36 protein-coding genes and 1 tRNA gene (2 of these 37 cut by a window edge) are annotated in these 57,671 nt (G+C 52.5%); 32 read left to right on the forward strand and 5 right to left on the reverse strand.

Features of this window, described 5'->3' with window-relative positions; all coding sequences use genetic code 11:
* The 15 genes from PAECUDRAFT_RS15375 to PAECUDRAFT_RS15445 form a co-directional block, all read left to right on the forward strand.
* On the forward strand, positions 1-1,100 hold the 3' portion of the coding sequence (locus PAECUDRAFT_RS15375) for an extracellular solute-binding protein (protein WP_006039029.1). It extends 604 nt beyond the left edge of the window; only the last 1,100 of its 1,704 coding nucleotides appear in the window; the start codon falls outside the window, past its left edge; the stop codon is at positions 1,098-1,100.
* 79 nt (positions 1,101-1,179) lie between these two features.
* Positions 1,180-2,748 carry a response regulator transcription factor gene (locus PAECUDRAFT_RS15380; RefSeq protein WP_006039030.1) on the forward strand — a complete coding sequence of 523 codons (1,569 nt, stop codon included), beginning with the start codon at positions 1,180-1,182 and terminating at the stop codon, positions 2,746-2,748.
* 6 nt (positions 2,749-2,754) lie between these two features.
* Positions 2,755-4,512, forward strand: coding sequence for a cache domain-containing sensor histidine kinase (locus tag PAECUDRAFT_RS15385; protein WP_006039031.1), 1,758 nt, complete (start codon positions 2,755-2,757; stop codon positions 4,510-4,512).
* Between the two features lie 213 nt (positions 4,513-4,725).
* Entirely contained in the window at positions 4,726-13,314 is an 8,589-nt protein-coding gene (locus PAECUDRAFT_RS15390) for a carbohydrate binding domain-containing protein (RefSeq protein ID WP_006039032.1), read from the forward strand.
* A 152-nt stretch (positions 13,315-13,466) separates the two neighbouring features.
* Positions 13,467-17,585: a discoidin domain-containing protein gene (locus PAECUDRAFT_RS15395; protein WP_006039033.1), complete on the forward strand. Its 4,119-nt coding sequence runs from the start codon at positions 13,467-13,469 to the stop codon at positions 17,583-17,585.
* A 479-nt stretch (positions 17,586-18,064) separates the two neighbouring features.
* Complete coding sequence (locus PAECUDRAFT_RS15400) at positions 18,065-19,102, forward strand: ROK family protein (RefSeq protein ID WP_006039034.1); 1,038 nt, start codon at positions 18,065-18,067, stop codon at positions 19,100-19,102.
* A 51-nt stretch (positions 19,103-19,153) separates the two neighbouring features.
* Entirely contained in the window at positions 19,154-19,579 is a 426-nt protein-coding gene (locus PAECUDRAFT_RS15405) for a hypothetical protein (RefSeq protein WP_006039035.1), read from the forward strand.
* Between the two features lie 628 nt (positions 19,580-20,207).
* Entirely contained in the window at positions 20,208-21,227 is a 1,020-nt protein-coding gene (locus PAECUDRAFT_RS15410; protein WP_006039037.1) for a LacI family DNA-binding transcriptional regulator, read from the forward strand.
* Positions 21,224-22,138, forward strand: a complete 915-nt coding sequence (locus tag PAECUDRAFT_RS15415) for an ABC transporter permease (protein WP_006039038.1) — start codon at positions 21,224-21,226, stop codon at positions 22,136-22,138. The genes PAECUDRAFT_RS15410 and PAECUDRAFT_RS15415 overlap by 4 nt, the downstream gene beginning before the upstream one ends.
* Positions 22,139-22,147: 9 nt before the next feature.
* Entirely contained in the window at positions 22,148-23,035 is an 888-nt protein-coding gene (locus PAECUDRAFT_RS15420; protein WP_006039039.1) for a carbohydrate ABC transporter permease, read from the forward strand.
* A 62-nt stretch (positions 23,036-23,097) separates the two neighbouring features.
* Complete coding sequence (locus PAECUDRAFT_RS15425; RefSeq protein WP_006039040.1) at positions 23,098-24,693, forward strand: extracellular solute-binding protein; 1,596 nt, start codon at positions 23,098-23,100, stop codon at positions 24,691-24,693.
* Between the two features lie 124 nt (positions 24,694-24,817).
* Complete coding sequence (locus PAECUDRAFT_RS15430; RefSeq protein ID WP_006039041.1) at positions 24,818-26,797, forward strand: glycoside hydrolase family 2; 1,980 nt, start codon at positions 24,818-24,820, stop codon at positions 26,795-26,797.
* Between the two features lie 125 nt (positions 26,798-26,922).
* Positions 26,923-31,920, forward strand: a complete 4,998-nt coding sequence (locus PAECUDRAFT_RS15435) for an S-layer homology domain-containing protein (protein ID WP_006039042.1) — start codon at positions 26,923-26,925, stop codon at positions 31,918-31,920.
* A gap of 96 nt (positions 31,921-32,016) precedes the next feature.
* Positions 32,017-34,347, forward strand: coding sequence for a carbohydrate-binding protein (locus PAECUDRAFT_RS15440; protein WP_006039043.1), 2,331 nt, complete (start codon positions 32,017-32,019; stop codon positions 34,345-34,347).
* A gap of 195 nt (positions 34,348-34,542) precedes the next feature.
* The gene (locus tag PAECUDRAFT_RS15445; RefSeq protein ID WP_006039044.1) at positions 34,543-35,556 is read left to right on the forward strand and encodes a LacI family DNA-binding transcriptional regulator; all 1,014 of its coding nucleotides are present in this window, start codon (positions 34,543-34,545) and stop codon (positions 35,554-35,556) included.
* Between the two features lie 98 nt (positions 35,557-35,654).
* Here PAECUDRAFT_RS15445 and PAECUDRAFT_RS15450 read toward each other — a convergent pair whose 3' ends face one another.
* Positions 35,655-36,269: a PadR family transcriptional regulator gene (locus PAECUDRAFT_RS15450; protein ID WP_006039045.1), complete on the reverse strand. Its 615-nt coding sequence runs from the start codon at positions 36,267-36,269 to the stop codon at positions 35,655-35,657.
* A 5-nt stretch (positions 36,270-36,274) separates the two neighbouring features.
* Positions 36,275-37,846 (reverse strand): MDR family MFS transporter, encoded by a 1,572-nt coding sequence (locus PAECUDRAFT_RS15455; protein ID WP_006039046.1) that lies wholly within the window; start codon positions 37,844-37,846, stop codon positions 36,275-36,277.
* A gap of 221 nt (positions 37,847-38,067) precedes the next feature.
* Here PAECUDRAFT_RS15455 and PAECUDRAFT_RS15460 point away from each other — a divergent pair, with 221 nt between their 5' ends.
* Genes PAECUDRAFT_RS15460 through PAECUDRAFT_RS15475 form a run of 4 tightly spaced genes read left to right on the forward strand, consistent with a single transcriptional unit; the run spans position 38,068 to position 43,165 of the window.
* A complete protein-coding gene (locus PAECUDRAFT_RS15460; protein WP_006039047.1) occupies positions 38,068-39,852 on the forward strand; it encodes an ABC transporter ATP-binding protein in 1,785 nt (594 codons plus the stop codon).
* Positions 39,849-41,561 (forward strand): ABC transporter ATP-binding protein, encoded by a 1,713-nt coding sequence (locus PAECUDRAFT_RS15465; protein ID WP_006039048.1) that lies wholly within the window; start codon positions 39,849-39,851, stop codon positions 41,559-41,561. The genes PAECUDRAFT_RS15460 and PAECUDRAFT_RS15465 overlap by 4 nt, the downstream gene beginning before the upstream one ends.
* 31 nt (positions 41,562-41,592) lie before the next feature.
* Positions 41,593-42,027 (forward strand): SMI1/KNR4 family protein, encoded by a 435-nt coding sequence (locus PAECUDRAFT_RS15470; RefSeq protein WP_006039049.1) that lies wholly within the window; start codon positions 41,593-41,595, stop codon positions 42,025-42,027.
* Between the two features lie 49 nt (positions 42,028-42,076).
* Positions 42,077-43,165, forward strand: a complete 1,089-nt coding sequence (locus PAECUDRAFT_RS15475) for a peptidylprolyl isomerase (RefSeq protein ID WP_006039050.1) — start codon at positions 42,077-42,079, stop codon at positions 43,163-43,165.
* Between the two features lie 116 nt (positions 43,166-43,281).
* Here the strand turns inward: PAECUDRAFT_RS15475 and PAECUDRAFT_RS15480 are convergent, their stop codons facing one another.
* Complete coding sequence (locus PAECUDRAFT_RS15480; protein ID WP_006039051.1) at positions 43,282-44,721, reverse strand: SpoVR family protein; 1,440 nt, start codon at positions 44,719-44,721, stop codon at positions 43,282-43,284.
* A 189-nt stretch (positions 44,722-44,910) separates the two neighbouring features.
* Between PAECUDRAFT_RS15480 and PAECUDRAFT_RS15485 the strand changes: the two genes are divergently transcribed.
* The 4 genes from PAECUDRAFT_RS15485 to pdaA all read left to right on the forward strand — a co-directional run bounded on the left by PAECUDRAFT_RS15485 (position 44,911) and on the right by pdaA (position 47,005).
* Complete coding sequence (locus PAECUDRAFT_RS15485; RefSeq protein WP_006039052.1) at positions 44,911-45,144, forward strand: hypothetical protein; 234 nt, start codon at positions 44,911-44,913, stop codon at positions 45,142-45,144.
* Positions 45,145-45,426: a type II toxin-antitoxin system RelE/ParE family toxin gene (locus PAECUDRAFT_RS15490; protein ID WP_040712845.1), complete on the forward strand. Its 282-nt coding sequence runs from the start codon at positions 45,145-45,147 to the stop codon at positions 45,424-45,426.
* Positions 45,427-45,658: 232 nt separating this feature from the next.
* Positions 45,659-46,105: a hypothetical protein gene (locus PAECUDRAFT_RS15495; protein WP_006039054.1), complete on the forward strand. Its 447-nt coding sequence runs from the start codon at positions 45,659-45,661 to the stop codon at positions 46,103-46,105.
* Between the two features lie 120 nt (positions 46,106-46,225).
* Complete coding sequence (gene pdaA / locus PAECUDRAFT_RS15500) at positions 46,226-47,005, forward strand: delta-lactam-biosynthetic de-N-acetylase (RefSeq protein WP_040712847.1); 780 nt, start codon at positions 46,226-46,228, stop codon at positions 47,003-47,005.
* Between the two features lie 121 nt (positions 47,006-47,126).
* Here the strand turns inward: pdaA and PAECUDRAFT_RS15505 are convergent, their stop codons facing one another.
* Together PAECUDRAFT_RS15505 and PAECUDRAFT_RS15510 are read right to left on the reverse strand one after the other, a co-directional pair.
* The gene (locus PAECUDRAFT_RS15505; RefSeq protein ID WP_040712909.1) at positions 47,127-47,456 is read right to left on the reverse strand and encodes a spore coat protein; all 330 of its coding nucleotides are present in this window, start codon (positions 47,454-47,456) and stop codon (positions 47,127-47,129) included.
* Positions 47,457-47,487: 31 nt separating this feature from the next.
* The gene (locus PAECUDRAFT_RS15510) at positions 47,488-47,769 is read right to left on the reverse strand and encodes a hypothetical protein (protein WP_006039057.1); all 282 of its coding nucleotides are present in this window, start codon (positions 47,767-47,769) and stop codon (positions 47,488-47,490) included.
* 115 nt (positions 47,770-47,884) lie between these two features.
* Here PAECUDRAFT_RS15510 and PAECUDRAFT_RS15515 point away from each other — a divergent pair, with 115 nt between their 5' ends.
* From PAECUDRAFT_RS15515 to PAECUDRAFT_RS15555, 9 genes are all read left to right on the forward strand, one after another.
* Complete coding sequence (locus PAECUDRAFT_RS15515) at positions 47,885-48,214, forward strand: hypothetical protein (RefSeq protein ID WP_006039058.1); 330 nt, start codon at positions 47,885-47,887, stop codon at positions 48,212-48,214.
* 477 nt (positions 48,215-48,691) lie between these two features.
* Positions 48,692-49,864, forward strand: a complete 1,173-nt coding sequence (locus tag PAECUDRAFT_RS15520; RefSeq protein ID WP_006039059.1) for an exonuclease SbcCD subunit D — start codon at positions 48,692-48,694, stop codon at positions 49,862-49,864.
* Positions 49,861-52,956 carry an AAA family ATPase gene (locus PAECUDRAFT_RS26585; RefSeq protein WP_006039060.1) on the forward strand — a complete coding sequence of 1,032 codons (3,096 nt, stop codon included), beginning with the start codon at positions 49,861-49,863 and terminating at the stop codon, positions 52,954-52,956. The genes PAECUDRAFT_RS15520 and PAECUDRAFT_RS26585 overlap by 4 nt, the downstream gene beginning before the upstream one ends.
* Before the next feature lie 145 nt (positions 52,957-53,101).
* Positions 53,102-53,611 carry a YcxB family protein gene (locus PAECUDRAFT_RS15530; RefSeq protein WP_006039061.1) on the forward strand — a complete coding sequence of 170 codons (510 nt, stop codon included), beginning with the start codon at positions 53,102-53,104 and terminating at the stop codon, positions 53,609-53,611.
* Between the two features lie 133 nt (positions 53,612-53,744).
* Positions 53,745-54,683: a cysteine synthase A gene (cysK, locus tag PAECUDRAFT_RS15535; protein ID WP_006039062.1), complete on the forward strand. Its 939-nt coding sequence runs from the start codon at positions 53,745-53,747 to the stop codon at positions 54,681-54,683.
* Positions 54,684-54,828: 145 nt separating this feature from the next.
* Positions 54,829-54,904, forward strand: a tRNA-Thr gene (locus PAECUDRAFT_RS15540).
* A 112-nt stretch (positions 54,905-55,016) separates the two neighbouring features.
* A complete protein-coding gene (locus tag PAECUDRAFT_RS15545) occupies positions 55,017-55,973 on the forward strand; it encodes a 3'-5' exoribonuclease YhaM family protein (RefSeq protein ID WP_006039063.1) in 957 nt (318 codons plus the stop codon).
* Between the two features lie 203 nt (positions 55,974-56,176).
* Positions 56,177-57,217 (forward strand): FecCD family ABC transporter permease, encoded by a 1,041-nt coding sequence (locus PAECUDRAFT_RS15550; RefSeq protein WP_006039064.1) that lies wholly within the window; start codon positions 56,177-56,179, stop codon positions 57,215-57,217.
* Positions 57,217-57,671: the beginning of a FecCD family ABC transporter permease gene (locus PAECUDRAFT_RS15555; protein WP_006039065.1), read on the forward strand. Its footprint extends 583 nt past the window's final position; the window shows 455 of its 1,038 coding nt (coding positions 1-455); it begins with the start codon at positions 57,217-57,219; the stop codon falls past the right edge of the window. The genes PAECUDRAFT_RS15550 and PAECUDRAFT_RS15555 overlap by 1 nt, the downstream gene beginning before the upstream one ends.

Raw genomic sequence — 57,671 nt, forward strand, 5'->3', positions numbered from 1 at the left:
TGGGCTCCCCTGCACTCGAAACTTGGGATGATCTCGAAGCTTACCTGCAACAAGTAAAATCGAAATATCCAGACGTAGTGCCAATCGACTTCGGCGAAATGCGCGATAGCGAGTCCCAAATGCTCGGCATGCTGTACAGCGGTGCGGCGAATGATGTAACGCCATCGTTCATCTCCCCAGGCTCCGGCGCAATCTTCGGTATTCCGAACGGCGACAAGCTGACTTCGATCTACGAAGATCAAGCGTTCATCGATGCAGCAATGTACACGAGCCGCCTCTTCCGTGAAGGCTTGACGTCCAAAGACGCATTCACGCAAACGCGCGACCAAATCAAAGAAAAGCTGAAAAACGGTAAAGTTGCAGTATTCGGCGCTTATGATGCGTATGTTGAAGGTATCGGCCGTGAAGTAAACAACGACCTGAAAGCAAAAGACCCTAGCAGCGGCTACGATGTGATCTGGCCTGTGCACAAAGCTGGCGTTGATAAGAACAAAGTATTCCCATCCGGCTACAACACGCTGGGCTGGAACGTAAACGTAATTACGAAAAGCGCGAAAGATCCAGAAGCAATCTTCGCATACATGAACTGGGCACTGAGCCCAGAAGGTCAACAGATCTTCTTCTTCGGTCCGCAAGGCCTGTTCTATGATGAAGTAAAAGACGGCGTTCCAATTCCGAATGATGCGTACATCAACCGCGACATGAAGAAATATGATGACCTGAAAATCGGCGAGTTCAACTGGTATGGCAACACGAGCTATGTTGACGGAACGAAAGCAAAACGCGAGCAATTGCTTAAAGCAGAGGCGCAAGACTGGACGACGATTGCCCAATCGACGATCTCGTTCAAAACGTCCAAAGACATTACGGAGTTCTCGAACCTTGATCCGGTTCCAAACTCTGAAGAAGGCATCATTATCCAACGTCTGAGAGACTACTACAAAACGTTCATTCCTAAAGTTGTATTCGCGAAGAGCGATGATGAAGTAAAACAATTGATCGCTGACGCGCAAGCGGAATCGGTTAAACTCGGCTACAATAAAGTGCTCGACTGGAAAACGGCAGTATGGCAAAAAAATCTTCAAACTATGAAAAAATAGTAAGCGTTGCATGGAACTTGAGGGTATACTTATGTATACCCTCTATTCTCTATTTTATAAGGCAAGGAGTCCGAACGAGATGTATAAAGCGATATTGGTAGATGACGAAAATTTCGATCTCATCGGTATGCAACAGTTAATTCCTTGGTCATCTTTACAAATTGAAATCGTTTACAGTTCCACGAAGCCGCTGGCGGCTTTGAGCTATATCCAAGAAAACGAAATTGACATTCTTATAACCGATATTAAGATGCCCGTCATGTCTGGACTTGAGCTTGCCAAGGCTGCTCTTCAGAAAAATGCAGGCCTTAAAGTGATGTTTATTAGCGGTTATCAGGATTTTGAATATGCGAAACAAGCGCTGCATTTGAAGGCAGACGGATACATATTAAAGCCGGTGGATGATGACGAGGTCATCGAAACCTTGAAGCGAGTCGTCGCTGCCCTGGATGAGCGAGCGAGATTCGAGAAAGCGACGGATGCGAATCTGGAATCGTTCGAGTTTGTGAAGCATAACTTCCTGCTGCATCTAATGGAAGGGACGATTGAAGAGGAGACGCTCCAAGCTTTTATGCGCAAGTATCCCGTAGAAGTATCCGTGGATCGCGCCCACGCGGTTATTATTGAGATTGACGATGCCGCACGGATGATGCAGGGGCAGCAGGCTGAGTCTGATCCGATTACGACCACGGCACGGCTGATCGTTTCTTACATCGAATCGCATGGGCTCGGGTTATGGTATCGGCTGTCTCCAACCCGAATCGGCCTCATCTACTCGGGCTATTCCGAGCATATCGAGCGGGACTTTAATGGCCTGCTGTCTGAAATACGGGCGAACGGGAATACGACCGCAACGATTAGCTATGGACAAGCCGTCTCGGGCATTCCGATGCTGCCGGCATCGTTCAAGGAGGCTCGCGAGCTTATCGATTGCAAGATGTTCATCGGTAAGAACAGGATTATATCACCGGGCGCTTCGCAGACAGCTGGAGTGCGCAATGCGAAGGATATGAACGCGATTCTCGACCAATTGTTCAAGTCGATCTCGAATTATTCGCTCGTGGTTGTATGCGACTGCATCGAAGAGCTGTTTGAGAGCGTTCAGGCTTTTGCGGAGCCGGTGAAGGTGTACCATTTTTCAACGCATATTATCTCGCGCCTGGAAGGTTATCTGAGCGATGCGGGAACCTCCTCCGAGGTGCTCGCGAACTGGAAAAACAATGGCTTCGCCGCGGTTCAGCAGTTCGAGACGATCGATGATATCAAGTCGTGGCTGCGCCGCACCGCGTTCGAGTTGTCCGAGATGCTGTATATGCGCAGTCAAAAGCCGGTGTGGCGATTGTATGCGGATATTGAAGAGTTCGTAACGGCGAATCTGGCAAGCGACATCACGCTGAAGGACATGGCAAGTCGATTCTCTTATTCGCCGAACCATTTTGGCGTTCTATTCAAGGAGCAAGTGGGGATCAGCTTCAATGATTATGTCGTCAGTCGGCGGATGGCGAAGGCGAAGGAAATGCTTCAGCAGCCGCAATACAAAATTTATGAGATCGCGGATCGGGTAGGCTACAAAAGTTTGACGTATTTCAGCAGAATGTTCAAGGAAGCATTCGGCATGACGCCAGGAGACTACAGAAAGCAGAGCTGATGACTAATGTGGAACGGGAAGCACGGCTACATTTCATTTCACTACAAGCTATTTATCTCGTACTTCTTGCTCGTTATTATTCCAATTGCGGTCCTCGGCAGTTATTCCTATGTCTCATCGATTAATGCGCTGAAGCAGCATACGAGAAACAATCTGGAGGTTGCGATCAGCCAAATCAACAACAACGTGCAGTACCGGGCGGATGACGTCATTCGCGTTTCCAACGAAATCTATGCCGATCAGCTGCTATCGCAATATCTGGCTGGCTACTATCTGGACTGGGAGCGTTATCAGGTAACGACGCAATACGTGCTGCCGCGGATGGATACGGTCACGCATTTGCCGAAGCTCAATGTCAGCATGACGCTCTATTTGAATACCCACACGATCAGCGAATATTATTACGACGAAATTGAGAAGTCGCTGGTCGCGGGCGAACGCTACTATGAAATTCGTTATACGGATCGGATTAAGGATGAGCCTTGGTATCAAGACTCGCTCAAGCTTCCCTTCAACGGGATCGCATGGGAGCAGGTTGGCACCGATGCGCAATACGGGCTGATCTCGCTGCTGAGGCCGCTTATTAACTACGATACGCTCCAGCCTAATGGCCTGATTCGCATTCGCGTGAAGCTCAGCGACCTGTTCGAGGAGGTCAAGGTTAACCAGCTGGGAAGCGGCACCAAACTGTTTATTTTAAATGATCAGCAGAAGATGCTGTATGCGAATGTGTCGGATTCCGATGTCGAGAAGAACGGCTTCGCCGATATTTTGAAGGATAAGAAAGGCTATCTTCGGATTACGAAAACGATGAACAACCTGCCTAGCAGCCTGGTTGCGCTTATTCCCGTTGCATCCTTTACGGAAAACTCGCAGAAGGTTCGAAACATTACGATTCTCATTTGCTTGGTGAGCTTCGTTATTTTGACTTTGATCAGCCTCATCGTCGCGAACATGCTTTCCAAGCGGATTTTGAAGCTGAAGCTCTCGCTGAAGGCGTTCAAGGAGGGCGAGTTCCACCGCCGCATCTATTATCGAGGGAAGGATGAGTTCGCCGAAATTGCGGATTCGTTCAACGATATGGCGTCGACCACGCAGAAGCTGATTGACGAGGTGTATATTAGCAAGCTGGAGAAGAAGGAGGCTGAGCTGCAAATTTTGCATGCGCAGATCAATCCGCACTTCTTATATAACACCTTCTCGTCGATTAGCCGGATGGCAAAGCTGGGCGAGATCGAGCTGCTGCATGAAATTATTCGCGCGCTAGCGAAGTTTTACCGTCTGACGCTGAACAAGGGCGAGATGCTCATACCGGTCGAGAAAGAGCTGCAAATTATTGATGCGTATCTCGCGATTCAGAACATGAAATGCGATAATCGCATTCATGTGACGCTGGACGTTGAAGAAGGACTGGAGCGCTACGAGACGGTGAAGTTTATTTTGCAGCCTTTTGTAGAGAACGTATTGGAGCATGCTTGGTATGATGATGAGATTCATATCGGCATCCGCGTTTATCGAAGCGAAGGCGCCATCTGCATGGAAGTAAGCGATAATGGGCTGGGCATGAAGCAAGAAACGATCGACGCGATCTTCTCGCAAGGGCCGGATGCTGTCGGTTATGGCATTCGAAACGTGGATCAGCGGATCAAGCTGCATTATGGTCGAGAGTATGGCGTCACCTTAACGAGCGAAGTTGGGGTAGGCACGACTGCTTCACTGAAGCTTCCCTATATTGTTTTTGGGAAAAAGCAGGAAGAGCAGTAAATGTTGTGTGTATGGGATAAATTAGTCCAATTGGGTACTCCAAGGAGGTCCGGTTGGACTATTTTTATTATAGATGAGGAAGATTTCTTGTAATTTGTCGAAAGGGGGGAATTGCCTTTAATTTATGACAGTTTTCGTTAATTTGAGCACTGTTCTTGAAAGCGTCATCAATCTAGAATATGGAATGACAGAAACGGAAGGGGACAAGCGCGCATGAGGTTAACTAAACGGACGAAACAAGTAATTGCCGTTGTATTAAGTTTTTTAATCATAAGCGGTTATTTGCCCGTAGAAGGAACAGCAGCTGCAGCTCAACCATCGGCGAATGATGACATGCAGGGGCACTGGGCAGCAAACGAAGTCCACAAGTGGACAGAGAAAGGATTAATCTCGGGCTTTGCAGACGGGACATTCCGACCGAATCAGGGAGTAACGCGTGCTGAGCTGACGAAGCTGATCAACTCGCTGTTCGGTTTCACGGATCAAGCAGCGGCTTCGTTTACGGATGTAACGGGCAATGTTTGGTACAAGGAGCAAGTTGCGATAGCGAAGGAAGCGGGTTACATCGGCGGATATCCGGACGGCTCCTTCAAGCCTAACGCAACGGTAACCAGACAGGAAGTGGCCAAGGTGGCAGCTGCATTGTTCCCGCTGCCTAAAGCCGCGGACAATTCGTTAAGCGGTTACAAGGATTATGCCTCCATCAGCGGCTTCGCAAAGAGCGCGATGGCTAACATGGTGGGCGGCGGATACCTGAAGGGCTTTGCGGATGGCACGGTTCGTCCGGCTCAGCCAATTACGCGAGCAGAAGCGGTCGTATTATTCGATCGACTGGCGGGAGATGTTCAAAATAAAGCGGGTACGTTTGACGGACTAGCTGCAAAAGGCAACGTGCTCGTTACGACGCCGGATGTGAAGCTGGTGAAACCGCAAATCGGCGGCAACCTGATGCTGACAGCTGGCATTGGCGAAGGCGATTCCCATATCGAAGGCGGCAGCATCGATGGCACCGTATTTGTGAATGGCGGCGGCGTAAACAGTATTCATATCAAAGGAACCAAGCTGACGCAGCTAACGGTGAATAAGAAAAAACCTGTACGCGTCGTGATCTCTGAAGACGCTAACATTGCGCAGTTGAATGTTGAGACGAAGGCGATTATCGAGCTAGAGAAAAAAGCCGTAGTCGGCAAGCTCGTTATCAGCTCGAATGCGCAAGGGACGACGATTAAGGTGCAGGGCTCGATTACTGAGCTTGTCATTGAAGCAGATGGCGTGATCGTGAACGATCAGCCAGTGAAGAAGGGCTCGAAAGTATCCGTCGTTGACGGACGTATTGTGGACAATACGCCAACAACGCCGGGAGGCGGAAGTCCGGGCACGAACCCGGGAACGGATCCGGGTACGAACCCAGGCACAGATCCGGGCACGAACCCGGGAACAGATCCGGGCACGAACCCGGCGCAATGGCAGCTCGTATGGGATGACGAGTTTGACCGCAGCGGAACGAATTTGGATACGAACGGCGTCGATCTCGACAAGTGGGGCTATCAGGAAGGCACCGGCTCGCAGTATGGCTTGGACGGCTGGGGCAACGAAGAGCAGCAATCCTACAGCAAGAACAATATCAAGGTTGAAAATGGCAAGCTCGTAATTGAAGCACGCAAGGAAACGGCGAACGGAAAGCCATACACGTCAGGACGTTTGTACACAGAGCCGACGTTGAACAAAACGTATGGCAAATTCGAAGCCAAAATTAAAATGCCGGAAGGCGAAGGCATCTGGCCAGCATTCTGGATGGTGCCATCGAATAGCGAATACGGCGTATGGGCTTCTTCGGGTGAGCTCGACATCATGGAAGCGAGAGGTCGTCTCCCGCATGAAGTCGCAGGTACGATCCATTACGGCAAGAAGTGGCCGAACAATAAAGCGACAGGCGCAGATTATCAATTTGAGAATGGCGAAAGCATTACAGGCGAGCATGTGTACGGCGTCGAGTGGGAGCCAGGCGAAATTCGCTGGTACGTCGACGGCAAATTATACTCACGTCTGAACAACTGGGACAGCACAGGCGAGAATCAACCAGCCAAGTATGCCTACCCAGCACCATTCGACAAGGATTTCTACATGATCTTGAACCTTGCAGTCGGCGGCAGCTTCGATGGCAACCGGATACCGCCAGATAGCAAGATTCCAGCGAAAATGGAAGTCGATTATGTTCGGGTATACGACAAGGTTGGCGGATATAACAACACGGTGACAGAGCCGACGGTAGCGAAAGAACCGCTGCCAGCGGTCCATAAGCAAGCGATTAATGGCAATTACGTATACGATCCAGCCTTTGCGCAGCCATTTACGCTGCTCAAAACGCCGGATGATGTATTAAATCCAACGTATTGGAACTTTGCAACGATCAGCACGTTCAGCGGTGCAGGTACGGTTAGCAAAGAAACGCTGGACACGACGCCATTCGCCAAGGTCGACATTACGTCGGGCGGCAATGCGGCGCATGCGATCCAAATGATTCAGAATGTGACGCTTGGCAAAGGCAGATGGTACAAGCTGTCGTTCGACGCGAAAGCGGCAAGCAGCCGGACGATGCTGGTGAAATTCGGCGGCGGAGCTGACCGCGGTTGGGCAACGTATTCGGATAGTTTGGAAGCAGGGCTGACGGATCAGCTTCAATCGTACGAAATGACGTTCCAAATGAATGCGGACACCGACGCGCAAGCGCGCTTGGAGTTCAATATGGGTCTGAATACGAAGTCGATCTGGCTGGGCAACGTGAAGCTGGTCGAAGTCGATGCAATTGACCTCTACAAAGAAGATGCAGCCAAAGAGCCTCTAGTAGGCGGCAACCATGTCTACAACGGCACGTTTGACCAAGGTCGCGTCGACCGGATGACGTACTGGCATTGGGTAACGAATGGCGCAACTGCTACAGCTGCAGTCGATGCCATTGATCGTCAGCTATTGGCAACGATTTCAAACGGCGGCGCAGCTGCTGATTCGGTAAGTTTGGTTCAAAAAGGCATTAACTTGGTAGAAGGCAACGACTACCGGATTACGTTTAAAGCGAAAGCAGCAGCAAATCGCACCATTGCGGTCGGCGTGCAGAAAGCAGACGGAACGGCCGTTGAGCAGCCGGAAACGGTAGCGTTGACGACAACGTGGGAGACGCATACCGTAAACTTCTCCACGAAAGATGGGGACTCCGATTTGAACGGCAAGCTGCTCTTCCTGTTAGGCGGGCAGGCTGGCAATGTTACCTTGGATGATATCGTTATGGTGCGCTTGACGAACCGTAACATGGGCGAGCTGCCGCTGGCGGACCAGTTCCCTGTTAAGAACAGCGATTTCTCTAATGGCAAGACAAGCTGGAGCGAGCACGTACAAGGCCGTTATGACGGCTATGGCTCTAGTGCAGTATTCTCACCATCCCAAGGCGCAATGAAGATCGCAATTGCCAACGAGGGCAATAATCCGTGGGATGTCATGCTGATGCAAACGGACTTTAACCTGTTCAAAACGAACACATATGTGGTTTCGCTCGATGCTCGTTCAACGGTAGCGCGCGAAGCGGAGCTTGTAGTCGATTCAAACAATACTCGTTATGTCTCGCAAAAGCTCAGTTTGACACCACAGATGCAGACGTTCACCTACGAATTGCAGGTGGATGCAGATATGACGGCTTCGTTCAAACTGCTGCTCGGCAAGCTGCAGAATGCGACAGCCATTGGGGCGCATGACGTTTACGTGGATAACGTACGCGTGGAGCTAAAGGGTGCACGTGACCGCGCATTCCTCCTGCATAATGGCGACTTCTCGGCAGGATGGGACAATTGGAGTAAACATTTGCAAGGTGATTATAACGGCGATTCCCGTGCGGTCGTCACAACGGATAACGGCGCGTACCATGCAGATATCAAGAATGATGGCGCTAATCCGTGGGATATCATGCTCTATCAGGAACCAATGGTGCTTGAGAAAGGCAAAACGTACACCGTAACGTTTAACGCTCGTTCCACGAAGCTGAGCAAGATTGAGGCAGTTGTAGAGAACAGCACGAACTTCCGTTATTTGAACCAAGCAGTACAGCTGGACGATTCGACCAATACGTACAGCTACACGTTTACGATGGATAAGAACGATACGACGGGCTTGAAGTTCTTGATGGGCAAGCCATCAGGAGCGAATGCAGTCGGTGCACATGATATTTATATCGATAACGTGCGCTTCGAGCTTCAAGGCGCATTACAAGCAACCGGTGAGCGCGCAAGCGATCAGGATGATATTCATCTCCCGAATCCGCCAGCTTTATCGCCGGATGCAATGAACAATTTGATCGGGCAACCGGAAACGATTAGCTTCGCGGATTCGCTCACTTGGCGGACGTCAATCACATCGATCTCCATTAATGGAGATATCGTTTCGCCGCAATCGTATACGATCGCACCAGGGTCGATTACGCTGAATGCCAGCCTATTCCCGACAGCACGCGATTATGAGATCACCGTGAAGGCAGCAGGCTACGAGAAAGCAACGGTCGTTCAACAGGTCGAGGCATCCAGCGATTGGAGCTTGATCTGGAATGACGAATTCGACGGAACAGGCACGAATCTGGATACGAACGGCGTCGACTTGGACAAATGGGCTTACCAGCAAGGCACAGGCGCAGAGTATGGCGTTGAAGGCTGGGGCAACAACGAGCAAGAGTATTACCGTAAGGATAATATGCATGTAACGAATGGCAATCTCGTAATTGAAGCTCGTAAAGAAGCTTTCGGCGGCAAACCGTACACATCCGGCCGCGTATTTACACAGCCGACGTTTACGAAAGCGTATGGACGATTCGAAGCGAGAATGCAGCTGCCGACAGGCGATGGCGTATGGCCGGCATTTTGGATGATGCCTGCCGGTAACGAGTACGGCACATGGGCATCCTCGGGCGAGATCGACATTATGGAAGCGCGCGGCAGATTGCCGGGCGAGGTTGCGGGCACCATTCACTGGGGCAAGCCTTACCCAAGCAACAAATCGACGGGAGACGAGTACGAATTCCCGCAAGGCCAATCGATTACGGGTTACCATACGTATGCGGTAGAGTGGGAGCCAGGTGAAATTCGTTGGTACGTCGATGGCAACTTGTATCAAACGGTGAACGATTGGAGCAGTACGGGAGCAGGACAGCCAGATAAGTATGCTTACCCTGCACCATTCGACAAACCGTTCTACATGATCTTGAACCTTGCGATCGGCGGAGCCTTCGACGGCAACCGATTGCCAGACGACTCGCTGCTGCCTGCAACGATGAAGGTTGATTATGTTCGCGTGTATGAGCTGACGGGACGTCCTTACCGGACGCCGATCGAGCCAGTCGTAGTGAAAGAGTCATTCCCAGCGAACGGCAAGCCGGCAGTAAACGGCAACCTGATCTATGACAACACGTATCAGCATGGCCTTAAAGACATTGCAGCAGCGGGAACGCCGTTGGACCCAACCTACTGGAATTTCCTGCATACGCCGGACTTCGGCGGAGCGGGAGCGGGTTCGGTCGAACAGCTCGGCGGAGTTCCTTATGCCAAGCTGAATGTAACGAATGGCGGCACAGTGCCTTATGCGCTCCAAATGATTCAGTACGCGACGCTTACGAAGGGCCATACGTACAAGCTGAGCTTTGATGCGAAGGCTTCTGCCGCACGGGCGATAAACCTGAAGTTCGGCGGTGACGACGATAACGGCTGGGCCGTGTACTCGGATAATTTCGAATCGTCGTTGAAAACAGAGCTGCAGCATTATGAGTATCGCTTCACGATGAATGGAACGACGGACCCTGCAGCTCGACTGGAATTCAACTTGGGGCTTAGCACGGGTACGGTTTGGATCGGTAATGTTGTGTTGGAGGAAACGGATCAGCTGTCTGATCCTTCGAGCAACAAAGAGCCGCTGGACAACGGTAATCATATTTATAACGGGACGTTCGATCTAGGCACGATGGATCGGATGAAATATTGGAGCTTTAATGCGACGCAAGGCGCATCGGCTGCTGCTTCGGTCAATGCCGATCGCAGACAGATGGATGCAGCGATCGTGGACGGAGGCGCTAGTGCAGCAGCCGTTACACTGACGCAAACGGGCATTCAACTTCTGCAAAACGACGAGTATAAGCTTACCTTTGATGCTAAGGCATCTGCAGCGCGTACGATTGGCGTCCAATTAACGAATGCAGATGGGACGGCCGTACTGGCGGAAGATAACGGTGTTGCGCTAGGAACAACGCTTGCTGGCCATACGTTAACCTTCACGATGCCGGTGGGCACCTCTTACGCGGATGCCAAACTCGTCTTCCTTCTCGGTGGAAGCGACCAATCGGTCAGCATCGACAATGTGAAGCTGATTCGCACGACGAACCGCAATGTCGACTTTACGGGCATTGATATTTATCCGCTTAAAAACGGCGATTTCTCAGCTGGACTAAGCAGCTGGGAGCCATTCACGCAAGGCGGAGCGGCAACGTTCCAAACGGATAACGGCGCAGCCAAAATTGGCGTAACGAACGTAGGCGGCGAAGGCTGGAACGTGATGTTTAATCAGTCGAATTTGAAGCTGGTTAAGGGCTTGACGTACGAGTTCTCCTTCAAAGCGAAGTCAAGTGTAGCGCGTGATATTCAAGCGACCTTGGAAAACGCGACGTATACGAGACGATTCGATTCCGGAACACTGGCATTGACGACAAACTGGCAGACGTTCAGCTACACGTTCAAAATGACGAGCGATGACAATGTCACATTGAAGTTCCTGCTCGGCAAGCTCGCCAATTCGCAAGCTGGCGATGTCTACATTGATGACGTTGTTCTGCAGGTGCAAAACGCTCCGGTCATGCGTCCGCCGACGCTCGTTGCGGATGCAACGAACAATCTCGTTGGGCAGCCAATTGAGCTGGCATTCTCAACGGATGCAGCATGGGAAGCGGCCGTACAGGCTGTTCTCGTGAACGGCACGCCACTGGCTGCTGGACAGTTCACGGTTCAATCTGGCGTCCTGACGCTGAATGCAAATGCGTTCGCAGCCGATCAGATTTACGCGATTACGGTTAAGGCAACCGGTTATGCGGATACGTTGGTCAATCAGACGTTATTCGCCGGCGATGGCAACCGTCTTATGAACGGCAAGTTTGCTAACGGTTCTAAGAGCTGGGATACGTGGGTCGGTGAAGGCGGCGTATCGGATTTCGCAGTCGTTAATGAAGCTGCGAAGATTGATATTCACTACAACGGCGGCATTCATCCACAATGGAATGTACCGGTATCATGGTCGACGCAGCTTATGCAATCCGGTATTCAACTGGAAGCGGGCAAATCGTATGACTTGAGCTTCCGCGCTTGGTCGACGACAGATCGTCCGATTCTGATTGAGCTTGGCGGTTACAACAATAATCAGCAGGTTGGCTTCGATCTTACAAGCGACCAAAGCAAGGTGTATCACACGAGCATTCGTCCAAATGCGGCAACGCTTTTGACGCTCAAATATTTGCTTGGCAACGTCGTAATCGGCGCTAGCACGACGCCGAATGCACCGCATTCCATTTTCCTTGACGATGTGCTCATTAAAGAAGTGAAGTCCTCTCCAGTTCTTGTCGCAGACGGGACAGACAATAAGGTCGGCCAGAGCATTGACCTTACGTTTGCGGATCAAGCGGACTGGAGAGCGGGCATCCAGAGCATAACGGTAGACGGAACGCCAGTTGCAAGCGGCAAGTTCTCGGTTACAAGCGGGAAGCTCTCGCTCGATGCGTCCTTATTCTCTACTGTGAAGTCCTACGTTATCGCCGTTACGGCAGATGGCTATGGAACGACACAGGTGACGCAAGAGATCAAATCGGCAGCATCTAATGCAGCACTGGGTAAAACTGCGACAGCTTCGTCGGTTTCCCAGCCTGCTGGCCGAGCAATTGATGGCGATAACGGATCGAGATGGGAATCGGCAGCAAGCGATCCGCAATGGATTGCGATCGATCTGGGCGAAATCTATCATCTGGATTCCGTATTGCTGAATTGGGAAGGCGCCTATGGCAAGTCGTACAAGATTCAAGTGTCGAGCGTAGCGGACCCTCAGCAGAACAGCGACTGGACGGACGTATTCACCGAGACGAACGGGAATGGCGGATTGGATTCGATCGCCTTGGGCGGAGTAGACGGACGCCATATCCGGATGTACGGTCTCACAAGGGGAACGCCATATGGCTATTCGCTCTGGGAGTTTGAGGTATACGGAACGTCGACAGGCACCGGCGGCGGAGGCGGAACCAATCCAGGGACAGGCGGAGGCGGCACGAATCCAGGCACTGGCGGAGGGGGAACAACCCCGCCAGCCCCTGGTACAAACCTTGCGCTTGGCAAACCTGCCGTAGTATCCAGCCAGAACCCGAATATGACGGCAAGCAACACGACGGATGGCAATACGGGAACACGCTGGGAAGCGGACTGGGCAGCTAACACGACGGATGCTCCAGAGTGGGCATATGTCGATCTTGGCAGCCAGCAGACGTTAACCACGCTCAAGCTGTTGTGGGAAGCGGCATATGGCAAAACCGTACTCATCCAAGTGGCAGATGCAGGTAGCAACCTAGCTGCGGACAGCACGGATTGGCACACGGTTCAGACGTTAAGCCGCGAGCTTACGCAAGCTACGCTCGCCGAAACGATTGATTTAGGCGGCGTGCAAGGTCAATATGTGCGCGTCTATGTGACGGAGAAAGGCCTCAAGCCATACGGCCCTTCGCTGTTCGAGATTGAAGTGTACTAAGGATTGAAGGTTTGACCCGACTAGGGTATAAGGAGCTGCTTCGGTATTACTGCAATAGGCAAGAGCTGAAGCAGCTCTTTCTATACACATCTTGAAAGCGATTACGAGGATGATGCTGGCCTCATATTCGCCAAAACTGAAGGAGGATCATAATGCAAACCGGAAAGTTCAAGAAAGCCGCGAAACGTTTGGGGTCTTACACGCTAGTTGCGGCAATGCTGGGAACGCTTGTTTCGTTGCCAGTCCAACAGCGCGCTGAAGCGGCTGCAGGCTCTTACCTGCTCTCGCAAAACCGCACAGCTTATGCTTCATCTGTAGAGGGCAACAATGCTGCCAGCCTGGCAGTAGACGGCAACACAGGCTCACGCTGGTCCAGCGCATGGGGTTCTGATGGCCAATGGATGTACATTGACTTGGGCGCGAACGCTACAATCGACCGTGTCAAAATCCAATGGGAAGGCGCTTTTGCAACCGGTTACAAAATTCAAACATCCAACGACGAAGCGACGTGGACGGACATTTATTCCACGACGACCGGCGACGGCGGCATCGATGATGTGACAGTTTCCGGCACGGGTCGTTTCGTACGTGTGCTTGGAACGGCGCGCTCCTTGGCTGCTTATGGCATCTCGATCTTTGAATTCGAAGTTTACGGTACGGGTGGCGTGAACCAACCGCCGGTGCAATACGGACCGAACGTTGCGCTCAACAAGCCTGTAACCGTTTCCTCCTATGAGCAATCCGGCTACCTGCCTCCAGGCGCAACGCTGAAGGAGAATGCGGTAGACGGCAACTCGTCGACGCGTTGGGGTTCCAATGCAACGGACAACGAGTGGATTTACGTCGATCTCGGCAATACGCGTACAATTGGCCGTATCGTTCTGAACTGGGAATCGTATGGTCGCGTGTTCGATCTGCAGGTTTCCAATAATGCAACGGACTGGACGACTGTTTATCGCGAGATTCACGGCTCCGGCGGCAAGCAGGACATTCCGGTGTATGCATCGGGCCGTTATGTGCGCATGAAAGGCATCGGCAGAGGCACGAGCTTCGGCTACAGCCTGTTTGATTTCGAAGTGTATGACTATGTTGCAGGTCAACCGCAGCCAGTATACACAATCCCGGCGCTTCCAACGCCAGCGAAAGTGAATGTTGGCTCAGGCAGCTACTTGACGAACGATTTGACGTTCCCACAAGCAAACTATCCGGGCAACAAAACGGCAGCAGTTAATACGCCGATCCCATCGAACGACTGGTGGCAATCGCTGCTGATCAAGCCGCTTGGCGACTCGATCATCACGCTGCCGCTGAAATCGAAGTTCTTCAAGCAAGGTCTCGGCCTCTTGAACCCAGGTGCTGGCTGGATCACTGCAGACGGCGGAGCAGTTAACGCTGACGGCAATCCTGACATCTACCTGATGGCAAGCAACATCAACACGTCGACGATGAAAAACCGTGTAACCGGTTACGGCGACTTCTCCGTTAATACGGTATTGAGCGATACAGCTGAAGACAAAATGAAAGTAACGTTCACGAAAGGCTCGCCTTACGTGTTCACTGAATTCAGCGACCGTAACTCGGTTGAGCTTTACTCTTCGCTCGTGGCAGGCATTACAGACCCTAATGGCGCAGCAATTCTCGCAACGGATGGCTCCACGTATACTGGCGACCGCATTGCTGTACGCGTCCTGAATACAGACGGACGTCCGAATCCGGTAGCGACGAATCGTTACTATGGTATCTTCGCTCCTCCGGGAACGGTGTTCAAAAAAGTCGGCGCTAAGATCAAAATCCAACTGGGCAGCAGCAGCAACTACATGTCAGTAGCGGCAATGCCTGCAACGTCGGACTTGGATCTGTTCTACCAGCACGCTTACGCATTCGTAACGGGCTCGACGGCGACGTATTCGTACAATGAAGGAAATTCTGACGTAACGACGACGCTGGGCGTTACGACGCAATTGAAACGTACGGGCTTCTCCGATCAATCGATGCTCGCCCTGTATCCGCACCAATGGAAGAAAACGAACAACGCGTTGACGACCCGCACGTATCCGTCGGTTCGCGGTACGCTCAAGCTAAAGGAAGGCAACTCCTTCACGACGGTAGACAAGTTCTACGGTATGGTTCCAACGTTTACTGAGCCGGGCAATGCGCAATACGCTCGTCAGCAAATGGAAGACTACTTGTCGATTCTTGACCAAGAAACAGCAAACAACATCATGAACGGCGATGCTTACTGGCAAGGCAAAACGCTTCACCCGCTCGCAATGGGCGCGCTCGAAGCGAATGAAATCGGCGATATTACGCTTCGCAACAAGTTCCTGTCCCGTATCAAAGCGGTTCTGACTGACTGGTATACGTACACAGAAGGCGAGCCGGAGTACTTCATGTACTATAACAATGACTGGGGCACGATGTATTACAAAAACAGCGGCTTCGGCGCGAACTACGGCATTACGGACCATCACTTCACGTATGGTTACTATGTATTCGCATCCGCAATTTTGGCAACGTTCGATAATCAGTGGCGCACAGAATACGGCGGCATGGTTGAACAGCTGATTCGCGACTATGCGAATCCATCGAAGACCGACCCGCTATATCCACAGTTCCGCAACTTTGATCCGTACGAGGGCCATTCATGGGCTGGCGGTTACGCGGACAACGATAGCGGCAACAACCAAGAAGCAGCTGGCGAATCCCTGTTTGGCTGGGTTGGCCAATACATGTGGAGCATGCTGACGGGCGACACGAACTTCCGCAACGCAGCGATCTATGGCTTCACGACTGAGCTTAATGCAGTCGAGCAATACTGGTTCAACTATGACGGCGACAACTGGTTGCCGGAATGGACGCATAAGTCGGTCGGTCAAGTATACGGCTCGTCCAACTTCTTCGGTACATTCTTCAGCGGCTTGCCAGTACACGTGTACGGCATCCACTGGCTGCCAACTGCAGAATATCTGACAAGCTACGGCCTGAACAAAAACAAAGCAGCAGCGCTTTACAATGGCTTCGTTGCCGATAACGGCGGCACGCCAGGAACAGATTGGCAGCATATCGTTTGGCCGATCCGCTCGCTCAGCGACGCAAATGGCGTATTGAGCGGATGGAATACGACAAACATGCAGCGCAACGAAATCTTCAATACGTACTGGTTCGTTAACAGCATGGCATCGCTCGGCGAGCGTACGCGCGACGTTTGGGCAACTGGCTACAGCAGTGCAACGGTTTATAAGAAAAACAACGCTTATATCGCACAAGTTTGGAATCCAACGTCTAGCCCTGTAACGGTAACGTTCAAAAATGCGGCAGGCACGACAGGTACAGCAGTCGTTGGTCCAAAATCGCTCGTACAAGTGAATCCAATGGCGAACACGAACACGTCCGACCAATGGACGCCATGGGATGGCACGAACAGCGGCGGCAATAACGGCGGCAACAATGGCGGCGGCGGAACGCAGCCTCAGCCAGGCACAAACTTGGCTAAGAACAAAACGGTAACGGTATCGTCGACGCAAGATGCATTCATTGGCAACAATGCAACGGACGGCGATGCAGGCACGCGTTGGTCTTCCGAGCAAAACGTTGACGCGCAAACGCTGACGGTAGACTTGGGAAGCGTACAGCAATTGACGAAAGTTAAGCTGTTGTGGGAAGTTGCATATGGCAAGTCGTACAAAATCCAGCTGTCCAACGACGGCACGACTTGGACGGATGCATTCAGCACGACAACTGGCGACGGCGGCACAGATGATATCGCAATTAACGGTTCGGGTCGCTACCTCCGTGTAAACATGTCGCAGCGCGGCACGATTTATGGGTACTCGCTGTATGAGGTTGAGGCTTACAACGATGGCACGACGACGCCTCCGCAAACGGAAACGCTGCTGTCGCTTAACAAAGTGGCAACTTCTTCCTCGGTAGAAGCGGCATTCACGCCGGGCGCAGCGGTTGACGCTGACATGAATACGCGTTGGGCATCAGCTACAAGCGCGGCTCCGGAATGGATTACGGTCGATCTTGGCCAACAACGTACGATTTCCCGCGTTCAACTCGACTGGGAGACGGCATACGGCAAATCGTATAAAATCCAAGTGTCCAACAACGGTACTGACTTCGCTGATCTTTACAGCACGACGACCGGCGATGGCGGTAACGACAACATCACGGTGAACGGCTCCGGTCGTTACGTTCGCGTCTACTGCACGGAGCGCGGAACGCAATGGGGCTACTCGCTCTATAACTTCGCTGTTTACGGCAGCTAATTTATCAAGATCTGCTTTTGAATGAATGAACAACAAACAACGACCTCGGTGCCGAATGATCGGTATCGGGGTCGTTTTTTTTCTAACACTCACTTATTAGTAGTTGTCCAATTGCAGTCGACGGTTGATCAACGCCCATTGCATTTTGTGCAACGAGAAAGACCGTTCTAGGTATGAAAGTGAGGTGTCGTTGCAAAACATACAAGGAGATGCATCTGGTGAAAGCGAATAGTTGCACAAATCTGTAATGAAGCAATTGCCTGTTGTACGTTTTGCAATGGCGTCGCCGACGTGAGACTCATTAGCCAATATCATTGCATAGAATACAAGGAGCGGTTGCTATTCGAACCGAACTTCCTGATCCAATATCAATTCAAGATCTAAATAAACCCCACCTGAAACGTTCATTTTACGCCTATACGCTCGTAAAATCCTATGGTATTCTATATACATATTAAACGACTTTAATAAGTTTGGCGGTGAGTCTAATCGATACGCGTTCTGTAACGCCCAAAACGATGGGAGAGTTTATTCGTCGCCAAATTCGTGCGGCGCTTCATGCGAAAGGCGTGTCAACGACAGCCGAAATCGCACAAGTGACAGGCGTAAGCTTCCCGACAATCAGCAAAACGCTGGATGACATGAACGATCAAGGCGAAGTGATTTTGACTGGATTAGGCGCATCAAGCGGCGGAAGAAGACCGAAAGAGTATCAGATCAACCCGGCATATCGGACAGGGCTAATCGTTCGGCTTGAACGCGAATGCACGACATATACGCTACTGAATTATGTGGGCGAGGTTATCGTCCAAGAGGTTAAACCGAGCGTGATGACGCAAGGGCCCGAGCAGCTAACGGAGCAGCTTACCCCTTACGTGGAGCAGAATCCGAACTTAAGCACGATCACGTTTGGGATCGCAGGCGCGGTTAACGAAGGACGGGCGGTTTATATCCCATCATTTCACGGATTTAATAATTTTGAGTTTAAAGCCTACTATGAGGAGCGCTTCGCTATTCGCGTTGAAGCGGTGAACGACGTGAACGCTTCGATTTTCGGTTACTATGATCGATTAGGCTATGATAAAAGCTTTTCGTTAGTATACATCTACCTAGGACCAATCGGTATAGGCGCGGCGATACTAATGAACGGCGAAGTCGTGCGCGGCAGTACATTTTTCGCAGGGGAAATTGCGACATTGCCGTTATATGACCGAAAGAAATTCATTGAAATCATGAATGAGACGACGCCTATACAATCCGAGGAAGACAAATTTGTCCAGTTGGACGCGATCGGCCGTGTCGTCGCTACGTTCACGTCAATCATTAACCCGCATCGCTTAATTTTCGCGGGGAAAGAGATTCCTGAGTTCGCGTTGGAGGCAATCAGGCAAAGCAGCGCAAAGTACGTGGTCGAAGATAATATCCCGGAATTAGTCGTAAGCAACTGGGAACGAGATTACGGGAACGGACTTCGTCAAATGACGATTAATAGTATGTTAGGCATCGGTGTGGAGTAGCGGAGCAATAGCAATTTGGCTAGGCTGTGACTGCAGAGGAGGTTGGCACAAATGGCTATTCGGAGTAAAGAAATGAAATGGTTTGATTCGAAGGAAGAAGTAGAATTGTTCCAACTTGCTGGGAATGACAGGCTGCAGCAACGCGAGCTGGACCATGCGCCGCTGCATTATGTGGCTGATCATAATCGGCTTTTGGCTATATCGCGGAATGAGGAGCTTGTCCTTCATGTGAAGCAGTATATGCGAGCCTGCTATGCAGATTATGCTGAAAATCAGCATTCCCCAGGCGCGATCCTGTTGGCTAAGGCATTCGTGATCCCTGCGCGGCAGATGATCGTAGCGGAACAGCAAGGACAAGATTGGATATATGTCGTGTTCGACCATAGCCATAGCCTGCATATTATCGGCGGGGAAATTGGCAGCAGCCAGATATTAGAATGGTCGACGAATGAAATGAATCAGTGCAGCGGACTTTAACAATGAGGATCAAGAGATGGCGATATAAGGGAGCAGTCCTGAAACGCCATTTCTTTTTTCTGTCGTTCCTCTGAGCGAACACGAATTGTGTAACGGACCACAGAGACGCTATGTGCCTTTTAATGAGCCAATTGAAACGGTAACGGACTCCACGACCGTTATTAAGCCTTTTTACTGGCTAGCGGAGATGATAATGGTCAAATAAAGGCTGCTGGGTCCGTTAGCGCACAAATGTGCTCATTATTGATCAAATAAAGGCTCCTCAGTCCGTTAGGATGGCTCCTCCTTTGAAACAGAAGGGCAGGGTTGTATTTCCCAACGATTGGATGAATCATACACCGATAGGCTTGCTTTTTCACAATAAGAAAGCGCTTAAAAGATATCGATTTCATTTTAGAAGTCCTAATTCTTCGTAATCTGCCGCCGGTATAGGTAGTGGGACACCCGTTAAAAAGGTTCGTTTTCCCTATAGTTATGCCGTTTCCTGACGATTCGACAGGAAATTCACTAAAATTGCGCGACAACAATTCTAAAATAATTTGAATAAACATATTGAAATCGATTTCACAAAATGCTATCATTTGATTAAATCTTAGGAGAGAAAGTGGTGTGAGTGCAGGACAACAGAATGATCGATGTTGCCCAGCGGGCGAACGTTTCGACAGCTACCGTCTCTCGTGTTCTAAACAACAGCAGCCGCGTGAGTGCCAAGACGAAGCAGAAGGTGTTGCAGGCGATTGATGAGTTGAATTACATACCCAATGCCTCTGCCAAAAGCTTGCGTTCTCAGAAAACGAGAACGATTGCCGTCGTCGTTTCGGATATTCACTCTTCCTACTTTGCAGAAATCGTCAAGGGAATCGAGAACATGGCGAACTCGCGCAAGTATCGAATCGTCATCTGCGATACGCAGAACGAGCGGGAGAAGGAAGTGGAAATGATGTCGCTGGCGATGGATCGAACGGTCGATGCCATGGTGTTCGTAGCGCCGATCATATCCAATGACGAGATCAAGGCGTTCGTAGACAGAGGCTACACCGTTGGCATTATCGGGCGTCATATCGAGCATCCTAGCATACCATGCGCCTATACGGACAACGTAAAAATCTCGCAAGAGGTCATAGCGCATCTGCTCGACAAAGGTCATAGCCGAATTGCATTTTTAAGCGGTTATGCAGATTCGACGGATAGCTATGAACGGCTTGAAGGATATATGAAAGCGCTAACTTTCGCTCAGCTGCCGTATGATCAGGAGTTGGTCGAGAACGGTCAGTTTAACGAAAATGGCGGATATGAGGCGTTCAGGCGATTGTGGTTCAAAAGCCTCGACATTACGGCGATTTTCGCTGCAAACGATGAGATGGCATTAGGCGTTTATCGAGCTTGCCGGGAGCTGGGGATTACAATTCCTGAGCAGTTGACCGTCATTGGCGTCGATAACAACCGGGTTGCCAAGTATATAACACCTAAGCTTTCGACCGTCGAGCAGCCCAAGTATGCGATGGGTGCGCTCCTCGTAGAGAAGCTAATCGATCAAATGAATGATAACGATTTCATTGATCAACGCGTGTTTAAAGTTGACTCCAAGCTCATCATTAGGGAGTCCTCCAGCATTTCAATTGATCGAACAGGGAGTGTGTCAACGTGAAAAGTTTAGTTCGAGAACTGGTAAAAAACAAAACGCTTTTTCTCATGATCAGTCCGGCTCTCGTATTTTTCGCCATCTTTGCTTACATGCCGATGGTCGGCGTGTACTACGCATTTACGAGCTATGATCCGAACGTTGGATTGTTCAGCAACGAGTTCGTCGGCTGGAAAAATTTCGACTTTCTAATCAACTCCGGCGCACTGTGGAACATCACCAAGAACACGGTGCTCTACAACTTAGCATTCATCTTTATCGGTAATTTCCTGCAGATTCTATGCGCGGTGTTCCTAAGCGAGCTGCCGGGCAAATGGTTCAAAAAGCTGACGCAGTCGATTATGTTCCTTCCTTTCTTCATCTCGTTCGTTCTGGTCGGCGCATTCGTGTTTAATTTGTTCAGCTCGGATAATGGCGCGATTAACACGCTGCTCGAGTCGCTCGGATTCCCGTCTTATGATTTCTACCTGCATACGGCGCCCTGGAAATACATCATTATTTTCTTCAGCACATGGAAAGGCCTCGGTTATGGCATGATCATTTACCTTGCGGCCATCATGAGCATCAGCGATGAGTACCATGAAGCAGCGAAGATTGACGGCGCGAACATTTTCCATCGGATTCGATACATTACGATTCCGCTGCTTACGCCGACGTTCATCATGCTCTTGCTGCTCAGCCTTGGCGGCATTCTGCGCGGTCAATTCGATCTATTCTACCAAATCATCGGCAATAACGGCATGCTCTTCAATGCAACAGACGTTATCGATACGTATGTGTACCGTGCGCTTGCAGTCAACTTCGACGTAGGTATGGGAACGGCAGCTGGCTTGTATCAATCGTTCTTCGGCTTGGTGCTCGTATTGACGGTGAACTACATCATTCGCAAGACGCGTGCAGAAAATGCGTTGTTCTAGGAGGCTGTCATGAAGATAAAAACCGAAAAATCGACCATCTTTTTCAACGTCATGGGTTATGTCATTGTTTCGCTCCTAACCCTTGCTTGCCTGCTCCCGTTCTGGGTCATCATCACGGGGTCGTTCACCTCGGAGATGGAGATCATTGCCGAAGGATTCAAGCTCTGGCCTGAGCAGTTCTCGCTGGATGCTTACCGCTCGCTGTTCAGCAATCCTTCGCAGATCATTAATGCCTATCAAGTAACGATCACGCTTACGGTGGTAGGAACAGTAATCGGGTTGTTCATCATGTCGATGGCGGGCTATGTGCTGTCGCGCAAAGATTTCAAATATCGCAATGGCTTATCCTTCTACATCTATTTCACCATGCTGTTCAGCGGCGGATTAATTCCTTGGTACATCCTGATCGTAAAGTATCTCGATTGGAAGGATAACTACTTGGCGCTTCTCGTGCCATTCATGATTTCCGCTTTCAATATCATGCTGATGAAGGGCTTCATGTCCTCCCTTCCCGATTCGATCTCCGAATCGGCGAAGATCGACGGCGCTGGCGATTTCACGATTTACTTGAAATTGATTTTGCCGCTGTCTACGCCAGGCCTTGCTACAATTGGCTTGTTCCTGGCGCTGTCCTACTGGAATGAGTGGTTCCTCGCCAATATGTTTATTACGACCGAGGGCAAGTACCCGCTCCAGTTCCTGTTGTACAAAATCCTTTCCAGCGCAGCGGTGCTGAAAACGAATATGCCGTTCGATGCTGCGTCCGGCATGAAGCCGCCTGCGGAAACGTTGAAGATGGCTGCTGCAGTCATCGTAACGGGACCGATCGTATTCCTGTACCCGTTCGTTCAACGTTACTTTGTCAAAGGCCTTACGATTGGCGCAGTCAAAGGTTAGTACCGGCTAATGTCGGCTGACATAGATATCTTTTTTTCATAATGATAAGGAGGGTCTCATCAATGAAAAGAAAGTTCAGTTATTTCACAGCGATCCCCGCGGTCCTCATGCTTGCAACGACGTTGGCAGCTTGCGGAGGCAATGGCGATTCTTCGTCGAACGATCCAGCGAAGACCGTAACGAGCGAGGACGGCGTCAAAAAGCCGGATACGTCCAAGAAGGTCGAGCTTGTATGGTATCTTGTCGGCGAACCTCATAAAGATACACAGAAGGTCGTGGATGAGTGGAATAAGCTGTTAGAGAAAGACCTGAACACGAAAATCAAGCTGAACTTCACGACGTGGGCAGAATGGCAGACGAAATATAACCTCATTCTGTCGACGGGCGAGAAAGTGGATATGATCTTTGCTTCCTCATGGGCGGATTACTACAAATTCGCAAAACGCGACGCATTCCTGCCGCTGAACGATCTGCTGCCGGTGTATGCGCCAGAAACATGGAGCAAAGTATCGAAGCAGGATTGGGAAGAAGCTACAGTTAAATCTGATAAAGAAACCAACGGCGCAATTTTTGCTGTGCCATCCACTTACCCAGAGTACACGCCGGACGGCCTCGTGTATCGCGAAGACTGGAGACAAGAGCTGAAGCTCCCAGAAATCAAAGATATGGATTCGCTCGAAGCTTACTTCGATGGCGTGAAAAAAGGCAAGCCAGGCGTAACGCCAATTAATGGCAAAGCGTTCAATGAAGTTAACGCGCTGTTCAAGTTCTCGAACGGCTTTGAGACGATCGGCGGAGGCGGCGAAGGGAACCTGATCGTGTCCAAATATGCAACGCCGCGCGACATCGTTGCTTATCCGTTCACGGCAGAGTTCGAAGCTTACGTGAAACGCATGAAAACGTGGGCGGACAAAGGGTTCTGGACTTCCGATTCGCTGTCCTCGCAGAAGGAGCCGGGCGACACGATCAAAACGGACAACGGCGCTGCATACCTTCGTAATGCGCCAGCAGCCGGCGGTTACATCATGGGTCTCAAAACGACGAACCCTGACATCAAAACAGGCTACTTCCCGTTCAATCGCTTCAACGGTTATGTAATGCCGACGCTGTCGGTCAACAACGCAATGGCCATTCCGAAGTCCGCGCCGAACCCAGAGCGTTCGCTCATGGTGCTCGACAAGCTGCGCAACGATCCGAAATACTTCGATCTGATGACGTACGGTATTGAAGGCACGCATTATTCCATCGCAGAAGATGGCAAGACGCTCGTTACGCCTCCAGCAGGCATGACGGTAGGAAAAGATTGGAAGAAATACGATCTCGCTTCATGGGGCTGGCGTGTAGATACAATGGTTCGCGAGAAGCAAGCATCGGGCTGGCCGGAATTCGATAAGCTGCTGGAAGAGTTCAAAGCGACGAGCAAGCCGAACATTTATGCGCCAATCATCTTGACGTATGACACGGTGAAATCGCAGCAAGCAGCTGTAAACCAAGTGTTCGAGCAATACGGCAAACCGCTTATGATGGGCTTCACTGATGATGTAGAGAAATCGCTGAAGACGTATCGTGACCAGTTGACGAAAGCAGGCATCGACTCGCTCGTTGACTACGCGAAGACGGAAGCTTACAAGTATTTTGACGAAAAAGGCATCAAATAATCGATAAATAGACCAGATGAGAACAGCCGATGGGATGAGCGCGTGTGATGGATCATCTTCATCGGCTGTTTTTAAATGAAAATTCATGATTGAAATGGGTTTGGGGTTTGGAGGAGGAAGAGGCTTGACTGCATCACCTTTATCGTATTTACAGACAACACTGGTTTTCAAAACAGTGGACGGCATAGAGATTCCATTCCAGAATGGCAATCCAGTACCGACATTTGACCCGCAAGAGCGGTCGATTATTTCATTGAACGGCTGCTGGGGCAAGAAACGCTTTGAGGCGGATCATGATTTCTCAATGGCTCCGCGAGATGCAGGCTGGCTGGAGCAAGTCGCACAGAACGAAGGGATGTATTTAGTCGCTTCGTCTGATGTAGCTTGGGAACCGCATCATGTCCCGCTGCCGGAAAATCGGCTGACAGGCGAGGCAGCGGCGAGTGCCGCCGAGACTTACGAGAACGGCGTCTGGTATCAACGGACATTTACGCTTGCGAAGCTTGATGAAAGCCAAGTTTATACATTGAAGTCGCTTGGCGTCAGCTACATTTGCGATATCTGGATCAACGGGCAATGGATCGGCTTTCATGAAGGCGGTTTCACGCCTTTCGCGTTTCATGTGACCTCGTATTTGCAAGAAGGGGACAATGATATTCGGATACGGGTCGATAACCCGCCTTGGGGCAGCCGAATCGAGGTCATCCCTGCTGAAGAGGGAACGGATTTCTTCAATTACACGGGGATCATTCAAGATCTCTACCTGGAGGCTGCGAACGCGGTTCATCTCGTTCGGGCGGATGTGGTCCCACTGGACACGGCGGGAAAATTAAGCATTCGTGTTGTCGTCAGCAACCAAGGCTCGGCTGATTGTTCGGGAATGGTAGAAGGCGTTATCTTCGAGGCGGATCAGGCATGCGAAGCGTTTCTTACTTCACCGCTTGCATCAAGCATCAAGGGTGGCCAAGCAGCGACGGAAGGCACGCTTACGCTGCCATTCGAGGCCAAAGCCGGAGAGACGCGCGTTCTGCAATTCGAGGTGACGGTCTGCAATCCGAAGCTCTGGTCGCTCGGCGTTCCGAATTTGTATGTTGGCGAGTGGACGTTATCGTCTTCCTCCCAAACGATGGATACGCTGTCCACGCAATTCGGCATTCGGACGGTTCGGACGGAATCAACGCGCATTTTGCTCAATGAAGCGCCTGTGTTCCTGGCCGGCATCGCGCGCCATGAGGAATGGCCGGAGACTGGAAGAACGGCGGACTGGGATCGCATTCGAGCGGATCTCGAGCAAATTCGGACGATTAATGCCAATATGGTGCGTACAGGCCATTATCCGAACCATGTGCATACGTATTTGCTATTGGATCGGTTTGGATTTGCAGCGATGAGCGAGATCCCGCTGTGGCAGTTCGAGAAGGAGCACTACGTTGCACAGGAGCAGCGGCAGTTCGCGGATCAAATGTGGCGGGAGATGGTGTTTTCCCAGTACAACCGTCCCTCGGTTCTGATGTGGAGCACCCAGAACGAGTCGAAGGAAGTGGCGCTGCGTCTTGAATATAACCGCAGGCTTGTCCAAGATTTGCGGACCAAGTACAACGACGGCAGGCTCATTACGCAGAGCGCCGCAGCGGATCAGCCGGGACCGGAGGATGCTTCGATGGAGCCGCTGGACGTCGCAGGCTGGACGATGTACTTCGGCATTTTCCACGGCGGTACGCCGTATGAGGGAACACGCGAATTTTTGGAAAACGCGCACCGCGCTTTTCCGGATAAGCCGATACTCAATACGGAATTCGGCCATTGGACCGGCGAGCGGGATGTCGATTCGGACATGCAAATCCACATTTATGAGACGACGCTCAAGGCGCTTATGGAGCAGGCTACCCATAATGCGGACGGACAGCTGGTGCCGGATGGCTACGTTGCAGGCATCGATTTTTGGATCATGTACGACTGGTACGTGAACCACAACAACTGGATCGATACCTTCGGCTTGTACCATATGGATCGCAAGCATGGCAAGCCTTTAGCGGATCAGCTAGCGCTTGATTATGGCGCACTGGTTGGAAGCGGCAAGGCGATTAGCAAATCTGCTCATTAGAAAAGAAAGCCGAGCGTCAGGTTCGGATGCTGGATTATCGGGGATTGGCGGCTCTGAGTCGCTTTTCCTCCGGTAAGCCATCCTTGGTGTGCAAAAAATCAGCATGAAAGAAAAGGAGAACGAGCATGAAACGAAACTTTTCGAAGCCTCTAGCACAATTGTTAGTCGTCAGCTTGATTATTACTTGCTTTACCGGCGTCTTCGCGCCGAAGTCCTCCGCGGCCGTTGGCACGCAGGTGAAGGTATGGGAAACCCGAGGGGATAAGAGCAAGCTAATTAACGCGGAGCAAGATTTGGTATTCGTGAACGACACGAATCCAATGGATTTGACGATCAACGTGAACGAGAACAAAACGTATCAATCGATGGAAGGCTTCGGCGCATCGATGACGGATTCCTCGGCGTGGCTTATCGCGAATAGGCTGGATCAGACAGCGCGCGACAATCTGATGCATACGCTGTTTGACCGCAACAGCGGCGTTGGCTTCAGCTATGTGCGTGTGCCGATGGGCGCCAATGATTTTTCCTTGAGCAATTATACGTACGATGATATGCCGTCGGGGCAGACGGATGAAAACTTGGATCATTTTTCGATCGCACATGACAGCGCATACATGATCCCGGTGCTTCAACAAGCGCTGGCGATTAATCCGGAGCTGAAAGTGATGGCGACGCCTTGGACCGCGCCGGCTTGGATGAAAACGAACGGCGCGCTTAACAAAGGGCAGCTGAAGCCGGAATATTACGACGTATATGCGCAATATTTCGTGAAATTCATTCAGGCTTATGCGAATGAGGGCATTCCGATCGATGCCATTACACTGCAGAATGAGCCGCATTTTGAACCGGCAGGGTATCCGGGCATGCGAATGGAACCGAGCGACCAAGCTAATTTTGTGAAAAACAGCTTAGGTCCTGCCTTCCAGGCTGCGGGCATCCAGACGAAAATCATCGTGTGGGACCATAACTGGGATGAGCCGAACTACCCGATCGACGTATTGAATGATCCGCAGGCCAAAGCATATATCGCCGGATCTGCTTTCCATGCCTATGCCGGCACCGTTGAGAACCAAGCGTTCGTACACGACCAGCATCCGGACAAGGACATCTACTTTACGGAAAGTTCCGGCGGCGAGTTCGCGAATGTGTTCGGCGCTAACGTCGTGTGGGATGTACAAAATCTCGTTATCGGCGCGACCCGCAACTGGGCGAAAACATCGTTGAAATGGAACTTTGCGCTGGACGAAGCGCATGGCCCGACCAATGGCGGCTGCGCAGACTGCCGCGGTATCGTAACGATCAACCAGCAGACAGGCGATGTTACGTATAACGAAGAGTTCTACTCGCTTGGCCAAGCAAGCAAATTCATCGCGCCTGGCGCGGTGCGCATTCAATCCAACACGTTCGGCAATGGCAGCATCGAGGATGTCGCATTCAAAAATCCGGACGGCTCGAAGGTGCTTATGGCGTTGAACTCGTCGAAGCAAGCGAAGACGTTCAAGGTGCGTTGGGGCTCCCAGAGCTTCACTTACACACTGGAAGCAGGCGCTGTCGTTTCCTTCGTATGGAACGGAACGCAGCAAGGCGACGTGCTGGTGAATCCTTACAGCAAGTTGGAAGCGGAAGACTTTGACAGCATGAACAACGTCCAAACCGCTATTACGCCGGATGCAGGCGGCGGCAGCGCGGTCGGGCAAACGAGCGAAGGCAGCTATATTGCTTTCAATAACGTTGAGTTTGTGAGTGGGACGACTAGCCTGAAGGTTCGCGCAGCGGTTGAAGCCGATGCGCAGCTGGAATTTAAGCTGGACAGCCCAACTGGCCGAACGATCGGCACGCTCGACCTGGCTCCTAGCGGAGGCGCTGGCGCAGCGCAGCAATGGGTAACGAGAACGGCTCAGATCGACTCCGTAACCGGAACGCATACGCTCTACGTGCTGTTCCACGGCAATGCAAGCGTGAACTGGCTGCAATTCTCGTTCGACGTGTTCCAAGACACGCTGAATTACATGAGCTTGTACGGCGGTCTGGAAGCGGGAAATCTGGAAGGCTGGAACGAAACGGTGCCAAGCGGTCAGGCTTCGGCGCAGAAGGCAGACAATGACAACCCGCGCAGCGGCAGCTACAAGCTGACGTACTACGCAGGTACCGATTACCAGCAATCCACCTCGCATATCGTGAAGGTTCCCAATGGCACATACCGCGCATCGGTATGGTTCCAGAAGGGCTCGAACACGAACGTGCAGCTGGATGCCAAAAATTACGGCGGTGCTGATCTGAGCGCTTCAGCTGGCACAACTGACTATGTAGGCCAATGGAAGCAGCTTGTTATTCCAGAGATCCGCGTATCGAACGGGCAAGTTGAGATTGGCGTGTCGGCAACGAATAAAGGCGGAGAATGGGCAGCGTTCGACGATTTCGAGCTGTTCCGTACGACGACCAAAGCGCCTGCGGCGGAGCGAGGAACGGCAGCTCCAAGTACGCCAACCAATGTGAGCGCGCAAGTAGATCAAGGCTATAACATTAACTTGCAATGGGATGCGGTACCGCAGGCGGAAGGCTACAAGGTTTATCGTTCCGCGCTCGATTCGGCTTCCGTTACAGGTGCGGTTTATGATGAATTCCAAGAAATCGGCATTGCGCCGACCGGATCGACAAGCTATACGGACCTTGGACTGCGCGGCGATTCGACGTTCTACTATCGCGTGGCGGCATTCAATGCTACGGGCGAATCCATCGCCTCCGACCGCGTGTTTGCAACGACGGATTCCGGCAAGGACGCGCAAGCGCCTGCAGCGCCAGTAGGCTTGAAGGCTGATTCCGGCATCGAGCAAGTTAAGCTGTCGTGGGAGCCGAGCTTGGAGAGCGATTTTGCCAAATACAATATCTATCGCAACGGCTTGAAAATCGCATCGGTGAGCCCAGCTACGGTGTCCACCTATACAGTGAAAAATCTGGTCGCTGGCGTGAACTACAACTTCACAGTGACGGCGGTTGACCAAGCAGGCAACGAATCGGCGCCAAGCGCGCCTGTATCGGCGGCATCTCAAGCGACGGGCACTCTCGTTCCGCTGCCGAACATGGACTTTGAGACGGGCACGCTGGATCAATGGTCAGAATGGCATCCGGGAACCCAGCCGCTTGCAGGCTACGTCGATAACGACGGTCCGCGCGGTCAATACAAGCTAACGCATTGGGCAGGAAGCGATTACTTGCAATCGACGTATCGGACGGTCCACCTGCCGAACGGCACGTATAAAGTGCAAGTGTGGGTGCGCACTGGCGGCGGACAGAACACGTTCCAGCTGGAAGTGAAAAACTACGGCGGCAGCCAGAAAAACAAAGACCTTCGTTCCGCAAGCGGCGGATCGTGGACGGCTTTCGCAATCGACAATATTAAAGTAACGAACGGCCAAATGGAGCTCGGCGTATTCTCCGATGCGAAGGGCGGCAACTGGGCAGCGATCGATGACTTTGAAATTTACAGCTATGCGCCAGCTACGCCAGCAGGGCTTCAAGCAACAGGCGGAGACGCGCAAGCGACGCTGCAATGGACAGCCAATACGGAATACGATATCGCTTCGTACAACGTGTACCAAGACGGACAGTTCGTTCAAAATGTTACGGGCCAATCGGTAGTCATCCCGTCGCTGACGAACGGCCAAACCTATTCGTTCACCGTTAGCGCGGTGGACACGGATGGCAATGAATCATTCGCGTCCGCGCCGGTTCCGGTAACGCCGCAGGCTGCGGATAACGGCAATGGCAATGGCAATGGCAATGGTTCCGGTGAAGGAAACGGAAATGGCAGTGGCAATGGTTCCGGTAACGGAAATGGTTCTGGCGAAGGCAGCGGTAACGGCAGCTCGTCCTCCGGCCAAACATCGCAGCCAACGGTTAAATATGCAAACGGCGTCTCCACGATTAGCCAATTGGAAGTAAAAACAAACACGGCTGCAGGCGTTGCAACAGCTGATGTTCAAGTTCCGGCTTCCATTGTGCAAGAAGCGGCAAGCCATAATCCGGTTAGCAGCATCGCCGTTCATGTAAATGAGCAGACGAAAGCAGACGAGCTGAACGTTTCGCTGCCGATTGCTTCGCTGCAAGCGATTTTGAAATCGAAGCAGGAGCTGTCCATCCGCGTGCAATGGGGTGCAGTAGCCTACGAATTGCCTCTGGCAGCAGTTGCTTCGGACTTGGAGAAAGCGGGTCCGCAAGCGATGCTTACGATTCGCATCACGCCAGCAGGCGCTGCTGACCAGAAGAAATGGGAGCAAGCAGTGAAGCAGTTGGGCGGTTCCATGCTATCGCCTGCGACATCCTTCAGCGTGATTGTGAAGGACGGCGATCAAGCGAAGGAATTGACGAGCTTCGGCCAGCATCACGTGACGCGTACGATCACGCTGGGCAAAGGTACAGCTTCCGAGCATGCAGTGGGCGTTACGATGGACCAATCGGGCCAATTGCAGTTCGTTCCAACTACATTCGAGAAACAGCAAGATGGCACGATGCAGGCATCGCTGCAAAACAACCATAACAGCAGCTATGCGGTAATCACGCTGGAGAAAACGTTCAGCGATATTCCAACGCATTGGGCGAAGGGCAGCATCGAGTCGCTCGCATCGAAGCTGATTGTTACAGGCGCAACAGAAGATACGTTCCAGCCGCAGCGTACGGTTACGCGCGCGGAGTGGGTAGCGCTGCTCGTCAGAACGCTTGGACTGGAACAGCATGCAGAAACAACAGCAGCGTTCTCTGACGTGTCGGCAGACCAATGGTTTGCTGGCGCGGTTGGAGCAGCTGTTAACGCGAAGCTGGTGCAGGGCTTCGAGGACGGTACGTTCCGTCCGAATGCATCTGTAACGCGCGAGCAAATGGCTGTCTCGCTCGCGAATGCGCTTGCTTTCGCCAAGCATTCGCAAGCAGCAGGCAACGCGGCAAACGTCGCCGGCCTTAAGGATGGTCAGGAGGTTGCCGCATGGGCAGTCCCTGCGCTCCAGCAACTGCTGGAATCGGGCATCGTAAGCGGCACGCCGCAAGGGTACTTCTATCCGAAGAACGACGCTACGCGTGCCGAGGCGGCCGTGATGATCGATCACCTGCTTCAACAATTGAATAGCTAGTCTATAACCCTCAATAGAATAGACACCTGGAGTAAGGATACAGAAACTCCAGGTGTCTTTTTCTATAAATAAAAACTTTGAGAGGATGTGTTCGTAGTGAGATTTGCGCGTTTAGGCAGACCGGTTAACCGCATCATCGTATTTTCGTTGTTCTCGGCTTTATTGGCTTTCGGAGGGTTCAGCAATCTGGCACCCAAAGCCGAGGCGGCTAATGAGGTAGTCCAAGTCTGGATGACGACAGCCGATCAATCCAAGCTGCTGCAGCCGCAAAGCAATGTTTCGTTTTCTTCTGCAAGCGCTACCAATCCGACGACCATCAACGTGAATGAGAATGTGACGTATCAATCGATGGATGGCTTCGGAGCAGCTATGACCGGCTCGTCCGCCTATCTGTTCAACAACAAGATGAGCGCATCCCAGCGGAACGCGGCGTTCGACGATTTGTTCACGAGCAGCGGCATTCGGTTAAATTTTGTCCGTCAGACGATCGGCGCGTCCGACTATTCCTTGAGCAGCTTTACGTATAATGATCGTCCCTCAGGCCAAACAGATCCGAATCTTGTGAACTTCGGCTTAGGGCAAGATCTGAACGATGTCGTTCCGATGCTGAAGGCGGCGAAAGCGAAAAACAGCGGACTGCTCATTCTCGGCACGCCTTGGAGCGCGCCGGCATGGATGAAGAACAATCAATCGCTCAACGGAGGCAGCCTCCAAACGCAATATTACGGTACTTATGCGAATTACCTTGTGAAATACATTCAGGCGTATCAGGCGCAAGGGCTTCCGATCTATGCCATTACGCCTCAGAATGAACCGCTGCATCAGACATCAAGCTACCCGAGCATGGGCATGTCGGCAGCTGAGCAGACCAATTTTATTAAAAATAATCTCGGGCCAGCATTCGCAAGCAATGGCCTTACGACGAAAATAATCGGCTATGACCATAACTGGGATCAACCGGGCTATCCGACGACGATTCTGAACGACGCGCAAGCGAGAGGCTATGTCGCCGGCTCGGCCTTCCACTGCTACGGCGGAGATGTGGCAAACCAAACGAATGTTCATAATGCTTACCCGGATAAGGGCATCTGGTTCACGGAATGCTCGGGGGGCGAATGGAGCACGGATTTCGGCGCCAATCTGAAATGGAATATGTCCAACCTGATGATCGGATCGATTCGGAATTGGGCGAAAAGCGTCCTGCTGTGGAATCTGGCGCTCGACCCGTCACACGGGCCGACGAATGGCGGCTGCACCAACTGTCGCGGCGTTGTGACAGTCGACAATAGCGGCAATATGAAGAAGGAAGTCGAATACTATGTGCTGGGCCATGCCAGCAAATTCGTCGACAGCGGCGCGGTACGTATTGACACGAACAGCTTTGCTGGCGGCATCGAGAATGTGGCATTCAAAAATCCGGACGGCTCCAAGGTGCTAATCGCACTTAATAACAGCACTACGAGCAACACGTTCAAGGTCGCATGGGGATCGCAGGCGTTTACCTACACGCTTCCGGCAGGCGCTGTCGCTACGTTCAAGTGGAGCGGAACATCGGGTGGCGGCACGAACCCGACGACGAAAAATGCGTACAGCCAGCTAGAAGCTGAAAACTATGACGGACAGACTGGCGTACAGCTGGAAGCGACCACGGACGCCGGCGGCGGGCAAAACGTAGGCTGGATCGACAATGGCGATTACATTTACTTTAATCAGGTTGATTTCGGCAGCGGCGCTGCGAGTTTGCAAGCAAGAGTAGCTAGCGCAGCTAGCGGGGGAAGCATCGAGGTTCGATTAGGCAGCCCAACCGGTACATTGGTCGGAACGTGCACGGCAGCTGCAACTGGCGGATGGCAGACATGGACAACCGTAACGTGTCCGATCTCCGGCGCAAGCGGCATTCAAAACGTGTACTTGAAATTTTCGGGCGGCATTAACTTGAATTGGATCAAATTTTCGCAGTCTCCGACTCAGCCTCCTGCAACGACAGTGATCGAATCGGGTACAATCTATACGATCGTATCCAAATCGAGCGGCAAAGCGCTGGATATTAAAGATGGTTCGACCGCAGACGGCGGCGTGTTTCAGCAATGGGCGCCATCGGGGGGCACGAACCAGCAGTTCAGAGTCGAGGATGTTGGCGGCGGCTATTACAAATTAACGAATATTACGAGCGGCAAAGCGCTTGATGTGAAGGATGTATCGACCGCTGATGGCGCGATCATTCAGCAGTGGACCTATGCCGGCGGCACGAATCAGCAGTGGCAGATCGTAATGACAAGTGCGGGCTATTACAAAATAATTAACCGCAACAGCGGCAAGGCGGTCGATATTTTGAACGCCTCCGGCGCAGATGGTGCGGGCATCATCCAATCTTCGGATAACGGAAGCAATTCGCAAGCTTGGTCGTTTCAAAAGGTCGGCAACTAATGCTAGCCTAATATAAAGTGCTGACGATAGGTCGCACATGACGGGAAAGCGCAGGTCGAGCATGCTCGATCGGGCGCTTTCTACTTTTTCCTTACTAGATACTGGGATTAGACGCGAACCTATCTTGTAATCCAGTTGCAATAATTCTATAATTAATTATAAAACTACTTTTCTTTACTAAGGTTGAATGCCACTGTGGACATTAAAATTGTTGATGTTGCCAAACGTGCTGGCGTTTCGCCGGCTACCGTGTCGCGTGTGCTGAATGACAGCAACTTGGTAACCGAGAAAACAAAACGCAAGGTGCTTGCGATAATAGAAGAGATGGAATACCATCCGCACGCGGCGGCCAAACAGCTTCGTTCCCAGCGAACGATGACGATTGGCGTTATTGTGCCGGATATTAACGTTTCCTATTTCTCCGAGATTATTAAAGGGATCGAGAATATGGCTTATGCGAAAAAATATAAGCTGATTATTTGCGACTCGGACAATACGCTGGAGAAGGAAACCGAATATCTGGAGCTGCTGAAAAACCGGACGGTAGACGCCATGGTTTTGGTCATGCCATTTATGAACGACGAAGAGTTGTACGAGCTCGCTGACAAAGGTTTTCTAATCGGCGTTGTCGGACGCAATATTTCCCATGATGGCATTCCGACCTGCAAGACGGACAACGTGAAGTTTTCGCATGTCGCCGTGAACCATCTGCTCGAGCAGGGCCATCGGAGTATCGCATATATCGGCGGGTATTCCGATTCGGCGGAAAGCTACGAGCGTCTGGAAGGCTATATGAAGGCGCTGAAGGATCATCAGGTGCCGTTCCAGCCGTCACTGATTGATAATGGCGATTATCAGGAGATGGGCGGCTACAATGCGATGAACCGGTTGATGGACAGCGGTACGCCGTTTAGCGCCATTTACGTTGCCAATGACGAGATGGCACTCGGCGTCTATCGCGTCTGCTTGGAACGGAACGTTCGTATTCCCGAGGACATGGCTGTGATCGGCGTCGATAACAACCGGATCTCAAGGTACATTAATCCGCCGCTTAGCACGGTGAACCAGCCGAAGTATGCGATGGGAGCATTGATCGCGGAGAAGCTAATTGATCTCATGACGATTAAGGAGTTTGCGGAGAAGAAGGATTGGATCATTCATTCCGATCTGATCGTTCGCGAGTCTTCTAACTATCAGCGGAACGAGTAGTGCAACATTAGACAAGGAAAAGAGGGTGTCCCACAAGCCGCGACGGCTGGGGACACCCTCTTTTTTTGCGATGCAGCGGTTGGCGCTAACCAGCTAGGCTATGACCGCTTCTGGATTTCCATCATCAGCTTCTGATATTCCCGAAGCTGCTCAGGTGTCCACTTCGACCCTTCGAACAGCTCGCCGGAACGGGCCAGCTCAAGCAGCTCCTCCAGCCATAGACGCTCGGTTTCGCCGAACCGGATAAAGCCTTTAATCATCATGGACGAGCCCTTGGGCAAAAACTCGCCTTTAATCGCCAATACATGCTGGAGTCGTTCCAGCCTTGCGACGCCGTTGGCAATCTGCTGCTCAATGGACTGGATGATCTTATCGGGATCCGCATGCCGCACGAACGGAAGACCGAGAAAGATCGGCTGCTGCGGATACGAGCTCTGTCCGAATTGGACATACAGCAGCCTGAGAAACTCCGTTTTTCCGGCATCGGTAATGCGGAATATCGTTTTATCCGGACGATTCTCGCTTGCTGTCGGGACAATTTCCGCTGCTTCAATCAGTTGGTCCGCACGCAGCTGGTCCACTGCATAGTACAGTGAACCGTCGCGGAGCTTGAACGATTCGTCCCAATTGCGCTGTTTGATCGTCTGGCGAATTTCGTATGGATGCTTGTCGCCCTCCATGAGCAATCCGAGAACAAGCAGCTTCATCGACATGATGGTTACCCTTTCTGAAGGGCAGGGTCAGGCTTTCCGCCAGCTCCGGCTTGCGGCGAGCCCGGATGGCCTTGCTTGGACGTTTCCAAGCGAGCATTGCCCATCAGGACGATGAAGATGAAGGCAACGACAGGCAGGATAACGGACCATTGGAACACGTAGATGATCGAGTCGGACAGCTTGCCGAGCAGCAGGGAAACAACGTCCGCAGGCATATGCATTTTGGCTTGAACGGCAGGATCAAGCAGCGCTTGGCCGCCTTTGATCTGCTCAGCCATCTCTGGATTAATATTCGGCAAGGCAGCGATGCCGGCTTGGAAGTCATGCTTCTGGAGCGCGCCGAATACCGTAATGCCGAGCGCGGAGCCGATCGTGCGGAAGAAGGTGATCAGCGACGATGCCGAGCCTTTGTACTGCGGCGGAACCGCGTTAAGCGTCGAGATGTTGAGCAGCGAGAAGGAAACGCCGATGCCGAGTCCAACGATTATCATATATAAGGCGATCATTAGGCGACTCGTCGTTTCATCCATTGCAAAGCCGAGCAGCGACGTGCCGACAAGCAAGACGAGCACAGACACAAGCATGATGCTGCGGTATTTGAACTTGCTTACGATCCGGCCGCCAACCTGCGCGCTGACGACGACGCCGAGCATCATCGGAATAAGCACCGTACTTGTTTCGGTCGCAGTTTTGTGGAACACGCCTTGAATGAAGATCGGGATATACGTAGCGCCCGCCATCATAATGCCGCCGTATAGCAAGCTGATCATCATGCTGCTTGTGAACAGGCGTTTGCTGAACAGACTCAGCTTGACGATCGGATCCTTGGCTTTAACTTCAACAACCAGGAACAGAATAAGGAACACAACGCAGCCGATGAAGAGCGAGATCGTCTTCATGCTGTCCCATGCCCAGCCTTCCGTACCGCCGAGCTCCAGCCCGAACATGAGGAATAGAATTGCTGCGGTCAGCGTGAAAGCGCCAAGCCAATCGATCGACGGCTTCTTGGTGCTGCGCGTTTCATGATATGCCTGCGTGATGAACAGAATCGCGAGCAAGCCGATCGGCACATTGATGTAGAAAATCCAGCGCCAGCTGATGTTGTCCGTAATCGCGCCGCCTAGAATCGGACCGAATACGCTCGAGATGCCGAATACGGCGCCGAACAGGCCCATCATTTTACCGCGCTTCTCAGCCGGGAACAGATCGAAAATAATCGTGAAGACGATTGGCATCAATGCCCCGCCCCCGATCCCTTGGATCGCCCTATAAATAATGAGCTGATTCATATCCTGCGCCGTTCCGCACAGAATCGAGCCTACGATGAATAAAATCAAGCCCATCAAGAAGAAGCGCTTGCGTCCGTAGATGTCGGACAGCTTGCCGATGATTGGCGTCGATACGACCATCGCAATCATGTAAGCGGAATATACCCAGATGAAGCTCTCGAAGCCGCCCAGCTTCTTAATAATTGTAGCCATTGCCGTCGAAACGATCGTCTGGTCGAGCGAGGCCATGAAAAGTCCCAGCAGCAGGCCCGCGACAACCAGCTTCACGTTGCTGTTTTTGGCGTCCATGTTCAACTTCCTTTCGTGATCGATTGCTATCGATCTGTTACTCAAATTTGATTACCCTTGCTTATTATACTCAAAATTGAGTGGATTACAACCATATTCTTGCATCGGAGTCTCGTATTTGGTTTGGGAATTGCTGATAGTAATAGCATGAACTTTTTGGTATATTAGTTTAATATTTTCGGAAATTCAGGAACAGATAGAGATAATAGGGGGTGCTTCAAATGAAACAATCGAATGCCGACCAGAATGTTTCTCGGCAGTCGTATCGCTGGGCGTTATCGTTTCTGCGGCCTTATGCGAAGCGAATAGCACTGCTTGTCCTATGCAGCATATTGGCGGTCGCCGGAGACCTGCTTACGCCGAAGGTCATTCAATACATGATCGACCACGTCGTCAAGGAAGGGGATTTCCGCATCTTTTATTGGCTGCTTGGCCTGCTCGTTGCGGTCAATCTGCTGATGCTGATCGCGAAGAACGGGCGGAACATGCTGCAGCGGACGATTGGCGCGTTGGCATCCCGCGATATACAAGGCGCGATATTCCGACATTTGCGTAAGCTGGGCTTCGCGCATTATGAACGCCATCCGGCAGGCGAGACGCTTTCCATGTTCAACTCGGAGGTCGTATCGGTTCAACGCATCTACAGCCAATACTTGCCAGGCATTATTGATAACATTTTATATACCGCAGTCGCCATTACGCTGCTCATCAGCATTAACGCATGGCTAACGCTCATTATGGTGCCAACCTTTTGCCTCTATTATTTGTTTGGCCCCTATTTTGAGAAGAAGGCGTCCCATTACGGAAAACGGGCGGGCGAAGGACGAATCGCGTTTAACCAAAAGGTCTATGAAAGCGTATCCGGCTTCCGCGAGTTTCGCGCGTTCGGCGCGCAGCCTTGGTATCACGAGCGTACCTATGCGGAGCATAAGGCGTGGTCGCGCGACTATTTATCGGCGGCGACGTTCAGCTTTGCAAGGGGAAGCTTCCGGCGCATTACGTTTTATTTGGGCGCCATCGCCGTCTTTTTAACGGGCTATTATTTGGTGCGGCACGATTACGTCACGCTAGGGGAATTTGTTGCGTTTACGATCCTGTACATGTCTACGATGTTTAGGCTGACGCTGCTTGTCACGCAGCTGACCGAGCAGCGGCTTATCATTCACCAGACCGCGCCGCTATATACGTTTATGCACAAGCCGATTGAGATCGAGGAGCCGACCGATCCGATCGAGCCCGCAGAGGTAAAGGGGCGCTTGGCGTTCGAAGGCGTCGAATTCGGCTATCCCGATCAGCCGCCAGTCATTCGAGGCTTCGATCTGGACATCCAGCCCGGAGAGAAAATCGCATTCGTCGGCGCAAGCGGCGGAGGCAAGTCAACGTTGTTCAAAATGGTTGGCCGGTTCTATGATCCGACAAGCGGCCTGCTCCGGCTGGACGGCGTTCCGATTCATCAAATGCCGCTCGAACGGCTTCGTGAATCGATCGGCTATGTCTTCCAAGAGACGTACCTGTTCGGGTCGTCCGTGAAGGATAACATTCGGTTCGGCAAGCCGGATGCGACCGATGAAGAAGTCGTCGCTGCCGCGAAGGCGGCTTACGCGCATGATTTCATTATGGAGCTGCCCGAAGGCTACGACACGCTGGTCGGGGAACGAGGAATCAAGCTGTCCGGCGGCCAGAAGCAGCGGGTTGCGATCGCGCGCATGTTTATCAAGCAGCCTGCCATCATCCTGCTCGATGAAGCTACTTCTTCACTAGATAATGTGAGCGAGTACGAGGTGCAGCAGGCGCTGGATGAAGTGCTGGTCGGCAGAACGACGATTGCGATCGCCCATCGGCTGTCGACGGTGAAGCATTTTGACCGCATCGTATTTCTTCAGGATGGACGCGCAGCAGAGGCTGGCTCCTACGAGCAGTTGATGGCACGCAAGGGGCTGCTGTATGAGCTGGAGCTGGGGCAGTCGGGCACGGCGGGGGACAGGGATGAGGTGAAAGCTAGATGAGCTACTGGCAGTTTATTCGCAGCAATTTGTCAATTGTAAAAGGAACCTATGCACTCGTGCTGTTATTTCTTGTGCTGGAGTCGGTCTCAAACTATTCGCTTGTCTATGTGCAAAAAATATTAATCGACGATGTATTCGGCAGCGGCCATTACGACCTGCTCGTTACGGTCATTACGGTATTCGCTGTCGCGGGGCTCGTGCACGCCCTGATGTTTACGATGACCAGCCGGTATTTGGTCAAAAATGAATTCGCGATTAGCCACGCGCTGCTGCGGCGCATGCTGGGTAGAATCGAGCATGTGCCCATCGAACGATTCGGCCGTGACCGGAACGGCAAGTATGTCTACACGATGACGCAGGATTTGTTCCAAGCCGCTAGCTTCCTAGGCTGGCAGCTGCCGCGGGGCGGGCAAGAGATCCTTAACTTTCTTATATTAGTCGGAATTATCGGCTTCGCGAATCCCATGATGCTGCTGATGATGCTCGTTATGTGCGGATTTTACCTCGGAGCGGGCTACTATTTCTCGCCTAAGCTGCATGAAGCGGCGAAGAAAGTATCAGAGCGCCGTACAGCGCTGCTCATTCAGATCGAGGAGGGCGTCGCTTCGACTCGTGAAGTCATCGCGTTCCATCGGCTGAAGTGGGAGGAGAAGCTGTATAACAAGCTGTTTGACCGCTATTATGAGCAGTTTCTGGAGGAAGGCAAGCTGGTCAATCGGCAGATGCGGTGGAGCGATCCGATGAAATGGGGCATCGGCCTGATCGTCCTCGGGTATGGCGGCTATGAGCTGATGCACGGCCGCATTTCGATCGGGATGTTCGTTATCGTCTTCCAATTCGCAACGCAGATGTCCGACGCTTGCTATAACGTGTTCCAGTTTTTCATGGGCTTCTCCAGCCAGAAAGCTTATATGGATCGGGTTAACAGCATGCTGACGCTGGAGCAAAATGCGCCGGGTGTGCGCAGGCTGAACGAGCCTCCGAAGGAAATTGCCTTCGAGGACGTCCGGTTCCGCTATGCGGAGGAGCTGCCGGATGTGATCCAGTCGCTGACTGCGGAGCTCCAAGCAGGCCGCAAGCTGGCTTTCGTCGGTTCGAGCGGCGGCGGGAAATCGACGATCGCCCAGTTGCTGATTCGGTTCTATGACCCGGCGGAAGGAACAATCCGGCTGAATGGCATTCCGATCAGCGAGCTGGATCGGCAGCAGTGGACGGATGGCTTGTCTATCGTGTTTCAAGATCCGTATATGTTCCCGGATACGATTCGCGAAAATCTGCTGCTGGGACGAGACGGCGTGGCGCAAGACAAGCTTGAGGAAGCGTGCCGGATCGCGCAGATCGACAGCTTCATTGAGCAGCTGCCGGACGGCTATGATACGCAAGTCGGCGAACGCGGCATTAAGCTGTCCGGCGGACAGCGCCAGCGGCTCGCGATTGCGCGCGCCATTATTGGCAATCCGTCGATTCTCGTCCTCGACGAAGCGACCTCCGCGCTTGATCTGGAGACGGAGCGCAAGCTGCTTGCTGCTCTTGACCAACATCGCGAGGGGCTGACGATGATCATGATCGCGCATCGGCTGTCGACGATTGAGAACGCGGACCAGATATATGTGCTCGACCGCGGGCGCTTGGCCGACAGCGGCACGCATGAGGAGCTGCTGGCGAAGCCGGGTGGCGTTTATGGGGAATTGTTGATGGCGCAGCGTTAGGTGGGGGAGCAGGAGAGAGGGGGAAACGGAAATGTGGAAAGATTTCATCCGAACGATCAAAGAAGACGCAGCGTTTGCAAAGGCTGCAACCGAGGCAGAGCTTGAAGAGGTTAGTGACCGATTCAATCTAGTGCTTCCTAAAGAATTGAAAGATTTATTAGAAGAAACAAACGGTGTATCTGATGAGTATGGGTGCCACCTTGTTTGGCCAACCAGCCGAATTATCGAGGAAAATCTAGAGGCTAGAAGCTCCGAAGATTATAAAGACGAATATATGCCATTCGATAGTCTATTGTTCGTTGCTGATGCAGGGAATGGTGATTTGTTCGGTTATTCCGTCCTAAACGGAGCCATCACCAAGGATGATATTTATACTTGGAATCACGAAGATGATAGCCGGACTTGGGTTGCTCCTTCTTTAAAGCAATTTATTGAGGGGTGGATTAAGGGAGAGATTAGCGTGTAGCTGTTGTATGCGTGGCCAGTATGAACAATAAGTAGAGATGGGGGAAACGATGAGCACGTATACAAAAAAACATCTAATGGCTTCCTTTTTAGCTGGTGCGGTATTTTTTAGCGGAATCGGATATGCATCAAATCCGAGCAATATAAACGTCGTTTTTCAACCGATAAAGTATTATTTTGAAGGTGTGGAGAAAAAAACACCGGATAATCAACGAGGGTTTATTTACAATGGCACGACGTATGTCCCGCTGCGATTCGTTGCGGAATCACTCGGGCAGCAGGTTCGTTATGACGGAGCCGCTACGTCTATTTATTTGAATCAAAAGCTTGAGGCGGTGGCAGGCGGCGCCAACGTAGCCGTCGTTAACGGCGTTAGGATTACGGAGCGTCAACTTTATGAAGGGCTGCTTGGAGGGGGGAGAGGTAAAACCCAATTAGATAACCTTATCGATACTGAGCTCGTTAAACAAGAAGCCGACAAGAAGGGAATTGTCGTTTCTGATGCAGATATAGCTGCAGAACTTGCAGTTATGGTTAGAAGAATTGGGTCTGAAGAAGCACTCAACGAGGCATTGAAGCAAAACCAATTGACAGTTGAGGATCTCTACCCTGATCTGATCCAACAAGTTCGGTTGCGTAAACTGCTTCAATCGAGAATTCATATAACGGATCAAGAGGTTAGGGATTATTATACTGAGAACTTGGAATATATAACTCAGCCCGAACAAGTACGCGCGTCGCATATTCTGGTCGAAACCAAAGCAGAGGCGGATATTATAGTAAAAGAATTGAACAACGGAGGCGATTTCGCCACAATTGCCAAACAGAAGTCGCTAGACACGGGTTCGAAGAATGCAGGTGGAGATTTAGGCTATTTCGAAAGAGGCGTAATGGATCAATCCTTCGAGGATGCAGCGTTTTCACTGAAAGTTGGCGAGATTAGCAAGCCTGTTAAATCTGAATTCGGTTATCATATTATTCTAGTAACTGACCATAAGGCTGCAGTAACGCCGACGTTCGAGGAAGAGAAGGCAACTATTCGCGAGATGCTTACCACTGAGAAAATCTATGAACTAGCGGCGACATTTATTGAAGGTCTTCGCGCGCAAGCGAAAATCGAGAATAAGCTAATAAAGTAGCTAACAAAACACCCCATGAATTTCACTGAATCGACCCGAGCGAAACGGGGGATTCAATGATTTTTCATGGGGTGCTTTTTGTGGGATTATTAATCAGTTTTATTCCGCTACTTCGTTCAAATAAACTTCCGGCTCGTCTTCTTCCCATCGCAGCTGAACACGATCTTCTTATCCTCGATAAACGTCTCCAAATGGATCGACTTGCCCCACAGCTGCACAATGTAAGGGAGGGTGCGCTCCAAATATTTGAGATCAAGCTCGACGCCCTCGTAGTTGTGCTTGAGGTACATTTCGCCGACGCGGTTGAAATCGCCGTCTTGCACGACGATGCTCGGGAAGCCGCCGTTGACGCGGGAGACGACCAACTGGTCGCGGATGTTGGCCCACGCCTTGTCGGTAATTTTCCACTCGGGGCCTTTCTTCTCGAACACGTACAGGTCGAGCTCCTTCACAAGCTGCTTATCAAGGTAGTTGCGCAGGAACGACATGTCGGAATCCTCTTCGCGAACCTCGAAAATTTTCTCGCGCCCCTTGCCTGGCTTCATGCCGAACCGGTCGCGCTCCTCTTGCGTCGGGTTATCCCAGCGCTTCTCGATATGCTCGAAAATTTTCAGCCCCAAATAGTACGGATTCAGCGTGTGCCGGGAAGGCACGACGACGGAGCTGTTCAGCTTGGCGAATTCGATCGTTTCCTCGCTCGTCAGGTCGAGCTCGCGGATGATGCGCTGATGCCAGTAGGAGGCCCAGCCTTCGTTCATGATTTTGGTCTCCAGCTGTGGCCAGAAGTAGAGCATCTCGTCGCGCAGCATGGACATGATGTCGCGCTGCCAATCTTCAAGTGACGTCGAATATTCCTCGATGAACCAGACGAGATCCTTCTCCGGCTGCGGCGGGAACCGTTTAAGATTGGCATTTTTGTCTTCGGAGTCATCTTCATTGGTCTCAAGCGACCATAAATCGTCGTAGAGGCTGCCCTTAGGTTCCCGCGCAGCGGAACGATCTCGTTCTTTGATTTGAAGCTCAATGTATCTCGTCTTATCGAGGTTGTAGGGCTTAATGATCGTCGGATCGATATGCTCTTGGATCGCAAGGACGGCGTCGATAAACTTCTCTACGCGCTCTGTCCCGTACTCCATCTCGTATTGCGCCACGCGCTCGGCTGTCGCGGACATGCTCTCGACCATATTGCGGTTCGTCTGGCTGAAGCGGGCATTGTTTTTGAAAAAGTCGCAGTGCGCGAGCACGTGGGCGACGATCAGCTTGTTCTGGATCAAGGAGTTGCCGTCGAGCAGGAAAGCGTAGCAGGGATTGGAGTTGATGACGAGCTCATAAATTTTGCTAAGGCCAAAATCGTACTGCATCTTCATCTTATTAAACGTCTTGCCAAAGCTCCAATGGCTAAACCGCGTCGGCATCCCGTACGCCCCGAATGTGTAGATGATGTCGGCGGGGCAAATCTCGTAACGCATCGGATAAAAGTCGAGGCCGAACCCTTGGGCGATTTCGGTAATCTCATCAATCGCGCGCTCCAGTTGGCGGATTTCATCTTGTTTCATCGGTTTGATCCCTCCGAGCGGTAAAGTACGTTTCATACCAAAGGTATGTCTTAGGGGGGAGGGATATGCCTGGGGGAGCGATGATTCTATGACCGAAGTTGTTAAGGTAAAGCTCCTTTATGGTATAATTCAGAGATAAGACTCATGGTTATTCCAGTCATGGAGTCAAAGCCTAAGGAGGGTGAGATCATGCAATTTAGCCTGAAAGCTCCCGACGGTACGGTGATCGAGTCGTATCATAAAGATCGCAAAGCGTTCATTCAGATTGCGGGCATGGAATACGAAATTTATAATCCGGTCGATGAGTTCGACGCTGACCCGGAGATTAGAAAGATGATTGAGGAATCCGAAGAAGACATTAAGCACGGCAGAGTGTATTCGACGGAAGAAATGATTGAAGCGATTAAGCGCGGTGAATTGTAATTGATCGTTCAATGGACCGAGGCGGCTCGTCGTCGATTCCATCAAATCAAGAGTGATCATTACAGCCAGCAGGAAACGATGGAGTATAAAATTAATCTCATCAAGCGAGTGGAAGACAACGTCATGAGTATGGGTAAGATTTTGCCCTCGCGTGAATACCGTAACACTTATTATTGCATTGTAGATAGCTACATCGTGTCGTATAAGGTGCTGGATAAAGGTGAGCGATTCGTTATCACTTCATTCAAGCACGGCGCGATGAAACGCAATCTCAAATATTGAACGATCGATTCCGGCTCTCAGCGAGCCGGTTTTTTTGTACCATTTTTTTAAGCACCTTGGCGATCTGAAGCCTATCCTTCGTTCATAATCTCGATCTCCATCCGTAAAGTACGTTTCATACAAAGGTATTTAGGGGAGAGGGATATGACTAGGGGAGTACAGGTACTACAAAAGTTAGAACTTATCCTTTTCTAATCGTATGTTAGCATGATGAGAGAAGGAGGCGATAGAGATGAAGCTTTTTATCCATATATGGGTGATCGCTTTAGCGGTCGTCATTTCCGTCGGGGGATTTCATTCCGTGTACTTGCTTCTTATTGGAGCATTAGATGGACCATTAGAAGATGTGCAAGGATATTTTCTTTATGTTGGGTTTGTGGCGATCATTACCACTGTCTTCGTTGTCCCTGCTTCACTATTGATATTAAAATCTATAAAGCGCCAAGGCGCATGGTGGTGCATGCTCCGAACATGGCTTCATATGGCGGCTGGAGCTGTCATTATAGCGATCATTGCTCTTGTACTCGGAGGCAATATGAGAGTGCTTTTAAGTGCGGTTACAGTGATTTATATGATCTTCGCTGCCCTTCAAGCCGGTACTTATTATGGCGCTTACTTAGCCCTTAGACGAATGGTGGACGAAGAGCCCGTGATCGTCGTAGATGAGCAAGAGATTTAGCGATTCAACCCAGATTTATCCTCCAGCCAAAATGGCACATGTCTACATAATCATCCCCTTCAAAGTGGAAAAATAACGGGGTATGCATTAGCCAAACGGCAAGGAGTGAGCTTGTTGAACATGAAAGTCAGGCGGATAATGGCAGTGCTTATGCTGAGCTTGCTGCTGGGGGCAGCGCAGGCGGCGACGGCGTTTGCTGACGGGGCTTACCATTTTGGCTTCAAAAAGAGCGTCAACGGCCAGCTGCCCTCGATCGACGAAGAAGGCTTCAAGCCGCTGCTGACCAAGTACGGTGCGGTGTTTACCGGCGATACGAACGCGAAGGAGCTGTACCTGACGTTCGATAATGGCTATGAGAATGGCTTTACGCCCAAAATTCTCGACGTGCTGAAGGCGAAGCAGGTGCCTGCGATTTTCTTCGTCACCGGCCATTACATTCAATCGCAGCCCGAGCTGCTGAAGCGGATGGCGCAAGAGGGGCATTTGATCGGCAATCACTCGTGGAGCCACCCGGATATGAGCCAAATTTCGGCTGAGCGGATGACGCAGGAGCTGGAGAAGGTCAAGACGGATGTGCTTGCGCTAACCGGCCAGAAGGAGATGAAATATCTTCGCACGCCTCGCGGCATTTTTAACGAGCGTTCCCTATCTGTCAGCAAGCAGCTCGGCTATCAGAACGTGTTCTGGTCGATCGCCTATAAGGATTGGGATACGAACAGCCAAAAGGGTGCGGACTACGCTTATCGGCAGGTAATGGCTCAGCTTCATCCGGGCGCGGTTATTTTGCTGCATTCGGTATCCAAAGATAATACAGAAGCGCTCGGCCGCATTATCGACGACGCGAAGGCGAAGGGCTATCAGTTCAAGAGCCTGGATCAGATGGTGAGCCGCACGCCATAGTTGCGAAAGAGCAAGAGCGTCGCCAAACCAAGACAAGATTACATGCATGGATAGTCAAAAAGACACCGACTCACTTGCGAGCCGGTGTCTTCTTTTGTCGCGAGGACTGTAAGCAAGGAGCTTATTGGAGCGTGCCGCCCGAATAAGGGAACTGGTTTGAAAATCCGCTGAACTGCTGATACGCTTGGTCCAGCTTTTGCTGCTCCTCGGCCTCCAGCTTGTAGAAGCCTTTGGCGAACATGAGCTCGAACAGCTCGACTTGCATTTGATGCGTCTCGGTAAGCACGGTCATGACGTCATTATGCAAGGACGCGTGGCTCGCTTCCTTGGCTGCGATGTTGAGGCTGTCGGTTAAATATTTCTCCGTTGCAAGAATTTCAGTAAGCCGGTCGCGATCGGACAGCTCTGGGCCTGCTGCTTGCGGCTGGCTTGCGCTTGGATTTTGAATCATTTGATTCGGCGTCACGCGTATCCCTCCACGATTACTGGATTTGAGGTACTTTTTTCAATTCTTCAGTATTGTTGTTTTGCAAGTGCTTCAGCAGAAGCTCATAATGCCGTTGGTGCATTTGGCCGGCTTTGTCGATCGCTTGCTTGGATTGCTGACAGGAGGTTTCTTTGGCAAAATGGTGGCATTTCTTCATTGCATTCAGCTCCCAGGAGAGCATGTCCTTCAAGTACTGGAAGTCTTTCGTCGTTACGACTTGCGGCGGACGCGCCATTAATGGCTGTTGGGCTTGGTTTTGCGCTTGTTGTTGCTGCATCGTTGGTCGTCTCCTTTCGATCCGGAATGAGCTCCACAGCTAGTGTCCCCCTGAAGTCGGGAACTATGCCAAGGGTGGCATGGCGAAATGGGGTGTGGGATAATATGGATAGTAGATGAAACAAGGGGGTGAGGAGCTGAACCGGATCGTATTCTATCTCATTACATCTGTTGCGTGTCTTCTCGTTTCGGCATTTTTCATTATTTATATGTATTGGGATGCATCCCAGCCTAAGGTTGGACCTGTCGGAGACGGCAATCCGTATCCTTCGTTTATGCAAATGCTGCCGATATGGTCGGCGCTTTTCGTTGGAGCCACGCAATCGCCGAGGGCGATTTACCTGTATGTGAAGCAGAGGTGGAGGGAGAAGCGGCAGGAGCAGGGGCAAGAGCAGGGGCAAGAGCAAGAGCAAGAGCAAGAGCAAGAGGGAAAGCTGCGCGGGTGAGGATTTTGTTGACGAATCGAAGAATGTGAGCATGATTCTGGAGCATTGTTGCAGTGTTTTGAATTGCATCGCGGCGTGAAAAAAGCTACGAGGACCCGTGGGTGTGGTAATCGTGGCTTTTTTGCGCTGTCGCACGGCGTTGGCGGACACGCTAACGGACCGAGGAGCCGCTATTTGGCGAAAAAGCGGCGGTTTGAACATGTAACGGACCGAGGAGCCGTTAATGGGCATCAAACGCGGCGATATGAGCTAAAACACAGCAAATAACGTCTCTGGAGTCCGTTACGCTGGAGAATGCGCGAAAATCGGGGCAATAGCGGCTGTGGAGTCCGTTAGCGCAAGGGTGAGGGCGCGGCTGAAAGCGATCGACTAACGCTTTGCTTACTAATTTTTCGTCTAACATCGACCGCGATCTTGTTCTACAATAGTAGAGACGGTAGAGTAGACTCGATTATGAAGCGAAGGACGTGACGGACGGTGAAGCTGTTTCATACGGCGGATTGGCATCTAGGCAAGCTGGTGCAGGGCGTTTATATGACGGACGACCAGCGTTATGTGCTGGAGCAATTCGTGGCGGCGGTAAAAGAAGAGAAACCCGACGCTGTTATTATAGCGGGCGATCTGTATGATCGCGCGATCCCGCCGACGGAGGCGGTGGACCTGCTGGACGAGCTGCTGCGTCGGCTTATTATGGAATGCGAGACGACGGTGCTCGCAATAGCAGGCAATCATGATAGTCCGGATCGGCTGGACTTCGGCACGCGGTTGATGGAAAGCCGCGGGCTTCATTTGGCAGGCCGCTTGCGCGCGGATCTGAAGCCGGTCGTGCTGCACGATGAACATGGCGAAGTGCATGTGTACCTCGTGCCCTACGCGGACCCGGCGCAGGTGCGCCTGACGCTGGAGGATGATTCGATTCGTTCGCATGATGATGCGCTGCGCGCAATCGTTGCTCGTATCGAAGCGGAAGCGAACCCGCATGCGCGGCGCGTATTCGTCGGGCATGCTTTCGTGACGCAGGGCGGCGAACCGCAGCCCAATACGAGCGAGTCGGAACGGCCGCTGGCGATCGGCGGCGCGGAGCATGTGAATGCGGCGCATTTGCGCCAGTTCCATTATTCAGCGCTCGGCCATTTGCATCAGGCGCATCATGTGGGAGATGAACGGATTCGGTACGCGGGATCGCCGCTCAAATATTCCAGCTCGGAAGCGAATCATCGCAAAGGCTGGCTCGTCGTGGAGATGGATGCGGCGGGTGCGATACAGATAGAGAAGCGGGAGCTGGCTCCGCTGCGCGATATGCGCCGCGTGTCGGCATCGATCGAGGAAATCGAAAACGAGCATGCGCGAAGCGACGATTACGTATTCGTTACGCTGCTGAATGACAATCCCGTGCTGTTCCCCATGGAAAAGGTACGCGCCGTATACCCGAATGCGCTGCATGTCGAGCGTCGACCGGCCTCCTCATCCGTCCAAATCGAGGACGGCGCAGATTCCGCATCGCGAACTGCACGGCAAGCGGCTGATCCGGTGGAATTGTTCGCGGCGTTTTATCATGAGGTCAAAGGGATGCCGCTAGAGGCGGACAAGCGCAAGCTGTTCGAGGAAACATTCGCAGACGTAGTGAAGTCGGAAGGAGGCGCGGTATGAGGCCGATTTTATTGAAATTAGCTGCTTTCGGTCCGTATCGCGACGGAGAGACGATCGATTTTACGGAGCTGGGAGACCGCCGCTTGTTCGTCATTTCCGGGAATACGGGCGCAGGCAAGACAACGCTGTTTGATGCAATCTGCTTTGCGCTGTATGGGGCGGCGAGCGGAGAGGACCGGGCGGAGGCGCGGATGCTGCGCAGTCATTTTGCGACGGATGACTCGTTTACTTCGGTTGAGTTTGATTTTGCAGTGGGCAAAAGGACGTACCGCGTGTTTCGCCAGCTTCCGCATCGCAAGGCGGGCAACAAGAGCGAGACGCCGGGCAAAGCGGAGCTCTACGAGACGACATCCGGCGAGCCGGTTCCGTGCGTCGATCGGTTCATGATTACAGATGTGAATGTGAAGCTGGAATCGATAATTGGCCTGACGAAGGATCAGTTTAATCAGATCGTCATGCTGCCGCAGGGCGAATTCCGCAAGCTGCTGACGTCGGACACGGAGAACAAGGAGGACATTCTTCGCCGTATTTTCCGTACAGATTTGTATCGGAAATTAGAGGAGAGGTTCCAGCAGCAGCATCGGGAGCTGAAGGACGAGGCGGCCAAGGCACGGACGCGGCTGGATGTCATGATGGGGCAGGCCGGAGATACGCTTCCTTCTCGCGAGGAGAGCGCGCTATCTGACGTATTAGCCCAGTCGCATAAAAATCCGGCTCAAATGCTGGACGCCTTAGCGCAGGAAGCCGCGCATTATCGCGAAGCGGCGGGCGCGGCGGAAGGCCGCAAAGCTGCCGTGACCGAGCAGCTTGGCACAGCGGAAGAGCGCCTTCGCGAAGCGCTCGCGCGCAACGCGCGCTTCGCGGAGCTCGCGGCTCAGCGCGCGCGCCGCGAAGAGCTGGCGCTGCAGCGGCCGCAGGCCGATGCGCGCGAGCGCGAGCTTGCGCTCGCGGAGCGTGCGGCTGCGCTGGCGCCGCACGAAGAGCGCGCCGCGCGCGCCGCTGCCGATGCGGCAGCGAAGCGCGAGCGGCTCGCCGCTGCGCGCAGCGCGGCGGAAGCCGCCGCAGCAGCGCTCGCGGAAGCAGAGCAGCGGCAGCGCGCGGAAGCGGCGCGCGAGCCGGAGCGCGCCGGCGCCGAGCGCGAAGCCGAGCGGCTCGCTGCGCTGGCGCCGCTCGTGCGGACGCTTGCGGAGCGCCGCAGCGAGGTGGAGCGGCTGCTCGGCGCGGAGCGCGAGCTTGCCGCGAAGCTTGCGAGCGCCGATCGCGCGCTCGCGGCGCTGCGCGAGGCGAAGCGTGCCGCTGCGGCTCGCATCGAGGCAGCGGATGCCGAGACCGGGCAGTTGCCAGAGCTGCTGGAGCAGCTGGCGCGGCTTCGCGACAAGCATCGCTTGCTTGGCGAGCTTGCCGATGCGGATGCGAAGGTCCAGGCTTTCACGCAGATGGAAGCGGAGCTCAGCAAGAAGACGCAGCAGCTTCGCGCCGAGCACAGTCGGCTGGAATCGGCTTGGCTGGAAGGGCAAGCGGGCCTCTTGGCCGCCCATCTGCATGACGGGAAGCCTTGTCCCGTATGCGGCAGCGTTGAGCATCCAAGCAAAGTAGCCGTAGCGGATGCGCTCCCTTCCCGCGAATCGCTGCAGGCGATGAAGGAGCAGCTGTCGGCTGCTGAACGCGAGCTAAGCACGGCTGCGGCGCAGGCTGCATCGGCGCTGGAGGGACGCGAGTCGCGCAGCGGCATGATGCTGGAGTATGACATTCGGGCCGATATAGCTTTTGCTGAGCAGCAAGTGGCGACGCTTGAAGAAGGCAAGCGGCTGAAGGCGGATACCGAGCGGCTGAAGGCGGTTCGGGAAGAGCTGGCGAAGCTGCGCGAGGGCGTCGTGGAAGCGGATCGCCAGCTGGATGCGCAGCAGCGCGAGAAGGATCGGCAAACCGCGCAGCTGCAGGAGCTGGCGACGGAGCGAAGCGCAAAGCAATCGCGGCTGGAGGCGGAGCTGGAGCAAATCGAAGAGCGGCTGCGCACGCCGGAGCAGCTGGCGGCTCGATTAGCGGAGCAGCGTAAGCTGGCGGAGCAGCTTGCCGCTGCATGGCGCGCAGCGGAGGAAGGGCTGCATGCCGCAGCGACGCGGCTTGCGGAGCTGCGGGCGGCAGCTGAGCAGTTGGCGAGCGCGCTGGCGGAAGCAGACGCCGAGCAAGCGGAGGCGTCGGCGCGCTATGCGGCCGAGCTCGGCAAGGGCGGCTTCGCCGATGCGGAAGCGTATCGCGCGGCGAAGCGAAGCGAGCAGGCGCGTGCCGCGCTGCGGGAGCTGGCGGACGCTTATCGGGCGGCTGCTGCAGCGATTGCGGAGCAGGTCGCGCAGCTGGAACGCGAGCTTGAAGGCCAGTCGCCGATCGATACAGCGGCGATTGAGCAGGAGCTGGCGGCGATGCGCGGCGAGCTGGAGCAGGCGCTCGCTTCATTGGCGACGGCGGATCGCCACGCTGGCGAAGCGGAGCGGCTGCGAATGGCGGTCGCAGAGACGGCGGAACGCTGCAGCTCGCTGGAAGGGCAGCTTGAGAAGGTGGCAGACCTGTATACGATGGTGAAGGGCGATAATGCACTCAAAATCTCGTTCGAGCGTTACATTTTGATCGAGTATTTGGAGCAGATCCTCCACGCCGCGAACGAACGGCTGCGCGGGCTGTCGGATGGCCAGTTTGTTTTGCAGCGAAGCGATCGGCTGGAGGCGCGCGGACGCCAGAGCGGGCTCGGGCTTGATGTTTACGACGCCTATACCGGCCAGAACCGCGATGTGAAGTCGCTGTCGGGCGGCGAGAAATTTAACGCTTCGCTCGCATTGGCGCTTGGCATGACGGATGTCATTCAATCGCATCAAGGCGGCATCTCCATCGAGATGATGTTCATTGACGAGGGCTTCGGCTCTTTGGACGAGGAGTCGCTTGGCAAAGCGATATCGACGCTGGTCGATTTGCAGAAAGCAGGCCGGATGATCGGCGTTATTTCTCACGTTCAGGAGCTGAAGCAGGCGCTTCCCGCTGCGCTGGAAGTGACGAAGACGAAGGAAGGCCATAGCCGTACGGCGTTTGTATTGAAGTAATGGCATGTTTAATTGATTTACAGCTCTGAATGCCTTTATGCAATTGGTTTGAAAAGCCGATGCTTCGCATACGATGTATCGAAGGACGCGCGTAGACGAGCTTCTGGTACATGGTGTCCGGATTAGCTGGAGGCGATGCGAAGCAATGGCCAACCCTTTGACATATTGCGAGCTGAGGTACAAGCTGACGCTTGCGGATTACCGGCATTTTTCGATTCATCATAACCGAAAGGCTACGCTGCGGCTCGCATGCCTCTATTATGGTCTGTTTCTTGGCGCTGCGTGGGCAGCGGGAGGCGAGGCGAAGAGCGGTTTTCCAGTCATCGCGCTCGGCTTCTTGCTGTGCCTAGCGATTGGCTGCTGTGCAAGGCTTGGCCTCATGTGGCAAATCTGGCGAGAGTTTCGCGCAAATAGGCATCTTCATGAAGAGCAGTGGATTGCAATAAACGAGCAGGGCATTCGAATACAAACGCCTTCGAGCGATCTGACGCTGAAGTGGAGCGAACTGCTTCTGGCGTCGGAAACGCCTTTATTATTCACGTTATACGTTGCGCCTGACCAAGGCTGCATGATACCGAAGCGGCTCGTGAATGCGCGCGCCTTCCGCGAAGGGCTCCAGCGTCACGTAGAAGCAGGCAAGCTCCAGCTGCGTTAGTAGCGGATGGAGGTTCGGCCGCTGCGCGCACGCATTGCACTTCTGCATGCGATTCTCAACTCGCGCAAATGGATAACAATGCCGCATTTGAATTACACTATTCCTTAATATGATCACATTGGAGGGGATTCGATTGGCACGAATTGCTGGGAATTTAACGGAACTGATCGGGCACACGCCTTTGCTCGCATTAGACAATTACGGGAAGAAGCTTGGGCTTGAGGCTTCGATTGTTGGAAAGCTGGAGTACTTCAACCCTGCTGGCAGCGTGAAGGACAGAATCGGCTTCGCCATGATTAAGGATGCGGAAGAGCAGGGCCTGCTGCGTCCGGGGGCGACGATTATTGAGCCTACGAGCGGCAATACAGGCATCGCGCTGTCTTTTGCGGCTGCGGCGCTTGGCTATCGGCTCGTTATTGTGCTGCCAGAGTCGTTCTCGCTAGAGCGGCGCACGTTAATGAAAGCGCTCGGTGCTGAGCTTGTGTTAACGCCTGCAGCTGAGGGAATGCGAGGCGCGATTAAGCGTGCAGAGGAGCTCAAGCAGCAGTTTCCAGGCTCCTATATCCCTCAGCAATTCGAAAATGCTGCGAATCCGGCGATCCATCGCAGCACGACGGCGGAGGAAATTTGGCAGGACACGGACGGCGATCTGGCAGCATTCGTCGCTGGGGTTGGCACGGGCGGAACGATTACTGGCGTCGGCAGTCTGTTGAAGGAACGGAAGCCGGAGATACGGATCGTTGCAGTTGAGCCTGCTGATTCGCCGGTGTTATCCGGCGGCAGGCCAGGCGCGCATGGCATTCAAGGCATTGGGGCTGGCTTCGTGCCTGGGATTTACCGCCCGGAGGTCGTCGATGAAATTATTCAGATCAGCAGCGATGATGCGATGGAAACGTCCCGTATTCTGGCTCGCACTGAAGGCTTGCTTGTAGGTATTTCTTCAGGCGCAGCTGTGTACGCGGCGACCGCTCTGGCGCGCAAGCCGGAATTTAAAGGCAAACGGATCGTTGTGCTGCTGCCGGATACGGGCGAGCGGTACTTGTCGGCTGGCTTGTACGGACGCGGCGAGTAAGCGAAGAATGCTTGCCTTTGTGGATGCCTGACATGCGTACATGCTTGCCGTCCGATAAAGCATTTTGCTATGAAAATAGTTGCTTGACTCCGCTCTAATCAGCAAGTATTATATAAAAGTCGCTGTTAATCCGACATCTTTAATTGCTGATGTAGCTCAGCTGGTAGAGCAACGCATTCGTAATGCGTAGGTCGGGGGTTCGAATCCCTTCATCAGCACCATTTCATTAACGATAACACGGTCCTTCGGGCCGTGTTTTTTTTGATGTTTCCATCATGACCTATGAATCTCGTAGTATAATAAAAGCACTTATTTTCGTTATGGAGGATTGGCATGACACAGATTAATCAATTAGTAAGCCAAGATGAGTTTACTGGATTTTATTTATTGAAAGAGCTGGACATTCGCCAGACGAATGCAACGCCGCCCAAAGATTATTTTGATATCGTGCTGTGCGACTCGACAGGACAGCTGTCAGCGAAGATGTGGGATGTTTCCTCCATGGATAAGGAAACCTTTTTCCCAATGGGATTGGTGAAAGTGAAAGGCATCGTCCAAACCTATCGCGAGCGGCTGCAAATCAAAGTGATCCAAATGCGCCTTGCCGTTCCGGAGGACGGCGTTTCGGTTACAGATTTTATTCGATCTGCGCCCATCCGGCCAATCGACCTTGTTCATACGATCAAGCACGAAGCAGATTCGATTAAAGACGAAGTTGTTCGTACGATCGTTTCGTTTTGCATCGCGAAGGCGGAAGAAAAGCTGATGCATTATCCGGCCGCGAAGACGCATCACCACGCCTACTATGCAGGCCTTGCCTATCATATTGTGCGTATGCTGGAACTAGGTGATTTCGTCAGCCGCCAACGACCGTTCTTGAACGCCGATATGCTGCGGGCGGGCATTATTCTCCATGATATTGCCAAAACGGAGGAAATGACGGCACAGCTGGGCGTCGTATCAGATTATAGCGTAGTTGGCAAGCTAATTGGGCATATTGCGCTTGCGTCGTCTTGGATTACGGAAGCAGCGATCCAGACGGGGATTTCACTGGAGGCCGAGCAGGTGATTGGGCTACAGCATCTCGTCTTGTCCCATCATAATACGGGCGAATGGGGCAGCCCCGTTCAGCCGCAGACGGCGGAAGCGGTCGCACTGCATTACATTGACTCGTTAGATGCCAAGCTGCAGATGGTAGAGGATGCGCTTGATTCGACGCCTGCATCGGAGCCATGGACGCCTGTCATCCGCGGGCTCGATAACAAAGCGGTTTATCGGACGAAGCCTTAGCTGAAGAGCGGGAAGGAAGAGAGCAGTTTGCTGCTCTCTTTCCCTGTGATTATGGACTTTGGGACGCTTGCGGGGGAAGATTCAAACCTGCCCGTAAACTTTTTTTTAGGAAAAAAGGTCCAATCATAGAAATTGCCGATTCACTTCTGTTATTATTATGATAATGATTATCGTTATCTCTCACTAGGAAGGAACCTGTCATCATGAGTAAGTCATCTTCGACGGTGGAGCAGCCGAAGCTTCGCACCCGTCCATTAGCTGCAACGCTTGTTCTGATAGGCGGGGCTGCTGCGCTGCTGTTTAGCATCGCTCTTGCGATTTCCTACGGTGCGGCAGATATCAAGTTTACGACCGTATGGGCAGCTGTTTTTCATTTTAACCCGAATCTGACGTCGCATCAGGTCATTCAGGAGATTCGGCTGCCGCGCGTGCTGGCAAGCGCGCTGGTCGGCGCAAGCTTTGCAGTTGCAGGCGCGCTTATGCAGGGGATGACGCGCAACCCGATGGCCGATTCGGGATTGCTGGGCTTGAACTCAGGCGCAGGCTTCGTGTTATCGCTCTGCTTCGCATTTGCGCCGGGCATGTCGTATAACAGCATTATTGCATGCTGCTTCTTGGGTGCGGCACTCGGTGCCGGCATCGTATTCGGCATCGGCTCGCTGGCCAAGGGGGGCTTAACGCCTGTGCGGCTCGTGCTTGCAGGCGCAGCGGTTTCCGCGCTGCTTACCGCGTTAAGCGAAGGCATTCAGCTGTCCTTCAAAATCGGACAAGACATCGCCTTCTGGATGGCAGGCGGCGTAGCGGGCACCAAGTGGTCCCAACTTGAGATCATTACGCCATGGCTAGCAGTAGCTTTCATCGGGGCCCTTATGATCTCGAAGTCCATTACGCTGCTAAGCTTAGGGGAAGAGATCGCATCGAGCCTTGGCCAACGAACGGGTCTGGTCAAGCTGATTGCGATGCTGATCGTACTTGTGCTCGCGGGCGTTTCCGTTTCTGTCGTAGGCGCTGTTGCCTTCGTCGGGCTGCTCGTTCCTCATGTGACCCGATATTTGGTCGGCGTCGATTATCGCTGGATCATTCCTTGCTCTGCGATACTGGGCGGGTTGCTGGTCGTGCTGGCTGACTTGGCGGCGCGAATGATTAATCCGCCTATGGAAAATATTCCGCTTGGCGCGGTCATTTCGATGATCGGCGTTCCATTCTTCCTCTATCTTGCTCGTAAAGAAAGGAGAGGGCTGTAATGGAAGCAGTGAATCGTCTTTCGGTTGAAAGCCGCAGGCGCAGACGCGGCATACTTGTCATGTCGATTTTGGGCGCGCTTATTATTGTTTCATTTATTATCAGCATGAACAGCGGCTACATTCGAATGTCGCCGATGAGCGTATTGCGAACTTTATTCGGCTTCGGCTCAAGCAAGGATGAGCTGATTTTGTTCGACTTCCGGCTTCCGCGCATCGTGATCTCGCTGCTGATCGGCGCAGGGCTTGCGGTTTCGGGCTGTATTTTGCAAGGGGTATCGCGCAATGCGCTGGCTGATCCTGGCATACTCGGCATTAATGCCGGAGCGGGCCTTGTCGTAACCTTATACGTCGCGTTTTATTCGAATGCGGCTGGCAGCGTTGGGGTGTTCGTGCTCCCGATGCTTGCGATGCTAGGTGCGGGATTAGCGGCTTTTGTCATTTATTCTTTGGCGTA

The sequence above is a fragment of the Paenibacillus curdlanolyticus YK9 genome (assembly GCF_000179615.1).
Classification (GTDB): domain Bacteria; phylum Bacillota; class Bacilli; order Paenibacillales; family Paenibacillaceae; genus Paenibacillus_T; species Paenibacillus_T curdlanolyticus.

Coding starts and splice junctions, on each gene's coding strand:
- PAECUDRAFT_RS15530 (WP_006039061.1), top strand. CDS start 53,102: ATGGCCAACCCTTTGACATATTGCGAGCTGAGGTACAAGCTGACGCTT.
- PAECUDRAFT_RS15450 (WP_006039045.1), bottom strand. CDS start 36,269: ATGTCGATGAAGCTGCTTGTTCTCGGATTGCTCATGGAGGGCGACAAG.
- PAECUDRAFT_RS15405 (WP_006039035.1), top strand. CDS start 19,154: ATGGCTATTCGGAGTAAAGAAATGAAATGGTTTGATTCGAAGGAAGAA.
- PAECUDRAFT_RS15550 (WP_006039064.1), top strand. CDS start 56,177: ATGAGTAAGTCATCTTCGACGGTGGAGCAGCCGAAGCTTCGCACCCGT.
- PAECUDRAFT_RS15510 (WP_006039057.1), bottom strand. CDS start 47,769: ATGCAGCAACAACAAGCGCAAAACCAAGCCCAACAGCCATTAATGGCG.
- pdaA (WP_040712847.1), top strand. CDS start 46,226: ATGAAAGTCAGGCGGATAATGGCAGTGCTTATGCTGAGCTTGCTGCTG.
- PAECUDRAFT_RS15385 (WP_006039031.1), top strand. CDS start 2,755: ATGTGGAACGGGAAGCACGGCTACATTTCATTTCACTACAAGCTATTT.
- PAECUDRAFT_RS15380 (WP_006039030.1), top strand. CDS start 1,180: ATGTATAAAGCGATATTGGTAGATGACGAAAATTTCGATCTCATCGGT.
- PAECUDRAFT_RS15410 (WP_006039037.1), top strand. CDS start 20,208: ATGATCGATGTTGCCCAGCGGGCGAACGTTTCGACAGCTACCGTCTCT.
- PAECUDRAFT_RS15455 (WP_006039046.1), bottom strand. CDS start 37,846: ATGGACGCCAAAAACAGCAACGTGAAGCTGGTTGTCGCGGGCCTGCTG.
- PAECUDRAFT_RS15465 (WP_006039048.1), top strand. CDS start 39,849: ATGAGCTACTGGCAGTTTATTCGCAGCAATTTGTCAATTGTAAAAGGA.
- PAECUDRAFT_RS15505 (WP_040712909.1), bottom strand. CDS start 47,456: ATGATTCAAAATCCAAGCGCAAGCCAGCCGCAAGCAGCAGGCCCAGAG.
- PAECUDRAFT_RS15545 (WP_006039063.1), top strand. CDS start 55,017: ATGACACAGATTAATCAATTAGTAAGCCAAGATGAGTTTACTGGATTT.
- PAECUDRAFT_RS15425 (WP_006039040.1), top strand. CDS start 23,098: ATGAAAAGAAAGTTCAGTTATTTCACAGCGATCCCCGCGGTCCTCATG.
- PAECUDRAFT_RS26585 (WP_006039060.1), top strand. CDS start 49,861: ATGAGGCCGATTTTATTGAAATTAGCTGCTTTCGGTCCGTATCGCGAC.
- PAECUDRAFT_RS15485 (WP_006039052.1), top strand. CDS start 44,911: ATGCAATTTAGCCTGAAAGCTCCCGACGGTACGGTGATCGAGTCGTAT.
- PAECUDRAFT_RS15515 (WP_006039058.1), top strand. CDS start 47,885: ATGAAACAAGGGGGTGAGGAGCTGAACCGGATCGTATTCTATCTCATT.
- PAECUDRAFT_RS15470 (WP_006039049.1), top strand. CDS start 41,593: ATGTGGAAAGATTTCATCCGAACGATCAAAGAAGACGCAGCGTTTGCA.
- PAECUDRAFT_RS15435 (WP_006039042.1), top strand. CDS start 26,923: ATGAAACGAAACTTTTCGAAGCCTCTAGCACAATTGTTAGTCGTCAGC.
- PAECUDRAFT_RS15475 (WP_006039050.1), top strand. CDS start 42,077: ATGAGCACGTATACAAAAAAACATCTAATGGCTTCCTTTTTAGCTGGT.
- PAECUDRAFT_RS15390 (WP_006039032.1), top strand. CDS start 4,726: ATGAGGTTAACTAAACGGACGAAACAAGTAATTGCCGTTGTATTAAGT.
- PAECUDRAFT_RS15480 (WP_006039051.1), bottom strand. CDS start 44,721: ATGAAACAAGATGAAATCCGCCAACTGGAGCGCGCGATTGATGAGATT.
- PAECUDRAFT_RS15495 (WP_006039054.1), top strand. CDS start 45,659: ATGAAGCTTTTTATCCATATATGGGTGATCGCTTTAGCGGTCGTCATT.
- PAECUDRAFT_RS15420 (WP_006039039.1), top strand. CDS start 22,148: ATGAAGATAAAAACCGAAAAATCGACCATCTTTTTCAACGTCATGGGT.
- PAECUDRAFT_RS15460 (WP_006039047.1), top strand. CDS start 38,068: ATGAAACAATCGAATGCCGACCAGAATGTTTCTCGGCAGTCGTATCGC.
- PAECUDRAFT_RS15395 (WP_006039033.1), top strand. CDS start 13,467: ATGCAAACCGGAAAGTTCAAGAAAGCCGCGAAACGTTTGGGGTCTTAC.